The 57,073-nt window shown below is 65.9% G+C and carries 48 protein-coding genes; 16 read left to right on the plus strand and 32 right to left on the minus strand.

All coding sequences use genetic code 11. The annotated features are described in order from the left end of the window. Positions 1–38 precede the first annotated feature (38 nt). Positions 39–932, plus strand: a complete 894-nt coding sequence (locus NY78_RS06605) for a hypothetical protein (protein ID WP_043633521.1) — start codon at positions 39–41, stop codon at positions 930–932. Beyond that, a complete protein-coding gene (locus tag NY78_RS06610) occupies positions 929–1,951 on the plus strand; it encodes a DUF362 domain-containing protein (protein ID WP_043633335.1) in 1,023 nt (340 codons plus the stop codon). The genes NY78_RS06605 and NY78_RS06610 overlap by 4 nt, the downstream gene beginning before the upstream one ends. A gap of 102 nt (positions 1,952–2,053) precedes the next feature. Here the strand turns inward: NY78_RS06610 and NY78_RS06615 are convergent, their stop codons facing one another. From NY78_RS06615 to NY78_RS06625, 3 genes are all read right to left on the minus strand, one after another. Next, positions 2,054–2,302, minus strand: coding sequence for a putative hemolysin (locus NY78_RS06615; RefSeq protein ID WP_047960062.1), 249 nt, complete (start codon positions 2,300–2,302; stop codon positions 2,054–2,056). A gap of 38 nt (positions 2,303–2,340) precedes the next feature. Further along, positions 2,341–3,324, minus strand: a complete 984-nt coding sequence (locus NY78_RS06620) for a formyltransferase family protein (protein ID WP_043633340.1) — start codon at positions 3,322–3,324, stop codon at positions 2,341–2,343. 107 nt (positions 3,325–3,431) lie between these two features. Continuing rightward, positions 3,432–4,433: a LysM peptidoglycan-binding domain-containing protein gene (locus NY78_RS06625; RefSeq protein WP_043633341.1), complete on the minus strand. Its 1,002-nt coding sequence runs from the start codon at positions 4,431–4,433 to the stop codon at positions 3,432–3,434. A gap of 431 nt (positions 4,434–4,864) precedes the next feature. Here NY78_RS06625 and NY78_RS06630 point away from each other — a divergent pair, with 431 nt between their 5' ends. Next, complete coding sequence (locus NY78_RS06630; RefSeq protein ID WP_043633344.1) at positions 4,865–5,638, plus strand: hypothetical protein; 774 nt, start codon at positions 4,865–4,867, stop codon at positions 5,636–5,638. Then, positions 5,635–6,135, plus strand: coding sequence for a hypothetical protein (locus NY78_RS06635; protein WP_043633346.1), 501 nt, complete (start codon positions 5,635–5,637; stop codon positions 6,133–6,135). The genes NY78_RS06630 and NY78_RS06635 overlap by 4 nt, the downstream gene beginning before the upstream one ends. Positions 6,136–6,385: 250 nt before the next feature. Here the strand turns inward: NY78_RS06635 and NY78_RS06640 are convergent, their stop codons facing one another. Next, complete coding sequence (locus tag NY78_RS06640; RefSeq protein ID WP_231583803.1) at positions 6,386–7,615, minus strand: HDOD domain-containing protein; 1,230 nt, start codon at positions 7,613–7,615, stop codon at positions 6,386–6,388. 209 nt (positions 7,616–7,824) lie between these two features. Between NY78_RS06640 and NY78_RS06645 the strand changes: the two genes are divergently transcribed. Continuing rightward, the gene (locus NY78_RS06645; RefSeq protein WP_043633349.1) at positions 7,825–10,092 is read left to right on the plus strand and encodes a Rossmann fold nucleotide-binding protein; all 2,268 of its coding nucleotides are present in this window, start codon (positions 7,825–7,827) and stop codon (positions 10,090–10,092) included. Between the two features lie 255 nt (positions 10,093–10,347). On the opposite strand, the gene NY78_RS06650 is transcribed toward NY78_RS06645, so the two are convergent. The 18 genes from NY78_RS06650 to NY78_RS06730 form a co-directional block, all read right to left on the minus strand. Continuing rightward, on the minus strand, positions 10,348–11,736 hold the full coding sequence (locus NY78_RS06650; protein ID WP_043633351.1) for an NADH-quinone oxidoreductase subunit N: 1,389 nt from the start codon (positions 11,734–11,736) through the stop codon (positions 10,348–10,350). 13 nt (positions 11,737–11,749) lie between these two features. Further along, positions 11,750–13,243 (minus strand): complex I subunit 4 family protein, encoded by a 1,494-nt coding sequence (locus tag NY78_RS06655; RefSeq protein WP_043633354.1) that lies wholly within the window; start codon positions 13,241–13,243, stop codon positions 11,750–11,752. A gap of 15 nt (positions 13,244–13,258) precedes the next feature. After that, positions 13,259–15,124 (minus strand): NADH-quinone oxidoreductase subunit 5 family protein, encoded by a 1,866-nt coding sequence (locus NY78_RS06660; protein ID WP_043633357.1) that lies wholly within the window; start codon positions 15,122–15,124, stop codon positions 13,259–13,261. Beyond that, positions 15,121–15,432 carry an NADH-quinone oxidoreductase subunit NuoK gene (nuoK, locus tag NY78_RS06665; protein WP_043633358.1) on the minus strand — a complete coding sequence of 104 codons (312 nt, stop codon included), beginning with the start codon at positions 15,430–15,432 and terminating at the stop codon, positions 15,121–15,123. Before nuoK ends, NY78_RS06660 begins: the two co-directional genes overlap by 4 nt. Next, entirely contained in the window at positions 15,429–15,956 is a 528-nt protein-coding gene (locus NY78_RS06670) for an NADH-quinone oxidoreductase subunit J family protein (RefSeq protein ID WP_043633361.1), read from the minus strand. Before NY78_RS06670 ends, nuoK begins: the two co-directional genes overlap by 4 nt. Positions 15,957–15,965: 9 nt before the next feature. Then, the gene (gene nuoI / locus NY78_RS06675) at positions 15,966–16,523 is read right to left on the minus strand and encodes an NADH-quinone oxidoreductase subunit NuoI (RefSeq protein ID WP_043633364.1); all 558 of its coding nucleotides are present in this window, start codon (positions 16,521–16,523) and stop codon (positions 15,966–15,968) included. A 10-nt stretch (positions 16,524–16,533) separates the two neighbouring features. Then, entirely contained in the window at positions 16,534–17,523 is a 990-nt protein-coding gene (gene nuoH / locus NY78_RS06680; RefSeq protein WP_043633366.1) for an NADH-quinone oxidoreductase subunit NuoH, read from the minus strand. Positions 17,524–17,526: 3 nt separating this feature from the next. Beyond that, positions 17,527–19,908 carry a 2Fe-2S iron-sulfur cluster-binding protein gene (locus tag NY78_RS06685; RefSeq protein ID WP_043633369.1) on the minus strand — a complete coding sequence of 794 codons (2,382 nt, stop codon included), beginning with the start codon at positions 19,906–19,908 and terminating at the stop codon, positions 17,527–17,529. Beyond that, positions 19,896–21,260: a complex I 51 kDa subunit family protein gene (locus NY78_RS06690; RefSeq protein ID WP_043633373.1), complete on the minus strand. Its 1,365-nt coding sequence runs from the start codon at positions 21,258–21,260 to the stop codon at positions 19,896–19,898. Before NY78_RS06690 ends, NY78_RS06685 begins: the two co-directional genes overlap by 13 nt. Next, entirely contained in the window at positions 21,251–21,745 is a 495-nt protein-coding gene (gene nuoE / locus NY78_RS06695; protein WP_043633376.1) for an NADH-quinone oxidoreductase subunit NuoE, read from the minus strand. The genes NY78_RS06690 and nuoE overlap by 10 nt, the downstream gene beginning before the upstream one ends. A 36-nt stretch (positions 21,746–21,781) precedes the next feature. Then, a complete protein-coding gene (locus NY78_RS24555; protein WP_156180878.1) occupies positions 21,782–22,243 on the minus strand; it encodes a hypothetical protein in 462 nt (153 codons plus the stop codon). 29 nt (positions 22,244–22,272) lie between these two features. After that, on the minus strand, positions 22,273–24,654 hold the full coding sequence (locus NY78_RS06700) for an NADH-quinone oxidoreductase subunit B/C/D (protein ID WP_043633379.1): 2,382 nt from the start codon (positions 24,652–24,654) through the stop codon (positions 22,273–22,275). Next, positions 24,651–25,070 carry an NADH-quinone oxidoreductase subunit A gene (locus NY78_RS06705; RefSeq protein WP_043633382.1) on the minus strand — a complete coding sequence of 140 codons (420 nt, stop codon included), beginning with the start codon at positions 25,068–25,070 and terminating at the stop codon, positions 24,651–24,653. Before NY78_RS06705 ends, NY78_RS06700 begins: the two co-directional genes overlap by 4 nt. Positions 25,071–25,217: 147 nt before the next feature. After that, a complete protein-coding gene (locus NY78_RS06710) occupies positions 25,218–27,164 on the minus strand; it encodes a glycosyltransferase (protein WP_043633386.1) in 1,947 nt (648 codons plus the stop codon). Beyond that, positions 27,157–28,188 carry a hypothetical protein gene (locus tag NY78_RS06715; protein WP_082139903.1) on the minus strand — a complete coding sequence of 344 codons (1,032 nt, stop codon included), beginning with the start codon at positions 28,186–28,188 and terminating at the stop codon, positions 27,157–27,159. The genes NY78_RS06710 and NY78_RS06715 overlap by 8 nt, the downstream gene beginning before the upstream one ends. After that, the gene (locus tag NY78_RS06720) at positions 28,175–29,428 is read right to left on the minus strand and encodes a glycosyltransferase (protein ID WP_082139904.1); all 1,254 of its coding nucleotides are present in this window, start codon (positions 29,426–29,428) and stop codon (positions 28,175–28,177) included. Before NY78_RS06720 ends, NY78_RS06715 begins: the two co-directional genes overlap by 14 nt. Before the next feature lie 114 nt (positions 29,429–29,542). Next, the gene (locus NY78_RS24560; RefSeq protein WP_043633389.1) at positions 29,543–30,715 is read right to left on the minus strand and encodes a hypothetical protein; all 1,173 of its coding nucleotides are present in this window, start codon (positions 30,713–30,715) and stop codon (positions 29,543–29,545) included. A gap of 26 nt (positions 30,716–30,741) precedes the next feature. Continuing rightward, entirely contained in the window at positions 30,742–32,097 is a 1,356-nt protein-coding gene (locus tag NY78_RS06730) for an HlyD family type I secretion periplasmic adaptor subunit (protein WP_043633392.1), read from the minus strand. A 452-nt stretch (positions 32,098–32,549) separates the two neighbouring features. On the opposite strand from NY78_RS06730, the gene NY78_RS06735 reads away from it, so the two are divergent. After that, positions 32,550–34,916, plus strand: a complete 2,367-nt coding sequence (locus NY78_RS06735) for a bifunctional diguanylate cyclase/phosphodiesterase (RefSeq protein WP_047960063.1) — start codon at positions 32,550–32,552, stop codon at positions 34,914–34,916. 217 nt (positions 34,917–35,133) lie between these two features. Here NY78_RS06735 and NY78_RS23000 read toward each other — a convergent pair whose 3' ends face one another. From NY78_RS23000 to NY78_RS06750, 3 genes are read right to left on the minus strand one after another with little or no spacing between them, the layout of a single operon-like run. Further along, on the minus strand, positions 35,134–36,381 hold the full coding sequence (locus tag NY78_RS23000; protein ID WP_053062145.1) for a hypothetical protein: 1,248 nt from the start codon (positions 36,379–36,381) through the stop codon (positions 35,134–35,136). Beyond that, positions 36,378–37,256, minus strand: coding sequence for a glycosyltransferase (locus NY78_RS06745; protein ID WP_231583805.1), 879 nt, complete (start codon positions 37,254–37,256; stop codon positions 36,378–36,380). The genes NY78_RS23000 and NY78_RS06745 overlap by 4 nt, the downstream gene beginning before the upstream one ends. Then, positions 37,195–38,316, minus strand: coding sequence for an N-acetylneuraminate synthase family protein (locus NY78_RS06750; protein ID WP_043633393.1), 1,122 nt, complete (start codon positions 38,314–38,316; stop codon positions 37,195–37,197). The genes NY78_RS06745 and NY78_RS06750 overlap by 62 nt, the downstream gene beginning before the upstream one ends. Positions 38,317–38,525: 209 nt before the next feature. Between NY78_RS06750 and NY78_RS06755 the strand changes: the two genes are divergently transcribed. From NY78_RS06755 to NY78_RS06770, 4 genes are all read left to right on the plus strand, one after another. Beyond that, complete coding sequence (locus tag NY78_RS06755) at positions 38,526–39,299, plus strand: ABC transporter ATP-binding protein (protein WP_043633396.1); 774 nt, start codon at positions 38,526–38,528, stop codon at positions 39,297–39,299. Between the two features lie 124 nt (positions 39,300–39,423). Further along, a complete protein-coding gene (locus NY78_RS06760; protein ID WP_043633399.1) occupies positions 39,424–40,182 on the plus strand; it encodes an acetolactate decarboxylase in 759 nt (252 codons plus the stop codon). Positions 40,183–40,186: 4 nt separating this feature from the next. Further along, the gene (locus NY78_RS06765; protein WP_043633404.1) at positions 40,187–41,119 is read left to right on the plus strand and encodes a hypothetical protein; all 933 of its coding nucleotides are present in this window, start codon (positions 40,187–40,189) and stop codon (positions 41,117–41,119) included. A gap of 8 nt (positions 41,120–41,127) precedes the next feature. Then, the gene (locus NY78_RS06770) at positions 41,128–43,170 is read left to right on the plus strand and encodes an O-antigen ligase family protein (protein ID WP_082139907.1); all 2,043 of its coding nucleotides are present in this window, start codon (positions 41,128–41,130) and stop codon (positions 43,168–43,170) included. Between the two features lie 47 nt (positions 43,171–43,217). Here the strand turns inward: NY78_RS06770 and NY78_RS06775 are convergent, their stop codons facing one another. Continuing rightward, positions 43,218–43,673, minus strand: a complete 456-nt coding sequence (locus tag NY78_RS06775) for a hypothetical protein (protein WP_043633407.1) — start codon at positions 43,671–43,673, stop codon at positions 43,218–43,220. 341 nt (positions 43,674–44,014) lie between these two features. Here NY78_RS06775 and NY78_RS06780 point away from each other — a divergent pair, with 341 nt between their 5' ends. The 4 genes from NY78_RS06780 to NY78_RS06795 all read left to right on the plus strand — a co-directional run bounded on the left by NY78_RS06780 (position 44,015) and on the right by NY78_RS06795 (position 49,110). Further along, complete coding sequence (locus tag NY78_RS06780; RefSeq protein WP_043633410.1) at positions 44,015–45,028, plus strand: polysaccharide deacetylase family protein; 1,014 nt, start codon at positions 44,015–44,017, stop codon at positions 45,026–45,028. A 68-nt stretch (positions 45,029–45,096) separates the two neighbouring features. After that, positions 45,097–46,263: a hypothetical protein gene (locus NY78_RS06785; protein WP_043633412.1), complete on the plus strand. Its 1,167-nt coding sequence runs from the start codon at positions 45,097–45,099 to the stop codon at positions 46,261–46,263. Between the two features lie 92 nt (positions 46,264–46,355). Next, the gene (locus NY78_RS06790; protein WP_043633415.1) at positions 46,356–47,873 is read left to right on the plus strand and encodes a sigma-54 dependent transcriptional regulator; all 1,518 of its coding nucleotides are present in this window, start codon (positions 46,356–46,358) and stop codon (positions 47,871–47,873) included. Positions 47,874–47,877: 4 nt separating this feature from the next. Next, positions 47,878–49,110, plus strand: a complete 1,233-nt coding sequence (locus NY78_RS06795) for a glycosyltransferase family protein (RefSeq protein ID WP_043633417.1) — start codon at positions 47,878–47,880, stop codon at positions 49,108–49,110. Here the strand turns inward: NY78_RS06795 and NY78_RS06800 are convergent. Beyond that, positions 49,107–49,727 carry a LysE family translocator gene (locus NY78_RS06800; protein ID WP_043633420.1) on the minus strand — a complete coding sequence of 207 codons (621 nt, stop codon included), beginning with the start codon at positions 49,725–49,727 and terminating at the stop codon, positions 49,107–49,109. The genes NY78_RS06795 and NY78_RS06800 overlap by 4 nt on opposite strands. Before the next feature lie 657 nt (positions 49,728–50,384). On the opposite strand from NY78_RS06800, the gene NY78_RS06805 reads away from it, so the two are divergent. Beyond that, positions 50,385–51,674: an Hsp70 family protein gene (locus NY78_RS06805; RefSeq protein ID WP_043633423.1), complete on the plus strand. Its 1,290-nt coding sequence runs from the start codon at positions 50,385–50,387 to the stop codon at positions 51,672–51,674. 211 nt (positions 51,675–51,885) lie between these two features. Here the strand turns inward: NY78_RS06805 and NY78_RS06810 are convergent, their stop codons facing one another. From NY78_RS06810 to NY78_RS06830, 5 genes are all read right to left on the minus strand, one after another. Beyond that, positions 51,886–52,398 carry a DinB family protein gene (locus NY78_RS06810; protein ID WP_043633425.1) on the minus strand — a complete coding sequence of 171 codons (513 nt, stop codon included), beginning with the start codon at positions 52,396–52,398 and terminating at the stop codon, positions 51,886–51,888. A 182-nt stretch (positions 52,399–52,580) separates the two neighbouring features. Continuing rightward, positions 52,581–53,225, minus strand: coding sequence for a cytochrome b/b6 domain-containing protein (locus NY78_RS06815; RefSeq protein ID WP_043633429.1), 645 nt, complete (start codon positions 53,223–53,225; stop codon positions 52,581–52,583). Further along, entirely contained in the window at positions 53,222–54,892 is a 1,671-nt protein-coding gene (locus tag NY78_RS06820) for a tetrathionate reductase family octaheme c-type cytochrome (RefSeq protein WP_043633432.1), read from the minus strand. Before NY78_RS06820 ends, NY78_RS06815 begins: the two co-directional genes overlap by 4 nt. Before the next feature lie 298 nt (positions 54,893–55,190). Beyond that, positions 55,191–55,427, minus strand: a complete 237-nt coding sequence (locus tag NY78_RS06825) for a glycine zipper domain-containing protein (RefSeq protein WP_043633435.1) — start codon at positions 55,425–55,427, stop codon at positions 55,191–55,193. 15 nt (positions 55,428–55,442) lie between these two features. Continuing rightward, complete coding sequence (locus NY78_RS06830; RefSeq protein WP_043633438.1) at positions 55,443–55,817, minus strand: hypothetical protein; 375 nt, start codon at positions 55,815–55,817, stop codon at positions 55,443–55,445. A 201-nt stretch (positions 55,818–56,018) separates the two neighbouring features. On the opposite strand from NY78_RS06830, the gene bioB reads away from it, so the two are divergent. Continuing rightward, a complete protein-coding gene (bioB, locus tag NY78_RS06835; RefSeq protein ID WP_043633441.1) occupies positions 56,019–57,020 on the plus strand; it encodes a biotin synthase BioB in 1,002 nt (333 codons plus the stop codon). Positions 57,021–57,073 lie beyond the last annotated feature (53 nt).

A 57,073-nucleotide genomic window follows, 5' to 3' on the forward strand; every position in this document is an offset into this window, starting at 1 on the left:
CCCGGATGCCTACTTGATGCAGTGAGAGGTGTATGCCCATGGTGTCGCACGCACTCGCGCCCCATATTGATGCCCTGCTGCGTCGGGCCGGTCCTGACGGGGCCTTTGCCGTGGCCGAGGGTTCGGCCTCGCGCCCCGACGCCACGGCCTGGGCAGCCATGGCCCTTTCCGTTGTGGGAGGGGCCGGTGAACAGGTCGCGGCTGCCCGAAGCGCCCTGGTTGCCGCCCAGTTGCCCGACGGCCGGGTGCCGGTGCTTCCCGGGCGTCCCGAGGCGGCCTGGCCCACCGCCCTGGCCCTTTTGGCCTGGCTGCCGGACCCGGCCTTTGCCGCGCCGGCCGCCCGAGCTGCCGCCTGGCTGACGGGGCATCCCGGCTCACACTGGGCGCGCCGGGAAAGCGAGAGGGCCATTGTCGCCCATGACACCAGCCTGCGGGGCTGGACCTGGATTGAGGGCACCCATTCCTGGGTTGAGCCGACCTCCCTGGCCATGCTGGCCCTGTCGGCCACGGCGGCGCCGCCCCGGGAGGCCCTGGATGAAGCCGTGCGCCTGCTCCTTGACCGCCAGCTCCCGGACGGCGGCTGGAACTACGGCAATACGCGCGTGTTTCGAAACACCCTGCTCCCGGTGCCCGAGTCCACCGGCCACGCCCTGACCGCCCTGGGCGGCCGGGTTGCGCCTGCGGTCGTGGCGGCCAGTCTCGACTATCTGGCTGGGCCGCAGTGTGCCGTGCCGACGCCGCTGGCGGCGACCTGGCGGGCCTTCGGGCTTGGAGCCTATGGCTTGGCCACGTCTGAAATCACGGCAGGCTGCCTCCTGGCCCTGGCCCGACAGGACCGCTACGGTCCCTACGACACCCCGCTGCTGGCCCAGGCCATTGCCGCCGTGGCCACGTCCGGCCGCTTTGCCGCCCTTTTGGGAGAACGCCCATGACCGCCGCCGATTTGGAAACGCCTCGCCGCTTTACCCGTCGCCAAGCAGTCAAGCTGGCTGCCGCGGCCGGTCTTGTGGCTGCCGGCGGATTGGCCATCCCTCCCCTGCTCAAGGAAAAACTCCAGGCCTCGGTCTTCGTGGCCAAGGCGGCGGATTACGGCGTCGATCTGGGGGGGATTGTGCGCCGGGGCATGGCCGAATTGGGCCTTACGTCCCGGGAAATTGCCGGCAAGCGGGTGCTACTGAAGCCCAATCTGGTCGAGCCCCATGCCGGGGCCGGGCATATCAATACCCATCCCCTGGTGGTGCGGGCGGTTGCCGAGGCTTTTTTGGCTCTGGGGGCGGCTTCGGTGGTGGTGGCCGAGGGGGCCGGGCATCGCCGCGACGCCTATCTGGTGCTGGAGGAATCGGGGCTGGCCGACATACTGGCCCGGGAAAAGCTGCCGTTTTTCGACCTCAACAACGGCCCGGTGGCCCCGGTCAACAATCTCGGCGGGTTCAGCAAGCTTGGCGATCTCTGGCTGCCGGAGCTGATCACCCGCACAGACATGGTGGTGTCGGTGGCCAAGATGAAGACCCATCACTGGGCCGGGGTCACCTTGTCCATGAAAAACCTGTTTGGCGTCATGCCGGGCGTGGTCTACGGCTGGCCCAAAAACGTGCTGCATTTTGCCGGCATCGAGCCGTCGATCCTGGACATCAACGCCACGGTGCGGCCGGATTTCGCCATTGTCGACGGCATTGTGGGCATGGACGGCGACGGCCCCATCATGGGGGACCCGGCTGCGGCCGGGGTGCTGGTCATGGGGCGCAGCGCCGTGGCCGTTGACGCCACAAGCTGCCGGATCATGGGCATCGATCCCGGGCGCGTCGGCTATCTGCGCCAGGCCGACGGCCGGCTGGGGACCATCGAGGCCGGACGGATCGAACAGCGCGGCGAATCCCCGGCCGCCGTACGCCGTGATTTCGCCCTGCTTGACTACGTGCCGGCCCAACAGGGCCTGCGGCTTGGCCGCTAGCGCCGGCTCGCGTCGGAAAGCCGGCGCTATGTGCAGGGGAAACGGGCAATTTCGGGGCGTGAAGCCGGGCGTTTTGCCCGCCGGTCCGGCCCGGACGCAGGGCTAAAAGCCCGAGAGCCAGGTCGCGCCGGAAAACAGACGGTAGAGCGACCATTCCTCGATAGCCAGTCCGCCGTCGTAGATACAGACGCCGCTTTGGCCTTGGGCGCTGTCGCTGATGACCAGTTCGCCGCCGGTGGCGACGCACAAGGTCGAAGCCGGATTGGCCATGCCGATCAGTTGGGCCGCAGCCGGGGCGGCGAGGGCGGTGGTCAGGACCACAACCAGGACGGCCAAGTACACAACGCGCATACGCTCTCCTTGGCCCCGGCCGGGGAAATATCGCCGGATCAGGCCGGGGATTGCGGGTTTTCCTGGCGGGGAAACACGGCCAGTCTGGGGCTGCCGGGCACCGGACGCCCCTTGCAGGTGGCCTCGACGCGATGGGGGCGGCCGTCGCGGAATTGGGCCGGCACGTCCCAGACAAAGCCTGAATAGCCGTCGCCAAAGCCTGCCGCCGCCACGTCGGGGCGGAAGTCGTTGGCGGTCAGCAGAAAGTCCTGGCCATCCACGGTCAGTTTGATCTCCTGCCGGACAGAGGGAGCAGTCGAATCGCGGGCCCAGCCGAGCATCCGGTCGGCCTGGGGCGGGTCAAGATGTCCCATGATGCCGCCCGGGGCTTCCATGATAAAACGCCATCCATGCAGGTCCATGGAAAATTCCACCGGTCCCGGAGGGCCAAAGCACATCAGGCGATGTTCGAACTCTTCCTTGGTGATGTCCGGGGTGAGGCGGCACATGCGTTCGAAATCGGCGATGGTGCGTTTGGTCGCGCCCCAGGACTGGGACCGGATCGGAGTGATGGGGGCTTCATTGGTGATCAGGGGAGCGACGCGCAGCATGAGGAGCGACAGGGCTTGCCTGGCCACTTTGGCCAGGCCGGGGCGATCCTTGGCTCCGGTGACAGGGATGATTTCGGCATCGATGATCGTTCCGGCGTCAATGCGTTCGTCCATGACGTGCAGGGTCGCGCCGAAGGTCGCGGCGCGTTCGTAGGCGGCCCAGGCCTCGGGGGCTGTCCCGGGATATTGGGGCGAGGCTGGATGGATATTGTAGGCCCCATGCGAAAAAGCGGACAGACAGTCGGCCGGCACGATGACGTTGGACAGATAGGAGAGCAGGCGGGCTTTGGGACCCAGACGCGTCACCTGGGCGCGAAGACCGGGTAAATCGACAACGTGGCGCAACTCGACGTTTCGGCCGTGGGCGGAAAGCATCTGCAGGAGGGTTGCGGCGTCTTCATTGGCGGAAAGCAGGATAAGCGTCAGGGGCATAGAATTCCTCGAAGTTTCGCCAGGCGTTTCGGTTGGGGACTTATGATAGTGTTGGAGAGATTACCCGCCTGCCGTGGCAGGGTCAAGGCAGTGACAACCGGCTGGTCTCATTTTTTGACCCGGGTGAAGCGAATGTCCTTGGCGGAATTTGTGCTGTAAAGCAGTGAAGCGACCTGCCCGTCGTTGGCGAATTCCAGGCGCAAGCCGTGGACGGTTCCGGTGCTGTCTGAACCGTCGAAGATGCCATAGAGCAGGTGGCGCATGGGGATGGTCTGGTTGTCCCGGGTCATGCTGATGCCTGTGGCGGTTTGGCTGATGCGCAGGGAGCCGAGTACGGGATTGGCGTAGACGCCGACGGCCAGCTTGGCCGGGCTGTCCGGGATTCCCGTCGTTTCCTCCGGTTCTGGGGCTTGGGTTGGCTGCGGCGCAGGCGCTTCGGCTTTGGTCGGCGCGGCCGGTTTGGCGGCCGGAACCGGAGCAGCGGCCGGAGCAGCAGCCGGAGCCGGAGCAGCAGCCGGAGCCGGGGCAGCAGCCGGAGCCGGAGCAGCAGCCGGAGCCGGGGCAGCAGCCGGAGCCGGAGCAGCAGCCGGAGCCGGGGCAGCGGCCGGAGCCGGAGCAGCGGCCAGAGCCGGAGCAGCGGCCGGAGCAGCTGCCCGAGTTGGAGCCGGAGCCGGAGCCGGGGCAGCGGCCGGAGTGACAGTCGGCTTGGAGGTCGGGGCGGATGCCGGGGCAGGAGCAGGGACAGAAGCCTGGCTCAGCGTGGATTGTCGGGCCAAGACCGCAGCGGAGGGTTTGTCCAGGGGCTGGACAGCAGGGGCCTCCTTGGCTGGGGCCGGATGGTTCTCTGGCGGCGTCACGGGCAGACGCAGGACGTTGCCCGCTATAATGTGCTGGGTTTTGTCGATGGTATTGGCCCGGGCCAAGGCCTCGGGCGTCAGGCCGAATTTTCGGGCGATACGGGTGAGGGTGTCGCCGGGCTGAATGGTGTATTGGGCCTCCCCGGCATCGCTCCCGAGAGCGGGGGCCGGAGCCGTGGCGGCAGCCAAGAGCAGGCCCGGGATCAGGCAGGCCGGGAGGGCGCAAAACAGAAACAGGCGCGGCAGGTGCATAGGCGTCCTTTGTCTGTGTTTTGCCAGTCGGGCAAAACAGTTCGTCATTTTTCTAGGCGGACGTATAAGAAAAAGCGGCTTGCCTGACAACGTGCAAAACACTGCGGCCAGGGGGCAGGGGATGCGTTCCAAACGGTGTTGGGACTTGCCATCCTGCCTGTTTGGCCTTACCTCATGTCTTGGTCGGGGTGTCGAGAAACGAATGGGAAAAAGCGCCATGCAAAGGCGTCGCAGGACGACGTCGAGGATGACGTCCCGGCTGGCAATGCGCCCCGGGGCGTCCGCTCGTTTTGATCCAGGACGCATCCATCCCGGTATCCCCCGCAACCTCGTCTCCGTTTTCTCCTGCCCAACGCCCGCCATCGGCTTCGGCCCGGCCGGCCGGAAGCGGGAGCGCCGGATTTCGCGACCAAAGGCGGCACAGCTCTTTTATGGATAACCCGCAAGACACCGAGACCACCGACGCCAAACAGGGCGCTTCCGGCTCCCTGGGCAGTCTGGGCCTGTCGCTGACGGACAGGGAAAAAAAGAACCTCATGACGTTTCTTTCCATCGGGATCATCCTGGTGGAATTTGCCGTCACCATCGCCGCCGTGTGCTATGGGATCATCAAGTCCCAGAAACTGCCGGACGGCACCATCGAGTTCCAGTTCCCCTGGATTCCTTACGCCGTGGCCCTGATCCTGGCCCCGGTGGCCATCATGCTGGTGGTCAACATCATCGGCATGGGCTTTACCCGCATCTTCAAGGGTGATCCGGCCATGGACGAGGAGCAGATGCGCTTTATGCCCGAGCGGCTGCGCCGGCTCATCGCCCTGTCCCGGGGCCTGCCGTCCATCATTTTGCTTGGCGGCATGGTCCTGGTCGGCGCGGCCCTGTACTACCTCGACGCCGTCATCCAGGCCATTTTGCGCATCGGCGACCATGTGGAGGTCATCGCCCCCTGGGTCATGGCCGGGCTGGTGGCGGCCTGGTGCCTCACCTATCTCGTGCGCATGTGGTTTCTCTACAAGACCCGGCGGATGCACGAGGAATACGCCTTTCGGCGCGAGGTGCTGGAGCGCACCGGCATCGTTATTGTCGACAACCGCAAGCACATTGCCGCCGATGGCCGCACCATCGGCGAACACGGCAACGTCCTGCCCGGGCGCGTCATCGACGTGCTGCCGCCCGGGGAGTCCGACGCCGACAAGGACGCCCCATGACCGAACAGGCTGACCGCCTGGGCCAAAAAGCCCGGGACATCCTGCTGGCCCGCATCGCCCGCACCGGCGACGCCGGCCGGGCCGAGGCCCTTTCCGCCTTTGTCGGCCTGTCCCGGCCCGATCTTGGCCCGGACGCCGCCGGCATTATCGCCGACGTCGCCCCGGTCCTGCCGCTTGCGCTCACTGAAAAATGGGTGGGTATGTTCATTGCGCGCCTGCTTGAGACCGTGCCCCACGTCCAGGTGGCGGAGTTGTGCGACGGCAGCGCCGAAAATGAGGCCGCCCTGGCGCTGGCCTACGTCATGTTTCTGGAATCCGAGCGCATGGAAAAGCAGATGGCCGAGGATCTGGCCGCCTGCAACCTGACGGCCGGCCAGGACGGGGCCGACGTCGCCGCCGAGACCTGCCGCCGGCTGGCCGAGGCCGAGGAGCGTCGCCGGCAGGCGAGCCTGGAGAAGGCCGCCGCCTATCGCCGGGACCACCACCGGGACAATTGACGAAGGCCCTGCCTGAAGGCAGGGCTGCGCAGGGCTCTTCCCCTCTTTTCTTGCCCTGCTTTCGAGAGCGACGTGCCTCGTCCACGGCCCGTTGGAGCCACGCTGGTCTGTGTCAACCGACCGCATCGTCGCCCACGGCCCAAAACCCCTTTACAAACGTCTTCCTTTGCAGGGGTCCGGGGGGATCATCCCCCCGGCCGCCGGAGCACTCCTCCCTCCTTCTCCCTCTCGCACTTCCCTCACCCGCGATTTAGGCGAACATGGCGCAGATGACTTCGAAGTGGGCTTCGGCCGTTTCCACCAGTTCCGGCAGATCGGCCGGGGTCAGGCCCACGGCCTCCCAGGCGGCGGGGTCGAAGCAGGGCACCAGGCGCTCGCCGCTGCTGCCGGGCAGGACCGCGCCGGCAATCATGTCGGCCACGCAGACAATGGACGGCTCCTGGGGCACCTCTCCGGACACCGGGGCATGATGCCGCCACACGGCCTGCTCCAGGCTCTCGGGAAACCGCCACTTCCGCAATAACATGCCGCCAAGCTCCCCATGGTCGAAGCCAAAGAGTTCCCGCTCGACCGCGACCAGATGGCGTCCCGAAGCCGCTGCTGCGGCCAGGGACGCCCCGGCCGCCGCCGGCACCTGTTTGTACAGCACCAGCCGGCCGATGTCGTGGAGCAGCCCGGCCACGAAAAACCGTTCCGGACTGGGATCGTGCATCCGAACGGCCAGCAGTTTGGCCACCAGCCCCACCCCTATGGAATGCCGCCAGAACTGGCGCATGTCGATGCAGCCGGCCGGGATGTCCTTGAAAAGGGGCATGACGGAAACACCCATGGCCAGCGTCGAGAGCTGGTTCAAGCCGAGCAACATGACCGCCCGGGACAGGGTGTCCACGGGACCTGGGGGCAGGCCGCCGGACACGCGCAGGGTGCGGGCGTAAAAGGCGCTGTTGACGAGCTTTAAGAGCTTGGCCGTCAGGCTTGGGTCTTTGCTGATGACGGCGGCGGCCTCTTCCACGGTGGAGGCCGGGTCGCTTAACACCTCGCGGATGCGCATGAAGACTTCGGGCAGGGAAACGAGGACCGGATCAGCCGCCAGGATGGCTTCCGGGCTGGGCAGACTGGTCAGGCTTTCGCGACCGCAGGCCGGCGGGCGCACCGGACGCACGGTTGCCAGGGCCTCGGCCCGGGCCAGGGCCAGCTCGGTCAAGGCCATGGTCAGCGGCTCGTCGGCCGGCAGCGGGGCAAACCGTCGCCGCACCGCTTCTTCGGGCGTGCCGGCAGGTTCGGCCGGGGCTGCCTGGGAAGGGCCTGTAGCGGAATCCGGGGTGGCCTCGATTTCGCGGATGCGCCAGCCGCGCAACCACTTGAGATGGCTCTCGGCCAGCACCGTGCCGGCGGGCAGCCGGTAGCGGCCGTCAGGGCTTTCGATCTCGGCGGCGAGCACCATGCCGGCCCGGATCTGGGAAAAGGGAATCGTGGGCATTGGCCGTCCCTTTGCCGGCCCTTGGGCCGACGGCGAGAGGTGGGCTCCGGGCCGATCCCGGGAAAGTCAGCTGTTGCCAAGCCTTACCAGTGCCACGCCAACCCGGCAAGAGCCATGGCCCATCCCCCGGATTCCCAGACTCCTGGGCGGGTTTCTCCAGGGGTTCCCCCGGGCAACGCCTTGGCTTATAAGGGCCGTCCGGAGGCATCATGACCGTATCCCCGCTTCTTACCGGCGACGGCCAGCTCGTCGATATCGGCGACATCCGCTACAACGACGATCTGGCCGCGCCCCAGGCCTTTGGCCTCATGCGCTTTTCCCATACCAGCGACGCCCTACGCGGCCTTGTGCGCGATCTGCGCGACCGGGCTGTCCGCGAATCCCGACCGCTGACCGATTTCATGGACATAAGCGGCCGCAGCGGCCATTCGCGCATTGGCCTGGACATCCACCTGACCGGCGAGGCGCCCCAAGTGTCCGACAGCGCCCGCACCGTGGAGCTGCCAGTGGCGGTTACGGCCTTAAACGCCGCCCTGGCCGAGTCCCTGGCCGATCTGCGCGGGCTTTGCTGCGACGGGGGCGTGGATTTCGGGCGGCTTTTCATCCCCCGGGGGCCGGCCGTTGGCCGGGCCGGGATTGCCGAGGCCATGGAGCGGGGCTGGCTCCTGCTTCCCCAGCGCCACAGCGTGGCCGAGGACGGGGTGGTGGAGATCGTACTGGAAGACCTGCGCTATATCCTGTCCGCGCGGTTGCTCGGGGTGGGCCGCAATTTTGCCGAGATGGTGGTCAAGGGCAAGCATGGCCTGGGCATTTTCCAGAGTCTGGCCCCAACCGGCCTGCCGGATGCCCTGGCGGCCAAGGATTTCATGGTCGGGGCCGTGCATATTGCCCTTGGGCCGTTTACCGCTTTTCTGGAGCGCCCCACCAACCGCGACGGCGTCTTCCATCTGGCTTCGCGCCTGCTCGACGGCATCCGCACCACAGGCATCAGCACGCCGCGCCAGGTGGAACTCTACAACAGCGGCGAGGCAGCGGCAGAGACGGACGGCCTGGCCGTGCGCCTGCGGCTCTATCCGCCGGACGTGCGGGTGGCCCGGCTGGCCGAGCGGGTGCTCATTGCCGGCCACAGTCGGGAGGTCCTGGCTGCCGGCGTCGATTTCGCCGACCTGACCGACATCTTCAATCCCGTGGCCAGCCGGGCGCTTTTCGACGAAGTGACCGATGATCCGGCCGACGGCGGCATCTACGGCCGCATCCTCATGCCCGGCAAGATGATCACCATCCCCTGGGAACAGGAGGAGGGCGTGTGGTTGCGGGAATTCCAATGGCGGCTGATTTACGAATACGCCCGGGGCAACGTCCCGGAGGGCGTCCTTGAGGGCGAGGAAATTCCCAAGCGGATGCGCCCGTTTCTGGACGACCTCAAGTACGTTGGCGGCGAACAGAAGCTGTCCAAGGTCTTTGTGGCCGACGCACTGCCGCCGGCCGACACGCTGCGGGTGCTCAAGCGCAACGGCATCGGCGTGGTGGCGGCCCGGGGCATGGGCTGCGCCCCGGGCAAGACCTGCCGGCCGCCCTTTTTCCGCATGGACCAGACGCTTTATGAAGAGCTGGTGCGCCTTGAGGGCGAGGGGATGCGGTTTTACCTGCTGCTCGAATACAACGGCCAGGCCCAGATGCGGGAATTTTTCCGGGGCCTGTGGGTGACCCGGGAAGGGCGGGAACATCTGCCGCGCATCCACACCACCATGGCCATGTTCGGCTCGGCCTGCGACGTGCTCGGACCGGTCCTGGCCGAACCCATCGCCGCCTTTTTGAAAAAGATGCGCGACCATCCGCGCCTGGGCGAGGGCTTTGCCGTGGCCCACGGCTCGGGGCCGGGAGTCATGCGCATTGTCGACGACGCGGCCGCGGCCCTTGGCATCTTCCGCCTCGGCGTTGGCATCGACGCCGAGGAAATCGGCCAGATTCCCAATTTCGAACCCCAGGCCGTGGCCCAGTTCACCAATCTGGCCATGAACACCCGTCAAGACATCCTGGACCGGCGTTCGCTCTTTAAGATCTTTAATCTCGGCGGTTTCGGCACCAGCTACGAAGTGAACATGGCGCTTACCTTCTTAAAGATCGGCCAGTGTCTGCCCGCGCCCTACATCTTCATCGACCCGGTGGGCTTTGGCCCGGGCGGTGAGCCGTTCTGGCGGCAGACCATCCAGCAGTTTCAGACGCTGAGCAGCGATCTGGCCGGCGGCGGCCACACCCTTGGCCCGCTTGGGCCACGCTGGGTGGTCAACTGCTGCCACGAGGTGGGAACCTACGAAGAGGGCTACGCCGTTATGGCCGCCTTTGTGAACGACCCGGCCGCCTATTGGCGGGAACGCGGCATCGCCCAAAGCCGGGTGCGCTTTGCCCGGGACAATCTCAAAAAGGCCGGCGTGGCCATCGCACCTTACATCGAAGAAGCGTTGGAAGGGGAATAGAGAGGCAGAAGAGGGGAAAGGCAGAAGCAGAAGATGCCTCCGGCGGCCGGGGGGATGATCCCCCCGGACCCCTGCAAAGGGAAAAGTTTTTCAAGGGGTTTTGGGAGCGGGTTGCCAGTCCGGGCGGCTGGGGACTGCGACAGCCGAAGGCTGAGCTTGCCCTCCCACCGCCGTAGCGCCGACGTTCCCCCTTTACCTAGTTGGGGGGGGCCGGGGCCTCAGGCCCCGGCCGCCGGAGGCACTCTTCCTCTCTCGCTACACCCCACCGAACAGGCGGGCCAGGGGGCCGAGGAGCGCGCCCGGGAACAGGCCCAGGAGCAGCAGGCCCGCGGCCATGGCCCACAGGGCTGCGCTGCCGGCCGGTCCGGCCAGGGCCGGAATGACCGGATGGGCCGCGACGTCATTTTGCATGTAGAGTGCGGCCACGATGCGCAGCGCGTAGAAGATGCCGATCACCGCCGTTACGATGCCAAAGGCGGCCAGTCCCACGTAGCCGGCCCGAAGGGCCGCGCCAAAGACCAGAAACTTCCCGATGAAACCCGCCGTGGGCGGCAGTCCGGCCAGGGACAAAAGGCTCACGGCCAAGGCTCCGGCCCGCCAGGGATGGACGTAGCCCAGGCCCCGGTAGGCCTCGATGGCGTCGCGGTCGCCGGTTTCTCCGGAAAGCAGTCCCACCGCGCCGAAGGCTCCCAGATCCATCAGGGCAAAGGCGGCCAGATAAAACAGCGCCGCCTCGCCGCCGCCCTCGTCCACGGCCATGGCCGCCATGGCGATGTAGCCCATCTGGGCGATGGAGGAATAGGCCAGGACGCGCTTGATGCTTTTCTGGGTGATGGCCCCGACATTGCCGACGGCCATGGTCAGGGCGGCCACCCCGGCCAGGGCCGGCCAGAGCAGTTCCCGGGCCTCGGGCGAGGCTTCGGCGCAGACATGGAGCAGGGCGGCGGCCGTGGCCGCCTTGGAGCCGGTGGAGAGGAAGGCGGCGATGGGGGCGGGCGCGCCCTGATAGACGTCCGGGGTCCACAGATGGACCGGGGCCAGGGACAGCTTGAACCCGATGCCAACCAGGGCCAGGGCCAGACCGGCCGTCACCAGGGGACCGCCCACGGCCAGGGATTCGGCAATGACGAGGCTGCCGCTGCCGGCAAAGACCAGGGCCGCGCCAAAAACCAAAACAGCCAGGGCCATGGCCCCGGGCAGGAAATATTTGAGCGCCGCCTCGGTGCCCAGCGGGTCGGACAGGCGGGCGGCCACCACGGCGTAGAGGCAAAGCGAGGCCAGTTCCAGCCCGACGATCAGCATGAGCCAGTCGTCGGACTCGGCCAGAAGCAACATGCCCAGGGCCGACCACAGAAGCAGGCCGTAGAGGGCGTCGCCGGCAAAGCCCCGACGGGCGGCATAGCGGGCGGTGAGCCCCACCGTGGCCAGGGTGATGCCCGAGAGGAGGGCGGCGTAAAAGCAGCTGATGCCGCTGGCCCCTTCAGGGCCGGACACGCCCCACCAGCCCGGGAGCAGGGCGGCCAGACCGGCCAGGACCGGGAACAGGGCGGTCGGGGTGCGGCGAAAACAGGCGGCCAGCAGGATGGCCAGCCCCCCAAGGGCCAGGGAGAGGTGCGGGAAATAGGCGGCGACAAAGGCGGTCATGGCAGGTCCTCGCTCACAGGCCCGGGGTTGCGGCCGGCCAGACATGGGCGGCAATGAGATGGAGGGGACCGTCGGCCAGGGCCAGCACTGGTCCGGGGAACAGGCCCAAAAGCAGGATACACAGGGCCAGGGCGCACAAGAGCGTTGTTTCCCGGGCATCCAGGTCGGCAAAGGGCAGGGACGAGCGGGCCGGGCCGAAGAGCACGTCCCGGGCCAGCCGCAGGAGATAGGCCAAGGTCACGGCCATGCCGGCCACAGCCAGCACGCCCACCCAGGCATTGGTTGTAAACAGGCCGAAGACGATCATGGCCTCGCCGACAAACCCGGACAGTCCGGGCAGGGCGGCCGAGGCCAGGATGCAAAAGAGGAAGGCCGCGCCAAACCGGGGGGCCTTGTTCCAAAGCCCGCCCAAAACCTCGAAGCGCCGGCTGCCCAGGCGTTCGCCGATGCCGCCGGCCAGGGCGAACAGGCCGCCCGAGGTCAGGGCGTGACTGACCATGAGCACCACTGCGCCGCCAAGGGCCAGCCGGCTGCCGGACACGATGGCGGCCACGGCCAGTCCCATGTGGCCGATGCTCGAATAGGCGACCAGACGCTTGACGTCCTCCTGGGCCAGGGCCACGGCCGAGGCGTAAAAGAGGCCGATCAGTCCCAGGGTGGTTAAAAGCGGAGCAAAGAAGTGGGCGGCTTCGGGGAAAAGCGGCAGCCCGAAGCGGATGAGGGCATAGCCGCCGGTTTTAAGGAGCAATCCTGCCAGGATGAGGCTGCCGGCGGTCGGGGCCTCGGTGTGGGCGTCGGGGAGCCACATGTGGACCGGCACCAGCGGGATCTTGATGGCAAAGGACAGGACAAAGGCGGCAAAGAGCCAACGGCCGACCGTTACCGGCAAATCGAGATGGACCAGGGTGTCCAGGGCAAAGGTCGGGCCGTCCGGGCCATTGGCCGCCAGGATGCCCAGGGCAACCACGGCCAGGAACATGAGCAGGCCGCCAGTGGCTGAAAACAGGAAAAATTTGAAGGCCACCCGCATCCGGTCGCCGTGGCCGAAAACGCCGATGAGGAAAAAAACCGGGATGAGCTGGGCTTCCCAAAAAAGGGCGAAGAGAAACAGGTCGGAGGCCAGGAAAATGCCCTGGACCGTGGCGAGCGAGGCCAGGATCAGCCCGTAGTACAGGGCCGGGCGTTTGGCGTCGTCGTGGCGGGAGGCCAGCATGCAGCACAGGCCGACAAGCGACGTCAGCACCACGAAAATGAGGCTTAAGCCGTCCATGGACAGGCTGTAGCGGATGCCGAGCGTCGGTATCCAGGCCATGTCCTCGGTCACGGGCAGGTCGGGGTGGGAACCGGCAAACAGGCCGACCATCAGGATCGACAAGGCCAGTTCGCCCAAGGCGGCGAGCAGGGCGAAGCGGCGGCAGGCAGCCGGATTGCCCCGCAAGGCCGGCAGGACAAAGGCCGCCAGCAGGGGCCAGAAGATGAGCAGGGTGAGCCAGGGCAATTGCCGCATGATCGCTCCGGTGCGTTAGGTCAGGCGCAGGGCCAGCCAGGTGAGCAGGGCTGCGACCGCGCCAAGCAGGGTGGTTATGGTGGTGGACGGCCGGGCCGAACCGAAATGGGCGACAAACCGGGACAGGCCGGCGATCCCGGACGCCGCAGCCGCAGCCGCGCCGTCGAGGACATCCTCATCCACGCCGCGCCACAGGTGCGTGGTCAGGCGGCAGTAGGGGACGGCGATCCATTTGCGGTAGAAGGCGTCGAGGCCAAGACCCGCCGTCAGCACGCCGGCCGGGGCCGGGGCCGGACGCACCGCCGGCCGGTAGAGGAGCCAGGCCAGACCGAGCCCGGCCAGGGCGAGGCAGGCATCAAGGAATTCCACGAAAAATTCAGCGTGGGCCACCTCCGGCGGCACGGGCGTTACCGTGCCGGCCAGATAGGCGTCGAGCCAGGGCTTTAGGCCCAGAAATTCGGGCGGATTGACAAAGCCGTAGACCAGGGCCAGGGCGGCCAGGGGCCACAGCGGACGCTCCATGCGGGAAAGTTCCGGCTCGGAAACCAGTTTGGCCGGATCGGCCGGGTCGGCGAAAAAGGCCACGAAGAAGAGCCGAAAGACGTACAGGGCCGTTACAAAGGCGGCCACAATGCCAAGCACAAAGGCCAGCAGATAGGCCGGGCCGGGATGGGCCACGGCGTCGGCCAGGGTGCGGCCTTTGCTGAAATAGCCCGAGGTCAGGGGCAGGGCGGCCAGGGCGGCCGCGCCGCAGGCAAAAAGAATGAACAGTCCGGGCAGAGCCTTACGCAGCCGCGCGCCCATGCGGAAGATGTCGTGTTCCTCATGGAAGGCCTGGATCATGACGCCGGCGACCATGAAGAGCAGGGATTTGAAAAAGGCGTGGGCCTGCAAGTGGAAAAAGGCCCCGGACACGTCGCCGCAGCCGGCGGCCAGGAACATGTAGCCCACCTGACTGATGGTCGAATAGGCCAGGATGCGTTTGACGTCGCGCTGGCCCATGGCGCAGGCCGCGCCGTAAAGTGCCGTGGCCGCGCCGATGACCGCAGCCGTGGCCCCGACGTCCGGGGCAATGGCCAAAAGCGGCTCCAGGCGCATGAGCAGGTAGACGCCGGCGGTGACCATGGTGGCGGCGTGGATGAGGGCCGAGACCGGGGTCGGGCCGGCCATGGCGTCGGGCAGCCAGGAGGACAGCGGCAATTGGGCGGATTTGCCGCAGGCGGCAAAGAGAAAGAGGAAGCCGATCAGTGTGGCCGTGGCCGTTGGCATGGCGTCGATGCCGGCGGTCAGGCCGGACAGCGAAGCGCTGCCCGAGGCGGCAATGAGGATGGCCAGGGCGGCCACGTAGCCGAGATCGCCCACCCGGGTCATGAGAAAGGCCTTTCGCCCGGCGTCCACGTTGGGCAGCTCTTCGTGCCAGAAGCCAATCAGGGCAAAGGAGCAGAACCCGACCCCCTCCCAGCCCATGAAAAGAAAGACCAGATCGTCGGCCAGGGCGATGACCAGCATGAAAAAGACGAACAGGTTCAAGTAGCAGAAATAGCGGGCAAAGGATTTGTCTTCGCGCATGTATACGGCCGAATAGAGGTGGATGAGCAAGGCCACGAAGGTGACCGTCACGGTCATGAGGCCGGCTAGGCGATTGTAGAGGATGGAGAACTGGGCCGAGAAGCCGTCAAAGGCCAGCCACTGGCCAAAGTGCAGCTCATGCGGGGTGACGCCCAGGTTCCAGACGGCGGCCACGGCAGCGGCCAGGGAGCCGGCAATGGCCAGGGCGGCCAGTGCGCCCGAGGCCGGCCGGGACAGGCTGCGGGACAAGGCGGCCTGGAGGATTGCGCCGGCCAGGGGGAAGAGGAGCATCAGGGCGACAAGGGTGGTCATGCGTCGCCTCCCAGCCGGTCATAGCTGTCGGCGTCGACCGTGCCGCCGCCCCGCCGGCCGTGGACCAGAAGGGCCAGCCCCAGGGCGGCCTCGGCCGAGGCCAGACCCATGATGAGGATGACGGCGGCCTGGCCGCTGACGTTGCCCCAGGCCAGGGCTGCGCCGACAAAGGCCAGACTGCCGGCGGCGAGCATGAATTCCACGCCAATGAGGATCATGAGGATGGAGCGCCGGGCTGCGGCCATGGCCCCGCCAATGACGAAGAGCGCTGTGGCCACAGCCAGGACATGGGACAGGGGGATGTTCATGCGCTGCGACCTTCGGTTGCCGGTTGCCGGGCGTCTGACCGGCCGCGTCCCAGGAGCAGGGCGGCGGCCAGGGCGGCAAAGAGCAGGATGGAGACGGCTTCGACCGCCAGCCAGTAGGTGTCAAAGAGGATGGTGCCAACAGCCCCCGGCGAGGCCATGGCGGCCGGCAGCAGACTTTTGGCGGCCGGGTCGGCTCCGATCAGGACAAAAAGGGCTGTGAGCGTGGCCGCCGCCAGGATGCCGGGCACAAGCAGTCGTCTAAGCGGCAACGGCCCGTCGCCGGCCGGCAACCCGAGCAGCATGATGATAAAGAGAAAGAGCACCATGATGGCCCCGGCATAGACCACCACCATGAGCACCCCGGGCAGCGGCGCGCCAAGCACGGCGAAAAGTCCGCCTACGGCCAGAAAGACCACCACGGCGCAGCACACGGCATGGACCGGGTTTCGCCGGGTGGCGGTCAGGACGGCCGCGCCGAGGAGCACGGCGGCCAGCAGGTAAAAAAGAGCGCCAAGTGCGGTCATGGTCGCGTCCTAGGGCAAGATGCTTTTGACGTCCACAGGGTCGTCCTCGCCGATATGGCTGCCCTTGGGGCCGCCGGCGGCCACCCCGGCATGGGCGTAAAAATCATAGTCCGGATGCCGGCCGCCGTGGTCGACCAGGAGTTGTTCCTTTTCGTAGACGAAATCGGCGATGTCGTCCTTGCAAAAGGCGAATTCGGCCGTGAGTTGCAGGGCCAGGGTCGGGCAGGCCTCTTCGCACAGGCCGCAGTAGATGCAGCGGGCGAAGTTGATGCGAAACCAGGCGGCCTGCCGGCGTCCGTCCGGGCCTTCCTCGGACTGCATGGAGATGCAGTTGACCGGGCAGGCCCCGGAGCACAGGTAGCAGGCCACGCAGCGTTCCTTCCCGTCGGGGGAGCGGGTGAGGATGATGCGGCCGCGGGTGCGCTCGGGCATGGGGCGCTTGTATTCCGGGTACTGTTCGGTGACCGGTTTTCGAAAAAGATGGGTCATGGTGGCGGCGTAGGACCCGATGAGGCCGGCTGCGCCGTCCACGATTTCGCCCACAAGACTTGGTTTCTTGTCTGCCATGGCCGTTTCCTTAGGCGTTTAGGACCAGCAGCGCGCCGGTGACGAGAATATTGAGGAGAGCCAGGGGCACGAGCGCCTTCCAGCCAAGGGCCATCAACTGATCGTAGCGCAGGCGCGGCAGCGAGGCCCGGGTCCAGATGAGAAAGACCGGCACGGCCAGCACTTTGACGGCCAGCCAGACAATGGGCGGGAGAAACGGCCCATGCCAGCCGCCCAGGAAGAACACGGCGGTCACCGCCCCTAAAAGAACCATGTTGACGTATTCGCCAACGAAGAACAGCGCAAAGCGCATGCCGGAATATTCGGTGTGAAACCCGGCCTGCAGCTCGTTTTCGGCTTCGGGCAGATCAAAGGGAATGCGCTTGGTCTCGGCCAGGGAGCCGATGATGAAAATGGCGAAGGCCACTGGTTCGCACAGGGCAAAGGGCAGGCCGGACTGGGCGGCTACGATGTCGGCAAGCGACAGCGACCGGGCGTGCATGACCACGGGCACGAGCGACAGGCCAAGGGCGAGTTCGTAGCTGATCATCTGGGCTGCGCCGCGAATGCCGCCAAGGAGGCTGTACTTGTTGTCCGACGTCCAGGCCCCAAGGGCCAGACCGTAGACGGCCAGGGACGACAGGGCCAACACCATGAGCAGGCCCACGTTGGAATCGACAATGACCTGGGGCACGGCGTGGCCAAAAAGGGTCAGGCCGTCGCCAAAGGGCACCACGGCAAAGGCGCAAAGCGCCGTGCCGGCCACCACGGCCGGGGCGACGAGAAAGATGCGCCGGTCCACGCCGTCGGGGATGATGTCTTCCTTTAAAAGCATCTTGAGGCCGTCGGCCAGGGGCTGAAGCAGGCCGAAAAGGCCGACCCGGTTGGGACCGTAGCGGACCTGGAACCGGCCGAGGAGCTTTCGTTCCAAGAGGATCATGTAGGCGGCCAGACCCAGGGCCACGGCCAGGACCACGGCCATTTTGACCAGCATGACAAGAACGCCGAGCACGATGTCCATGGCCTATCTCCGACGCAGGCCCAAGGGGCCAAGGATGGGGGGCAGGCCGGCAAACTCCGGCCGGCGGGGGACGACCAGCACGCCCCGGGCCATGGCCCGCGACAGGCGCAGCGTGGCCGGCGCGGACTGGTCGCCGCAGCCCACGGCAACGGCCATGGCGTCGGCCAGTTCCAGGCTGGCGGCGTCGTCGGCATGGAGCCAGACAACCGGGGTGGTTGGGGCCTGGGCCTTGGCCAGTGGGGCGTAGCGGCCAAGGGCGTCGGTGGCAAAGAGGGCCTCATCATAAACCACGACCAGTCCGGCCTCGCTGGCCTGGGCGGCCAGGTTGGTCGGCGGCGCGGCGGCCGGGCCGGGTCCGGCAAAGGCCGGCCGCAATCCGGCGGCGGGCAGCCGGGCGCAGTCGATGCCGGCCAGGGCCGGGATGGCGGCCATCCTCTCGGCCAGGGGGGCGCGGGGCGCTTCCCGTCCCAGGCCCTGGCTGATCCTGGCCAGCCAAAAGGCGGCCGGGGCCGGGTCAGTGCCGGGCAGCGGACGGTCGTAGGCCCGGGGCGGATGGCTGCCCCGGCCGTCGCGGGCCACCGGCTCGCCCGGCGACTGGACCGGGGAGGCGGCCTGAAGCCGGCCGTCGCTGGCGGCCAGGGTGCCGCCGGATTCAAAGATCGTGGTGGTTGGCAACACCACCTGAGCCGCGGCCACGGTCGGGGTCGGCAGATGATCGAGCACGATCAGGGTGTCGAGCTTGGGAAATACGGCAGCCAGGGCCGGGGCGGCGGTGAAACAGTCGGTTTCGACCACGACGAGCCCTTTCACCCGGCCGGCGGCCACGTCGGCGGCCAGTTCGTCCAGGCCGGGCGCGTCGTTCGGGGCAAGGAGCGCTGCGCCGGCGCTGCCGGCTGCGGGGAGCACCGGGAAGAGGGCCAAGCGGTCGTCGTCGGGCAGGACAGCGGCAAGCCCCGGGGCAAAGACTAGGACCGGACGTTTGGCGGCGGCCAACGCCTTGGCCGCGTCTTCCAGGGCCGGCCAGAGTTCGGGCGAAAGGGGCAGGCGCTGCTGCGCCGCCGTCGGGGCGTCCTCGGGGGCGCCCGTGGCCACGGCCAGGACGTCCGGCAGCTGGCCCGGGGCCACCGGCAGGTGGACAAAGGGCAGGGGCAGGGCCACGGGCCTGGGGTCGGCCAGGATGATTTTGGCCCCGGCCCGGCTGGCCTGGCGCAGGGCCAGGGCCAGCATGGGCGCGTCACAGAGTGGCGAGACGCCAAGGACCAGCACGGCGTCGGCCTGGCCCAGTTCGGCCAGGGAGCGCGCCCGGGCCGGGGTCAGGGCGGCCAGGGCCGCCTTGGTTGCGGCCTGCTCCAGGCGGGAGCCGAAAAAGGCCGGCGCGCGCCAGCCGGCGGCCTTGGCGGCCAGGACCAGGGCGGCTTGGGTCTCCATGGTGGAACGCAGCCCGCCGACAACGGCGATGCTTTCCGGCCCGTGGCGCTGGGCCAGGGCCTTGAGTTGTGCGGTTGCTGCCGCCTCGGCCGTCAGGACCGGGACGGGTTTGCCTTCAATGACGCCCGAGCGCGGCCGATCGGTCCTGGCTTCGTAGCCGGCGGAGAACCGGCCCCGGTCGCAGAGAAACGAGCCGTTGACCGCCTCGTTGTCCCGGGCTTCGATGCGGGCCACCCGCCGATAGCGCGACAGGACCGTGACGTTGCAGCCAAGGGAGCAATGCAGGCACACCGACGGGGCGCGCTCGCAGTCCCAGCGCCGCGACGTGTAGCGGGCCGGCTTGTCGGTCAGCGTGCCGGTGGGGCACAGATCGGCCAGATTGCCGGCAAAGGGGTTTTCCAGGGGACCGTCGGCAAAGCGGCCGAAATAGACCCGATTGGCGTTTTGCATCGGGCCAAAATCGCGGTAGCCGCAGTAGTCCTGGTAGAACCGGGCGCAGCGGTAGCAGTGGATGCAGCGGTTCATCTCGTGCTGGATGAAAGGCCCCAGGTTTTGGTCGAGAAAGGTGCGCTTGCGGCCGGGATAGCGGCGCTGGACGTGGTTGCCGGAGATGGTTTCGTCTTGGAGCAGGCAGTGCCCGCCCTCGTCGCACACCGGACAGTCATGGGGATGGTTGACCATGAGCAGTTCGATGATGCGGCGGCGAAAGGCCACGGCTTCGGGGTGAAACGTCTCCACCACCATGCCGTCGGCCGCCAGGGTCATGCAGCTCATCTCCAGGCCCTTGACCGGGCCGTCCACGAATTTGACCGCGCACATGCGGCAGGCCCCGGCCGCGCCCAGGGCCTTGTGCCAGCAAAAGCGCGGGATCATGATGCCCAGGCGTTCGGCCGCCTCGATGACCATGGTCCCCTTGGGGACGGAAATGGCGCGGCCGTCGATGATCAGATCGGGCATTGGTCCTCCGGACAGGGCGTCGGGCCGAACTGGATGGGCCGCGTGCCGCAGGCCTTGCCGCGAAGACTCGGCGGCGGGTTGCCAAAGGGGCAGCGTTTTTCAGTGATATGGGCGCGCACCTCGTCCATGAAGTGCGTCAAAAGGCCGCGCACCGGCTCGGCTGCGCCCGGGGCAAAGGCGCAGTAGGCAGCGTCGAGCACCGGCAGCATATCCTGGATCATCGCAATATGTTCCTCGGTCCCCTCGCCGCCTTCGAGGCGGCGCAACAGCTCCCGGATGTAGGGAATGCCCTCGCGGCACGGCGTACACCAGCCGCACGATTCCCGGGCGAAAAATTCGATGAGGGACAAGGTGGCCCCGACCAGACAGGTGCCCTGGTCAAAGACCATGAGCGAGGCGGTGCCAAAGCGCTGGCCGGCGGCGCGCATGGGGTCGAAATCCATCTCCAGGTCGAGCAGCGACTCGGGCAGATAGGGCGTGGACGCGCCGCCCGGGATGACGGTCTTGAACGTCTTGCCCGGGGCCATGCCGCCGGCGTGCTCGAAAATGATTTCCCGGATGGTGACGCCGATGGGCAGCTCGTAGCAGCCCGGTTTGGCCACCTGCCCGGAGACGCTGTAGAGCTTGGTGCCCGACCCCGTGGCTGAGCGGGCCAGGGATTTGAACCACTGCGGGCCGTTACGCACGATGCCCGGCAGATTGGCCAGGGTTTCGAGGTTGTTCACAATGGTCGGGCAGTCCCACAAGCCCTTGACCGCCGTGCGCGGACCGCCCTTGCGGGGGTTGGGGCGCTGGCCGGAAATGGCCTTGATCTGGGCCGAGGCCTCGCCGCAAATATAGCGGCCGGCGCTGCGGTGGACGTGGACGTCAAAGGAGAAATCCGTGCCCAGGATGTTTTTGCCCAGATACCCGTTCTCCCGGGCCACCCGGCATTCCTGCTCGATGAGCACGGCGTCGCCCTCGTAGGAGGGGCGGATGAAAAACACGCCCTCGCTGGCCCCGATGGAATAGGCGCAAAGGACGATGCCTTCGATGACCAGATGCGGGTCGGCGTTGACCAGGATGCGGTCCTTGAACGTGCCCGGCTCCATTTCATCGGTATTGATAACCACATAGCGCGGGCCGACATGGTCGACCGGGACGCCCTGCCATTTGCGCCCGGCCGGAAACCCGGCCCCGCCCCGGCCGCGCAGGTCGGCGTCGAGGACCAGTTGCAGGACCTCGGCCGGGGTGCGTTTGCCGATGGTGGCGCGAAGCGCCTCGTAGCCGCCGCCGGCCCGGTATTCGTCGATGGTGGCCGGGCGGCCAAGGTGGCGGTTTTTAAAGAGTACTTGGGGCATGTCTACTTGCATCGCACCGGCTCCTCGATTCCTTGGCGCAGTTCGGCCAACACGGCCTCAATGCGCTCGGGGGTCAGCCTGTCGTAGAAGCGGCCGTTTATGAGCATGGTGGGGGCGTTGTGGCAGTTGCCGATGCAGGCCGCCGGCAGCACGGTGAAAAGGCCGTCCTCGGAGGTGCCGCCGGGCGGGACGCCCAGGGTGCGGCAGAGGTAGTCGAAGATGGAATCCTGGTGAAACATCCAGCACACCACCGAATCACAGACGTGGATGACGTAGCGTCCCACCGGCCGGCGGTAGAGGTAGTCGTAAAAGGTGGCCAGGGATTCAAGTTCGAGCGTGGTCATGCCGAGCACCCGGGCGGCGCAGTGCATGGCCTCGTCGCACAGGTAGCCGTAGTGGCGCTGCAGGACGTACATGACGTCCACGGCCGCCTCGCGGGGGCGGGGCACGGCGGCGACAAGGCGGTGCAGTTCTTTTTCCAAGGCTTCAGGCAGCATGTGTTTCTCAGTGGAGTGTTGTTGCGTTATATGAAATTATTGTAAGATACTTGGTGAATTTATAAATAAGCCTAAGAGTCGCCATTGGCCGGATAATTGGATTAATGTGACTGTTATAGTAGCCTCTCCGTTGTCAAATTTTGCTTGGACTGCGTAGCGGGAAGTTATGACGGAGCCATTTTGGGTTGTGAATGAGGTGTTTGAGTCACCTTTGATATCGCTTATTTTTTGAAATTTTCCAAGGGTTGCAGATTTTGTTAGCAATAAGTCAATATTTGTTTGGTTGTTTTCAATTGTTTCTATTAATTGTGGAGATGCAAGCTTCAGTATAGTATCTTTTGACCATGTTGAGAGGATGGTTGGAATATTCTCCTCAATATAAATTTTGCTGGATGCGTCGAGTTTGCTTCCATTATATGCAGCATATCCAAAAAAAATGGCAGTGATGAGCAGAAGAGCTAAAAATAACCCTCCAACTATTGCAAGAAATTTTTTCATTCGGTGCCTCGCTGGTGATGGCCTGCAATTTATCGGTCGATGTCCGGCAAAATGTAGTCGTAGGAGGCCAGCACGGCCACGGCGTCGGCAATGGACAGGCCTTCGATCAGAAGCGGCAGGGCCTGGACATTGGCGAAGCCCGGGGTGCGAATGCGCATCCGGTAGGCGTGGCAGCCGCCGTCGGAGACGACGCAGTAGCCCTGTTCGCCGCGCGGGGCCTCGGTGGCGGCGTAGGCCATGCCGGATGGCAGGTGCGGACCCCGGGTCACGCCCACGAAATGGTGGATCAGGCTTTCGATGTCGCCAAGCGATTCGGCCTTTTGCGGCAGGCAGTAGCGGCTCTCCGCCGCCAGATAGCGACCGCCCGGCATTCTGGCAGCGGCCTGCTCGATGATGCGAAGACTTTCCCGCATCTCGTCCATGCGCACCAGATAGCGGTCGTAGCAGTCGCCGTTCTCGCGCGTCGGCACGTCAAACTCGAAATCGGCGTAAGCCCCGTAGGGCATGGTCTTGCGCCGGTCCCAGGCCACGCCGGCGGCCCGCAGGTTGGGTCCGGTTATGCCCCAGTCGATGGCCTTGGCCCCGGAAATGCCGCCCACGCCCCGGGTTCTGGCCCGCACAATGGGGTTTTTGGTCACCCCGGCATGGTATTCCTTGAGGCGCTTGGGGAAGATTTTGATAAAGGCCTCGACCTGTTCCTTCCAGCCGTCCGGCAGATCGGCGGCCAGGCCGCCCAGGCGCAGCCAGGAGGGATGGAGCCGCCCCCCGGTTATGGTCTCAATGATGTCGAGGACCATCTCGCGTTCCCGCAGGGCATAAAAAATCGGGCTCATCATGCCCAGATCTTGGAGGAAGGTGCCGAAATACATGAGGTGGTTGGACAGGCGGAACAGTTCCGAGAGCATGACCCGCACGTAGGCCGCCCGGGGCGGGACCGTGATGCCGGCGAGGTTCTCCACGGCCGTCACGTAGGAGAGATTGTTGGCAATGCCGGACAGGTAGTCCACCCGGTCGGTGTAGGGAATAAACTGGTGCCAGGTCTGGCGTTCGCCGATTTTTTCCACGCCCCGGTGGTGGTAGCCGATGTCGATGCCCAGGGCTTTGATGCGTTCGCCGCGAAGGGCCATGACGAAACGGATGATGCCGTGGGTGGCGTAGTGGTGGGGGCCGAAATTGAGCAGGTAATCGCCCTCGGCCGCGCGCGGGCCAAGGATCTCGGCCGCGTCCACCGGCTCAAGCCGGTCGCAGTCGGCCCGGGTGAAGGCCGGCATGTTGGTGGCCCGGCCCTCGTAGTCCTTGCGCAGCGGATGGCCGATCCAGTCGCGGTGGGTGAGAAGCCGTCTCGGGTCGGGATGGCCGTCAAAGCGCAGGCCGAACATCTCGGCCGCCTCGCGCTCATACCAGTTGGCCGAGGGCCACACGCCCGTGACGGTCGGCAGGCCGGCGTCACGGCTGGGGAGCAGGCAGGTCAGGCGCACCATGGTCGCAGCGGATAGCGAGGTCAGGGTGTAGACCGCCGTGGCCTCGTGCCCTGGCGGCGTGCGCCGGGCCGTTTCGTCGATGGCAGTCAGGTCTTCGAGCCGCTCGAAGCGGGTGGGGGCCTGCCCTTTGAGATAGGCCAGCACTTCCGGGATGCGGGTCGGGGCCACGACGTAGGTCGGCATGTCGCCCGGGACCGGGATCGCGTCGGTCAGGCGCACGTCATTGCCGAAGCGGGCGGCCAGATCGGCGGCCAGGGCTTCCTGGGCCGCGGTCAACGTCAGGCCCGGGGCCGGCGGGGTCCACATGACCTCGGCCCGGGAACCCTCAAACCGGGGTTCGGTTGCGGCCGTGCCCCGGATGGGGATGCCGGCGTAGCCGGGACCGCGCGTGTCGCGGCATTTGGTGGCGCCGTCGACCAGGAAATCCTCACGCCCGCCCTGGCTGCCGCCGGGCAGATGGAGCACGGGGCGGGTGGGTTTTTCCCCGGCCGCGATCTTTTTTTGCAGGAGCATAAGCCCCTCGAAGACCGCTTCGGGCCGGGGCGGGCAGCCCGGAATATAGACGTCGACGGGCAGAATCTGGTCCGAGCCCTGGACCACGGAATAGACGTCGTACATGCCCCCGGAATTGCTGCACGACCCCATGGAAATGACCCATTTGGGGTCGCTCATCTGTTCATAGAGGCGCAGAGCCACGGGTGCGATCTTTTTAAACATCGTGCCCGAGACGATAAGCACGTCGGCCTGCCTGGGCGAACCCCGGAAGACCTCCGAGCCGAACCGGGCGATGTCGTAGCGCGGTCCCCAGGCCGTGGCTTCCTCCACAAAGCAACAGGACAGGCCGAAGAAAAAGGGCCACAGGCTGTTTTTGCGCGCCCAGTTGATGACGGCGTCAGTGGGGTTGAAAAGGCGCTCGTCAAAGCCGCTCACAGGCCTTCCTCCTCGTCCCAGTCAAGGCCCCCCTTGCGCCAGGCGTAAGCCAGGCCAAGGCCAAGGACGATGACGAAAACGGCCATGCGCCCATAGCCGGCCGCGCCGAGTTCCGGCCAGGCCACGGCATAGGCAATGATGTAGGCGGCTTCCACGTCAAAGAGCAAAAAAAGGACAGCCATGAGGAAAAAGGGCACGGGATAGCGGAACCTCGCCGAGCCGGTTGGCCGGATGCCGCACTCGTAGGGCTGCTGCTTGACCGGGGTGGCCCGGCGGCGCACCAGAAAGCCGGAGAGAAAGAGGATGACCGCCAGGACCACCAGGACAATGCCGCCAAAGACGACCAGGGGCAGCGCGCCGGGTTCCCAGGGGGAAAACGGGGCCAGAAGGGGGGTGAACTGGGGTGTCGGCGGCATGGAGCCTCGCTGCGTAAGCGGTTTGCTGCGTGACGGACCTGGGAAGGCCCATTGCAGCCGAACATACCCGGAACGGTTCTTTTTGCAACCAGCTGACGCGTCAGGAAAGACGGCGTTTCAATGTCGGCGCGGTCAGGTACGGCCAGCTCAGGACGCAACCGAGCCGGGGGCGGGCGGATGGGCGAAAAGATTGAGCAGCCGGTTGTTGACGGCCCGGCCGTCCAGGGTCAGGGGCAGACGCCAGCCATAGCCGGCGGCGGCAATGCGCTCGCCCACGGCCCCGAGGTCAAAACCCACGGTCCACAGGCCGGCCCGCCAGGCTTCGGTCAGGGTATAGCACCACGTCTCCGGCCACACCGACAGGCAAAGCGCCGCCTGGCAGCCCAGTTCCCGCACCACGCAAACCGCCTCGCCCTCCGCATAGCGTCCGGTGACAAAGACCCGGCCCGTGGCAAACAACGCATAATCGTCCTGGGTGAATCCCGCCACGGCAAAGGACAGCGGCAGTTCCCGCCGGGCCGCGTCCCGGGCCATGGACAGGAGCACGTCATAGCCTTTGTGGCGGCCGATGGCCCCAATGAGGGCCAGACGCAGGGGTGTTGTTCCGTCCCAGGGGAGGAAGGCGGGGACGGGCGGCGGGGCAAAGGCCGGTTCCGGATGGGAGAGGGCGGCGATGGGGGCGTTTGGAAAATGCCGGGCCATGCGGCCGACCGCATCGCCCGAGGGGGCAATGACCCGGCCGGCCGCGTCAAGCAGGCGGGCAGAGCGGGCCAGCAGCTGCGCCACCGGAACATCTGCCGTTTCCAGCGGCTCCCCCACGTCGATGCACCGCTGGCAAGCGGCGGGGTCCGGCTCCGAACAGGGCAGGCCCGTGTCGTCAACGAGCGTGATGCGCGGACAAAACCAGGCGTAGTCATGGATGCGGGCTTCATAGGGCAGGCCCAGGGCGGCCGGCAGATTGAGGATTGCCTCCGGCAGGTCGAGGAAATGGTGGAAAATGCAGCCGGCCGTCCCCAGGGCCTTGAGGTCGGCGACCAGGGCCGGCAGTTCCTCCGGCAGGGCGTAGACGAGATTGGGGGTCCCGGCCGCGCCGTCGAGGGTCAGGCGCACCCGGTTGTCCGGCTCGTCGGGAGCGGCCGGGGCAAGGAGAGCCGTGGCATAGCCGGCGGCGGCCAACTCGGCGGCCTCGTCAGAAAGCCGCCGGGCCGTGCCGCCGTCCTTGCCGTGGCAAAGGCGCACGAGCAGCGGTCCCCGGGCTTGCCCGGCCAGCCGGGCCATGTCCACGGCCCGGCGAAGCGGCAGGACGGGGTCGCGGCGGAGAAAGTCGCGCACCAGCGGCAGATAGCCGGGATGGCGCTTGGCCAGCACGGCCAGATTGCAGGCCAGGGCCGCGTCCTTGGTCGCCCCGAAGGACACGCCGCCGGCGTGGACCACAAAGACGTCGGCGGCAAGCACATGCCGCCAGCCCAGGTAGGCCGACCGGCGGCAGAAATCGTTTTCCTCGCCATACCCCCGGCCGAAGGCGGCCACGTCGAAATCTCCGGCGTCATCCAGGCAGTCGCGGCGGATGTACATGCAAAATCCGACGGCGGTGGGCAGGTCGATGCGTTTGCCGGCATTGACTGCGGCAAAAAGTCGGTCGAGGGCTGCCGGGGCAAGGTCTCCGGGCAGAGGATTGTCAATGTTAAAGGCAGGATAGGAACTGATGGTGGCGTTGTTGGAAAAAGGGGTGGCCGTGCCGATGTCCGGGGAAGCGTTGGCGGCGGCGGCCAGCCGGTCGAGCCAGCCGTCAAAGACCAGGGCGTCGCTGTTGAGCAGCACCACGTCGCGGTCCGGTCCCTGGGCCATCCCCCGGTTGGCTGTGGCCGGGAACCCGAGGTTGGTCTCGTTTTCCAGGAGCGTGATCTGCCCGGCGGCCGCCATGGCGTGCATCAGGGCCGTCAGGGCTTCGTCCGGGCAGTGGTCGGAGACGACGACAAGATGCGGCCGCACGGTCCCGGCGGCCGCCAGGACCGCCTGCAGGCAGGCGCGGGTCTCAGCCAGTCCCCTGTAGACCGGGACCACGACATCGACGATTTCGGGCAGGTTAGGCATGGTCGTCGTCCTCTTCGTCCTTCCCGGCAGCGGTTTGGTCGGCCTCCAGGGCGGCGGCCCGGGCGGCCAGGAGGCTGCGGGCCTCGGCCATGGCCGCCCCCAGGCAGTCGTCGGGGAGCGGCGGCGGGGACTGTGGCGAACAGGCGGCCTGACGCAGCCAGCCGCCGAGATGGGCCAGGGCCTGGGGCGAGACCCTTGGCGCAGCCACGGCCGTATCCGGCCCTGGGGGCACGGGAGCGGCAAGTGGCGGCGCTGTCCGGGCCTGGGGCAGGGGGGCCGGGGAACCGAAAAGCGGCGTATTGCTCTTGGCCAGGACCACGTCAACAAGGGTCCCGTCCAGCCAGCCGGCCGGCGGAGTCAGCGAGAAGCCGCCAAGAGGCGCAAGGCCGGGCAGGGCTGTGTCGGCCAGGGTGCGCCCAATGACCGCGCCGTCGGCCAGGAGCACGACTTCGGCCGGTTCGGGTCCGGCATGGCGCACGCAGCCGGCCAGGGTCGTCTCGGTGGTCCAGACCACGCCCCAGGGAGCCCCGCCGGTCACGGCGTCAAGAAGGCCCACAGCCAACCGGAGTCCCTCGGGCTGGGACGGAGGGCGGCACAGGGCCACGGCGGCATCCAGCCCGGCCAGGGGCCGACCGGCGGCCAGGGCGGCCGTGACCACGGCGACCATGGCCGCCAGATCGTCCGGGGTCAGGGCCAGGGCGGCCAGGGCATGCCCCAGGGCCGCCTCGGGCCGGCCGGCTTCGCGCAGGGCCATGGCGGCCAGGGTGCGGGCCCGGCCGCTTTTGGGGGCCAGCCTGGCCGCCCGATCGGCCAGGACGGCAGCGGTCCGGGGGTCGCCGTGGCGGCGGCAGAGGTCGATTAACAGAACAAGGCTTTGCGCGTGCAGCCCTGGTTGGCCAAGCAGCGGCCAGAGCAGGGCTGCGGCCGCCGCCGGATCCGTGGCGGCCAGGGCCGCAGCCGCGTCCATGGCCTGGCGGGCGGCGGCCGGGACCTCGGGGAACGGAGTGGCGTCAGATCGGGACATCAAAATCTCCGTTGAGCACCTGCTCGGCCAACTGCAGGTGGGCCGGCAGACAGATTCGGTTGCGGTCGTAGCGGGTGAGCACCGTTTCCCGGGCCAGGGCGCGCATGGAGGCCAGCCCGTGCCGGTTGGCCAGCGCTTCGGCCACCTGGGCGGCCAGGGCCTCGTGATCGAAAAAGTCCGTCAGAAAGCCGTTGATGCCATGGGCCACGACCTCGCGCACCGGTTCGGTATCCGAACCGACGAGCAGACAGCCGGCGGCCATGGCCTCCAGGGCCGACCAGGACAGCACGAAGGGATAGGTCAGATAGACATGGCAGGCCGAGACGGCCAGGGCGGCCAGATAGTCGGGATAGGGGAGCGGCCCCAGGAAGTGGACCCGGCCAGGGTCCACGGGAGGGCTGGTTTCGTATCGTTCCCGGTAGGTCTGTCCACCGGGCAGGCGAAGGCCGTAACTGACGTCGTCGCGGCCGATGATGAGCACCCGGCAGTTGGGCCGTTGGCGCAGCAGTTCCGGCAGGGCGCGCAGAAAAATGTGGAAGCCTCGGTACGGTTCCAGATCCCGGGCCACATAGGTGACCACCTCATCGCCCGGGGCAAGGGTCAGGCCGGTTCCGGGCAGGCGCAGTCGGGCGGCCGGGTCCGGGCGCACGGCGTCTGTGTCCACCCCTTCATGGATGACCTTGATTTTGCCTTGCCACTCCGCAGGATAGCCCTGGCGTTGCCAGGCTGTCGGGGACACCCCCCGGGAGCAGGCGGCAAGCGCCAGCAAACCGGCGGTATTTTGCAGGCGCACCAGGGGCCATTGGTATTGGGGAACGGGAAATTCCGGATCAAAGACGGCATCGGCCCGGCGGGGATCGTAGTAGTGCTCACAGTAACTGATGAGTCGGGCATCGGGAAAGACGTCCAGGAGGAACAGGGCCTCGCCCCAGCCGGGATGGGCGTAGATGAGGTCCGGGACCACGCCGCTTTGGCGCAGCTTTTTGGCGCATTCCATGACGGCGGCCCCGCGTCGGATCTGCCCTTCGACGTGTCTGGCCAGGGGGTTGAGGTCGGCCGGGGCCTGACCAAAGCCGTGGTAGGGCGCGTCAATGACGCCGGGGATGGGATTGGCCCGGGCGGCGTCGCGGATGGCGCAGACCGCAACGCGCGGCTGGCGCAGATAGTGGCCAAGCAGACCCCGATACTGGGCCGGGAAGTCGTGGTGGACAAAAAGGACGGTCAGATCCGTCTGGGCCATGGCGGACCTTCAACCCGGTCGGGCTTGGCCGGGGGCAGCCAGAAAAACCGGCCGGCTGGGCTGCGGGATCGGCAGGCGATCCCGCAGCGTTGGCGCACACTACTTGGTGGCGGACTAGGCTTTGGGTTCGAGAATGACGCCCAGGGCCTCCAGGGGAGCGCCGCCCGTGGGCGAGCGCAGGAATTCGCCGTTTCGTACCGGGGCCGCCTGCCCTTCGCCGACGAAACTGCCGGCGTAGGCGATGGAAAAGCGTTTGGCCGCCTCGCCGGAAAGGCGCGCGGCAAAGCCCAGCATGGGCACGTTGGCGGCGCGGGCGCCGGTGAACTGGGGCGGACTGACCCAGGGCATGGGCTGGCCGTCAGCTCCCAGGGCTGCATATTCGATGTCCTGCAAAGACACGCCTTCGGCGTACAGGGCCACGGCCTCCAAACGGCGACCGGAACCAGGACGCCCAGCGCCCTGGCCGGGATCGAAGGCCACATCGCCTTCGCCCTCAATATGGCCGGCCATGCGGATGGTCGGGGTAGGACCGGCCGGCTGGCTGGGCGGGCTAAAGGGCCTGGGCGCCTGGGGTGCGGCAAATCCCGGGGTCTGGCCAAATCCCGGAGCCTGACCGAAACCCGGAGCCTGACCGAAACCCGGAGCCTGGCCGAAGCCGGGGGCCTGGCCGAAGCCGGGGGCCTGGCCGAAGCCTGGAGCCTGGCCAAAGCCGGGGGCCGGCTGGGCAAACTGGGGTTGGCCGGCCCCGGCCGCTCCGGGGTAACCGCCCATCGGCGCAGCGCCGCCATGGGACGAGTAGGCCAGCCCGCCGCCGCCGAAAGCCGGAGCAGCCGGCTGGGGCTGGCCCAGGCCGGGAGCGCCGAACTGGCCGGCGGGAGGGGCGAAATGCATGCCGGGAGCGGCTGGCTGGGGCGCAGCCGGTTGCGCCTGGGCAGCGGTTGTGCGTTGAATGTCCATGCGGATGCCGGTCGTGGCGTAGTCGCTTGGTCGGTAGGTGGTGAAAAGGACCAGGGCTCCAGGGGCGGCCACGGCCAGTGCGACCTTTTCGCCAGTCTGCCCCAGCCAGGCGGTCTGCCCGTCGGAGGCGGCCAGCCGGGCTATTTCACGGCTTCCGGGCAGCACGGCGACCAAGATGCAGGGGAACGGGGTATTGGCCAAGACCTTGGGAGGATGCTCCATGCCGCCGACAGTGATCGTATATTCCCCGGGAGGAAACGGCACGAGAGTCGCTTCGCTGACGAGCATCGTTTCCAGGCGGTTCCCCTGCGGGGGCTGCTGCTGGTTCATGGAAGGCTCCTTTCTCTTTGTGTGGCTTAAGGTTCCCGGATTGACTCGCCGAACACGCGGATAAGCGGCCAAGTGACATAGGTGATGACCGTGCGCGTGCCGACCTTGATGTCGGCAGCCAGGGTCATGCCTGGGACGAGCCGGAAATCCTGGGGCAGTCCGTTCATGTGCTCCATGCCGGTGATGCTGATGCGCGCTTCGTAGACGAGACGGCGGCCGGAGGTGGTGTCGATGTATTGGGCGTCTTCGGCGATGGTGCGCAACTTCCCGTCGAGATACCCGAATTTTTGGTACGGGTAGGTGTCAAGCTTGACGATGGCCGTGTCGTTTTGGCGGATGTAGCCGATGTCTGCGGTTTCAATATAGACAGCGGCTTCCAGGGGAGAATCCAGGGGGACAAGGGTCATCATGGACTCGCCGCTTTTGATGACCGTGCCGGGATTGAAGTTGGCAATATCCAGGACCACGGCATCGCTTGGGGCGGTGAGTACCGAAAGTTCGCGCAGGAGCGTGGCCTTGGAAGAATCCTCAGTGATATTTTGCAGATCCTTGCGGGCACTGGTGAGCTGGTTCACGAGCGTATTGCGCCAATTCTCGATGAACCCTTCTTTTTCGGCCACGGCCTGGGCCAGATTGTGGCGCATGGATTCCAGCGATCCTTTGAGCTGTTCCATGGAGACGTTGGTCTGGGCCAGATGGTTTTCGGCTTCGAGCATGGACAGGCGGGAATCAGAACCCTGCTCGTAGACCTTCTGGCGCATCCCGACCAGTTCCTTGGCCACCTGCACCTGCTTGTCCATCTGGGTATACTGGCGTTGCCCGGCAATGAGACTTTGCTGTAATTCTGATATTTTTGTATTGATACTACGCAGCTTGGCGGTAAATTCATCCAAACGACCGGCCAGCAGTTTGCGCTGCGTCTCTATCTCCTCTGCCGAGGCCTCGATGGGCGGGGCAAGAGCCGTGCCGGTGAGTTCGCTTTGCAGTCTGGCGATGAGCAGCTTCTGATAGGTCGCGTTTATTTGCAGACGCGAAGCGTCGGCTGTCGCAAAGGTCGGGTCCAGGCGCACCAGGACGTCCCCTTTTTTGACCACGGCGCCGAGGCGCACGTCAATGGAACGGATAATCGCGTCGTTTAATGGGGAAATAATGATATTTTTCCCGGACGAAACAATTTTCCCCAGGGAGGGAATGATCTTATCCGTCTGGGCAAAGCAGGCCAGGATGACCAGAAAAACCAGCAGGCCGAGGATGGAATGCAGCACCAGACGGGTCATCCGGGGCAGGGGCGTCAGTTCCAGTTCTTCGGCATCAGGATGGAATTCGAGGGCTTCCTTGGGAATAGCAGGTTTGTCTTTTTTGGGGGTAATTTTTTGCAACATAGGTCTTATAAAGTCGACGCCGCCGGGCACGTCCTTTCTTCGCGCGGGTTATGCGGGTGCGATGCCGGGGCGTCCCAGGCAAGGCACAACTTTTTGGCCAAAAGGAAGAGGGGTTGTCAATCCGGTCTGGCGTTGCCTGCAGTACCGGAGTGATCAACTGAAGGCAACCGCTCTGTCCCTGCAACTGGCTGCGCCGGAGAGTACCCCCAGCAACAGCCTGGTCCGTATCCTGTGGCGTCGCACAGCGGCAAAGCCAGAGGCCGGGCGACATCTGCGGCGGTACTCTAGGCTAGGGGAAGCATCGTGGCAAGGGCGTTCGAGCGGCCGCCGGGTGCGGGCGGCGTCGCGCAATCGTCACAAAAACGTCTGGCAGGCGCGGCCATGGCCTGCGGACCGGAGGTATAAACCAGCTCGGTTCGGCGTTAGGGCCGGATTAAACATTGAGGCAAGACATGCTTAGGACGTTTATGCAGTTTTCGCCGAGATTTGAACAGCGTTATATCCCCGATGGGGTGGGTGCCGTCCCTTCCCAGGTCCCGGAATTGCTGCGTGGCCAGAACCGGTCTCTGGTGGCCGGACACGTTGGCCTTGGCGGCGTTTTGGGCATGGTGCTCCTGGAAATTCATGACTTCTACCTGCTGCGCCGGTTGTTTCGACCGGAGGTCGCCGCAGCGGTGGGAGAGATTTTGGAGAACGAGGCGCGGGCGGTGGCCAAGACCCGGCTCCCGGGGGTGCCGGTGTGCCTGGTCGAGCGCCTGGATACCGGACGAGTCCTGATCGTTCTGGGCGGCAACGCAGCGGCTCTGGATACGCTTGAGCGCACGGCGGCGGCGTTTCGCCTGGAGGTGCGGGGACGGGTTCGACCTGAGGCCGTGCGCCTGACCGGCCAGGAACTGGAAATCCGCTGTGGCGCGGCCCTGGTGCTGAGCCGTGGCCTGGACGGCCTGGACATGGCCCTGGCCTCGGCTTTGGCTGAAGCCTCGCGTCTGGCCCGGGGCGAAGCCGGCAAGGGAGCGTCCCCCATGCAGCGGGAGTTCCGGGAAATCCTCGAACTCGGTCGGGTGCGGGCGGTCTATCAGCCCATCGTCAACCTGCGAAGCGGCTCGGTGTTTGCCTGGGAGGCTCTGGCCCGGGGTCCAAACGAGAGCGTTTTTGCCTCGCCGTCCATGCTGTTTGATTTCGCCGAGGAGACCGAAGCCGTTTTCGTTCTGGAGAAGGCCTGCCGGGAAGCAGCCATTCGCGGGTTCTCGCCGGGGCACGACGGGGCCAAGCTCTTTTGCAACATCCATCCCCGCACCATGCTCGATCCGGCCTTCACCCCCGGGGAAACGCGCAAGCTGCTCGACAAGTACGGCATAGAACCCCGGGACGTGGTGCTGGAGATCACCGAGCGCCATAATGTCCAGGATTTCAAGCTGTTCCATCGCACCCTCGCCCATTACCGCGACGCCGGCTACGGCGTGGCCGTGGACGACGTGGGCACCGGCTATTCCGGACTGGCCTCCATTGCCGAAATCAAACCCGATTTCATGAAGATCGACATGTCGCTGGTGCGCGGCATCGACGCCAACCCGGTCAAGCGGGCGCTTTTGGAAACGCTCCTCACCTTTGCCGAGAAAATCGGCTGCCGCATCGTGGCCGAGGGGATCGAGACCGAATCCGAGCTGATCTGCCTCATCCGTCTGGGCGTGCATTTCGGCCAGGGATTCTATCTCGGCCGGCCGGCCCTGCCGCCGGCCCTGCCGCGCGAGGACATCCGGCTGGCCATCGTCGCCGGCTCCAGCCAGGCGGTGGACGGCCTCAAGTGCGCCTCCCCGATAAGCGATCTGGCGGAACGGCCAAATCAGATCCTGCACAATGCCCAGGTGGGCGAGGTCAAACAGTTTTTTGACGCCGAGGAAGCGGCCCACGCCGTGGTGGTGGTGCGCGACGGCCGGCCCGAAGGCCTGATCATGAGCCACCATCTCGACCGGCTGCTCAGCTCCCAGTATGGTCTGGCCCTGTTTCTGCGCCGCGAGGTCACCCGCATCATGGACCCCCAGCCCCTGGCCGTGGAGTGGGACACGCCCGTGGAAGTGGCGGCCCAGGCCGCCATGGCCCGGGACCGCGACAAGCTCTACGACCCCATCCTGGTCACCTGCCGGGGCAAGCTGTCGGGAATCGTGTCGGTGCAAAAAATCCTCGACGCCCTGGCCTGCGTCCAGGTGGAAATGGCCAAGGGAGCCAACCCGCTGACCGGCCTGCCCGGCAACGTGGCCATCGAACGCGAGATCGCCCGGCGTGCGGCGGCCCAGAACGCCACCTGTCTGGTCTATGTCGATCTGGATAATTTCAAGGTCTACAACGACGTCTTCGGGTTCCAAAACGGCGACAAGGCCATCCTCATGACCGCCCGCATCCTGGGCGAGGCCCTGGCTTCCCACGGCGGCGAGGAGGATTTCCTGGGCCACGTAGGCGGCGACGACTTCGTGCTGCTGTGCGGTTGCGACACGGTGGAGCCGGTCTGCCAGGCGGCCATCGAGGCCTTTGCTGCCGCCTCGCCGGCCCTCTACAACCCCGAGGACCGGAAGCGGGGCTTTATTGAAGGCCAAAGCCGCGACGGTCGGGTGGGGCGCTTTGATCTGCTCACCATCTCCATGGGCGTCATCGACTGCGCCTTTGCCGTGCCCGTAACCATGGACGAGCTGGGCCAGCGGGCGGCGGCGGTCAAGAAATTCGCCAAATCCCGCAGCGGCAATTCCCTCGTGCGCGACCGGCGCAGCCCGCTCGGCCTGCCCGGCGAAACGGATGAACGCCGGGAGCCGGCCGAGGGGAAGTGAGAGGGAGGAGAAGAAAAAAAGAGTGCCTCCGGCGGCCGGGGGGATGATCCCCCCGGACCCCTGCAATTGGAGAAGTTTTTTTAAGGGGGCTTGGGACTGACGGGCAAGCAGGTCCCTGTGGCTGTTATCGTCTCGGCGTGCCAGGAAGAGAAAGCGATGGCGGTTGAAGGGAGTGAGACCCTTTGGCCGCCTTTCCTTTTTTGGGAGGGCGGCGGCGCTACCGGTTGGGGACAACCGTGGTCAGCGGCAGGAGGGCGGCGGCGTAGGCCGGGTCGTGGGGGCAAAATCCGGTCGTGTCCCACAGCCCGGCGTCCGGGGCGCGGCGAAGCCTTGCGGCGGTGCGGCCGCCGATGGCGGCAAGCAGGGCCTCGGGGCCGCCGTCGGCCGCCCGGTCGTTGTCGCTAAAAAGCTCCATTCCCGCTTGCGGCCAGAAGCGGTCCACGAACTGCCGTCCCAGCCCCACGAAGATCTGGTGGGACCAGGCCGTGGCGTGGACGGCGTGGCGCAGCACCGGGGCCGGACAGAAACGCAGGATGCCGCCGGCCCGGGCCACGGCCAGGGGCAGAGCATAGTCCCACCAGGGCAGGCCCAGGAAAAAGCCGTCCAGTTCCGGCCGGACGGCGTAGCGGGCATCCACGGCGCACAGATCAAATCCCACATCGTAATAGGTCCCAAACCCGGGTCGTTCCGGGGTGCTGTCCACCCGGCAGGCCATGACCGCGCCGCCGGCGGCGGCGGTCACCAACCGGGCGGCAAAGTCCGGGCGGGCTGTGAGGACGATGTCGGCATTGAGCACGCATAGTGTGGATGCCCCGTTGGCCAGGCCGGCCGCCAGCAGGTGCGGGAGGGCGGCGTAGGGCCGGCCAAAGGCCGCAAGGGCGTCGGATGGGGCCGGCACAAAGGCCGCCTCGGGAAAACGATCGGCCAGGAGGGTGATTTCTTGGGGCGTATTGACGGACAGGATGGTGCGAAAGCCGGCCGCGGCCCAGGAGTGAAGGGCCTGCCGGCAGCCGGCGTCGGCCGTGGGCGGCAGGCTGGTGACGGCCACGGCGGCGTGGTCGGCCGGGGTGACGGGTGGCGGCCGGGAAAAGGCAGCGGCATTGACCCGGGCGGCGATGCGTCCGGGGTCGGCGCTGGCCGCCCGGGCGAAAAAGCCGGCCGCAGCCGGTCGGTCGTCCAGGGCCAGGGCGGCGTGGCCGGCCGTGAGCATGGCCTGTCCGGTGTCGCCGTGTTCGCGGCTGGCGTCCAGGGCCAGGGTCAGGGCGGCATCCGGCCGGCCCAGAGCCAGGAGCAGGTCGGCGCGAAGAAGCTGGGCCAGCGGCGTTGCCCGGCTGGCCGCACCGGCCAGGATGTCCTGGGCCACGGCCAGATCGCCGCAACGCACCAGCTCCCGGGCGGCTTTCAAAGCGGCGTGGGCCGCCGGGGCGTCGGGCAACAGCCCGGCAAAATCGGGAGGCGCGGTCACGGCGCGGCCGTGTCCTTCGAGTCGAGAAATTCCCTGGCCCGGGTGGCCAGACGACAGGATTCGGCCAGCAGGTTGGCGTAGCGGGTCGGCGTATGCTGGCCGGTCGGACGTGCCGGCCCGTGGCGGCGCACGCCGTAAAGCACGCGCGGCACATGGACAAACGTCGCCCCGGCCATGGCGAAACGCAGGTAGTGGTCGTAGTCGTTGGCGCTCGTATAGGCCTCGTCCATAAGCCCGACGGTTTCATGCAGCCGGCGACGATAGAGCCGGCATACGCCCAGATGGTACCATTCGGCCAGACAGGCCTTCATATCGAATTCCGGAAAGGTCATGCGGCGATAGATGCGGCCGTCGTCTTCCAGCACGTCCTGGTCGGCGTAGGCGAAGTCGGCTCCGGAACGCGCCAGGGCTGCGGCCAGTTCCTCGATCATGTGCGGATAGGGCAGGTCGTCGCCGGGAATGAACGTGCAGTACTCGCCGGTTGCCCGGGCCAGACCTTCGTTGTAGGTGCGGGTGGGGCCGATGTCGGTCTCAAAGCGCACGATCGAAAGACGCCTGTTCTGGGGGTAGGTGAGCACCCGTTCGCGAACGACCTGCCCGTCCGCGTCCATGCGGACCACCGGCTCGGCCGCAGCCGTGGCAATGTGTCCGGGCAGGGCGTCGAGATAGGCTTTGGTGGCGTCGGTGGAGCCGCCGTCCACAATAATGATCTCCAGTTCCGGATGGGTCTGGAACAGGCAGCGGTCCACGCAGGCCGGCAGGTAGGCGGCCTGATTGTAGGTGGGGATGACGATGCTGGCCAGGGCCATGGCGTCAAAAACCGGACAGGGCCTTGGCCGGTCGGTCGGCAAGGTCTGCGGCGGCGTCCGGGACATTCGGGGCGGCCAGGATATCGAAGCGCACGGCCTCGTCCTGGCGCACCGTGGCCAGGAGCCGGCTGCCGACGACCGCGTCGCCAAGGGCCGGGGTCAGGCCCGTGCCGGGGCATTTGCAGGCCAGGTCTTCGGGGCCGACCGTGTGTCCGGCCGGCAGGTCGCGGGCGAAGACCAGGGATTTGCGCAGCTTGACCGCAGCTGCGGCCTCGCCCGGGAAAATCTGCTTGCGCCTGACCTGCATGGCCGCCTCGGCTTGGCGCACCATGTCGGCCATGGCGGCAAAGGCCTCGGGGGTGAGCGACACCTGATGGTCGGTGCCGGGCAGGCTGCGGTCCAGGGTGAAATGGCGCTCAATGACGACCGGGGCGAAGGCCACGGCCGCAATGGTCGGCCCCAGGCCGCGCTCGTGGCCGGAATAGCCGACCGGCAACCCGTAGCGGCGGCGCAGGACGTCCATGACCGGCAACCCGACCTGCTCGTCCGGGCAGGGGTAGGAGCTGTTGCAGTGCAGGATCACGATGCGCTCGTGGAAGCGGCGCAGCTCGGCCACGGCCATGTCGAGGTCGGCCAGCCCGCTCATGCCGGTGGAGAGGATGACCGGCAGGCCGGTTTCCCCGGCCAGCCGCAACAGCGGCACCGTGACCAGATCGGCCGAGGGGATTTTGAGGAGTTCGACGCCAAGGGCCGCCAGCAGGCGCAGGCTGGGCGCATCCCAGGCCGAGGCGAAAAAGGTCAGCCCAAGGGATTCGGCCAGGGTTTTGAGTTCGGCCAGGGCCTCGCCGGACAGCTCCAGTGCCGCCCGGTGGCGGCCGTAGGTGTCGCCGAAACTGTTGGCCCCGCCATAGGGGGCGTCCAGGCCGGCCCGGGTGAAAAGCGCACCCAGGTCGCGTTTCTGGAATTTGACGGCATTGGCCCCGCAGGCCGCCGCAGCACGCACCATTTCCCGGGCGGTCTCCAGGCTGCCTTGGTGGTTGTTGCCGATTTCGGCCACCAGGAAGGCCGGGCATCCCGGGCCGACGGCGTGGCCGCTGCGCAGGCGGATGATCGGGGCGATGGGCATGGGGCGATACTCTCCAGGGCGGTGATGCGTCAGGCCGCCAGACTTCTTGTATCCCTGCTGTGGGGCTGGCACAAGCCGGTGGCGGCGGTCGGCGGAAATTGCCGGTTACAGCACACATTGCAAGCCATGTGCCGGCCGGCTGGTTCTTGCCATCAGGGCGGATTGCGGTCAAAGTGGCGCGGTTTGTATTTTCCCCCGGGATAGGTGCCATGAACCAGCCCATGATCGAAATTCACGGCCTGACCAAGGCCTTTCAGGGACAGCCCGTGCTTCGCGGCGTGGATATGATCGTGCCCGAGGGCATGGTCACGGCTGTCATCGGGAAATCCGGCGAGGGCAAAAGCGTCCTTTTAAAGCATATCATCGGCCTGTTGCGCCAGGATGCAGGCGAGATCCTGTTTCATGGCGAGGCGCTTTCGGCCATGTCCCGGGAGGGGCAACGGGCCTTTCGCCGCCGCTGCAGCTACATGTTCCAGAACATGGCCCTGTTTGATTCCATGACCGTGGCCGAGAATATCGCCCTGCCGTTGCGTGAAACAGAGCACTTAAATGAATCCCAGGCCGCCGCCAAGGTCATGGCCATGGCCGAACGGCTGGAACTGGCCGGCATCCTCGGCAAATATCCGTCCCAGATTTCCGGCGGGATGCAGAAACGAGTCGCTCTGGCCCGGGCTTTGGTGACACAGCCCGGACTGGTTTTGTTCGACGAGCCGACCACCGGCCTCGACCCCATCCGCAAGGCCTCGGTGCTGCAACTGATCGACTCCGCCCGGCGACAGTTTGATTTCACGGCCGTGCTCGTCAGCCACGACATCCCGGACGTGTTCGCCGTGGCCGGCCATGTGGCCATGCTCGACGCCGGGCGCATTGTCTGGCAGGGCTCGCCCGAGGCCATCGGCCACAGCCAGGACCCGGTGGTGCAGCGGTTTCTGGCCGGCGAACCCGAGCCTGACGCCGACGACGTCGGGTCTGGCTTTTCCTAACCCCGGGCCATTTCGAGCGGCTGTCCCGCCGGTCGCCGTACGAGGCGGAGCGCTCTCTTTGCCCTGGCCGGGAGAGGTGTTGCCTGTTCGCCGCCAACTGCGATCCCCTCAAGGAGGACCCCCCATGTCACGCCTTGCCCTGCTGCGCGCCGCCGTCCTGGCCGTCTCGCTGTTCGTTGCCGACCCGGGCCGGCTTTGGGCTGCCACCCTGCACCAGACCGGCTCCATCGAGGGCCTGATCGTCGGCGATTATGCCGGCCAGCGGTCCTGTGCCGGGCTTGTGCGCCAGGGCGACTTTGGCCTGGGCACGTTTGCCGATCTCGACGGCGAGATGGTGGTCCTGGACGGGGTCGTCTATCAGGTGACGTCCGACGGCGTGGTCCACCGGGCGCGTCCTGGCCAACTGGCTCCCTTTGCCCAGATCGTGCGCTTTGCCGGGTCCGTCGATCTTGGCCGGGTGGACGGCCTGGACCTGCCCGCCCTGACCGCCGCCCTGACCGACCGGCTGCCGGACCCCTCCAAAATGTGCGCCGTGCGGGTGGACGGCGTTTTCCCGACCCTGACCGTACGCAGCGTGCCGGCCCAAGCCAAGCCCTGGCCGCCCCTGGCCGAGGCAATCAAGCACCAGAGCACCTTTCCCCTGACCGACATTGCCGGGACCCTGGTCGGCATTTATACGCCCCCTGGCCTGCCGTCCCTGTCCCCGGCCGGCTGGCATTTTCATTTTTTAAGCCATGACCGCCGCCACGGCGGCCATGTCCTGGCCCTGACCACCGGCCCGGCCAAGGCCCGGGGCGACGCCGTGACGGTCCTGGACGTCGTCTATCCGCCCGGCGTGCTCCCCCGGGGCAACGTGGCCAAACCTGCGGCCGGAACGGAATAACAACTTGGATTTTTTGTCTTATTTCATGCCCGGCGAGCGTCGTCCGGCCCTGCGTGCGGCCGACGCCGCCACCATTGCCGCCCGGGAAGGCGCGGCCGATCTGCTGGCCCGGGCCAGAACCCGGCTCGACGGACTCTATGCCCTGCTTGGGGCCGACGACTTTCGTGATGCGGCCCTGCTGGCCGGCCTGCTGGCCGAGGACCTGGACGCCTGTGCCGCCGTTTTGGGGCTGGCCGGGGAGCCTTCCGTCCGGGAGGACCGGGCTGGGCTGGGACTGTTCCCGGACGGCGAGGCCTTGTCCGCCTTTGCCCGCCGGGGCGAGGCCCGGCTGGCGCGCCTCACGACGGCCTTTGCCGCCAAAAAAGCCGGTCCCTGGGAGCTTTCGGCCGACCGCTACGAATCCCGGGCCCTTTGGCGGGTCCGCACGGCCCTGGTCTGCTGCGTGGCGCTCCTGGCCGCCTCCCTGCTCCTGGGCGATACCCTGGCCAAGAAGCGCCGGGAATTTGCCGCCATGGTGGCCCTGCTTGGGGAGCGCGCCGAGGCCCAAAAGGAGCTTTCGATTCTGGCGGCCCTGGCCCGCGAGGTCAAAACCGTCGCCGGGAAACCGCTTTTCGAGATTACCGGCGAAAATTGCACCAGCTGCGGCTGCGAAGGGCGGGATCTGCGCACCGTGCCCGAGGGCGACGTGTGCCGGCGCAAATGGGACAGTGCCCGGGAACGGCTGGGCCGGGCCGTCGGGGCCTCGCCCAAGACCCTGGCCCGTCTGGCCCGCGATCCCTGGGGCTCGCCCTATCTGCTCAATGAAAACGAGGCCGAGAGCCCGGATTTCCCCTGCCTGCCCGACGTCGTGCGTTCGGCCGGGCAAAACGGGCTGGCCGGCGACGCCGACGACCTCGTCCTTGACGTGCCAAACGCCTTTTGTCCGGAAAAACGGTAGGCCGGACCATGGGCGCGGCAGCGACGGAGAGCGGCATGGCCGGCGGGGTGATGCGGGCGGGTGGCATTGTGCTCGTGGCCGGGCATCTGTTGCTTTCGGCCATGACCCTGTGGTCCCTGGGCCGTCCGGCCCAGGCCTTTGCCGGCCTGATCCTGGCCGGCAGCGCGGCCATGGCCGTGTCGCGCCGGGGGCTGTCCCTGGGCCTTTTCCTGCTCGGGTTCACGCTTTTTCTCTTCGGCTGGCAGACCTACGTCTACCCGGCCGTGGCCTTTGGACTGGTTCTTGACGCAGCCGCGCTGGCCCTGGTCTGGGGCAATCTCGGCCGTCGGCCGGCCGGCCCGGGACTGACCGGCGCGTTCCTTGGGGCCGTTGTGGTCATGGTTCTGGGCTCCATGTGGCTTCTGCCCTGGGACCGTCTGGCGAGTGCGGCGGCGCTGTTTGGCCCAAGTCGGTTTTTCGCCGCCATGGTCTTTTCCCCGGCCCATGCCCCGGCTTACGGTCTGGCCGCAGCCTTGCGGCTGGCCGTCATGGCCGTCTTTGCCTGGGAACTGGCCGGGAGCCGGCTTGCCGGACGTTTTGAGACCCTGGCGGCCGGCATCGCGGCCGGGCTGGTCACGGCCATTGTCTTTGGCCTGACCGAGCATTTCCGGGGCGACCACTACCTGCTCCATTACCGCTTCACCTCGCTTTTTGCCAATCCGGGCTGGTTTGCCGAATACGCGGCCGTGGCCGCGCCGTTTCTGCTCCTGCCCTTTGCCCGCCGGGGCCTGTGGCGGCGGGGCTACGGCACGGCCTGTCTGGCCCTTTGCGCCGGGGCTCTGGTCCTCACCCTGGCCCGGGCCGGCTGGATCGCCGGCAGCCTGACCTTGGCCTGTGCGGTGCTGCTGTATCTGCGCGACGGTCCCATGGCCCGGTTTCCCCGGCCCTACGGCCATCTGCCCGGGCTGGCCGTGGCCGGCGCACTGGTTGTCGCCCTGGCTTTTTGGGCCTCGGGCCGGGAATTGTCGGCCATAAGCCGGCCGATCAACGCCCTGCTCAAGGAACGAGTCGGCAATTTCACGGATTCGCCCCGACCGGCGCTGTTCCGCTCGGGCCTGCTCATTGCCGCCGAGCGCCCGGTTTTCGGCATGGGCTATGAAAGCTACGCCCGCCACTATCCGGTCCTCCTGGCCACGCCGGCCGCCTGGCTCGGGCGCTACGGCGACCCGTCGGCCGAGGTGTTTGAGACCTCCCACAACATGTATATCCAGCTCCTCTCGGGCCTGGGGATTGCCGGGCTTGGCCTGTGGCTGGCCCTGGTCGGCCGGGCCGGCTGGGTGCTGTGGCGACGGGCCAGGGACACGGCCGGGATGCTCGACGCCGCCTTGCTCCTGTCCCTGGTCGCCTTTCATATTTATGCGTTCTTTCAGGAAATGTTTTACGTGCCCCCGGTCCTCTTCCTGCTCTTCGTGCCTCTTGGCCGGGCCATGGCCCTGGAAGACGGGGGGCGGGGGCGGCGCTGGCCGGCGCATTTGGCCTGGGGCCTGGCCTTGGCCGCGGTCCTTTCCTACGCCGCCGACGCCGGACTTTCTCGCACCGGGGCGCGGTTGTCCCTGCCCCAGTGGCGCTGCGGCCCGGTGGTTTACGAAGGATTCTTCCCGCCCGAGCCCATTGCCGGGCAGACCATGCGCTGGAGCGTGGGAGACGCGGCCGTGCAGGTCGCGCCCGGCGAGGTGTCCCTGACCCTTTTTTCGCCCGTGCCGACCGACGTCGTCCTGGTGTCCGACGCCGGTCTCCTGGACCGGCTGCACCTTGGCGGCGCTCCGACGACCCGGCGCTACCATCTGCCGGACGTAGGCGACGGCCGGGCACAGACCATTTTCATCATGCCCGACAGCGCCTTTGTGCCCATGGCCCAGACCGGCGCCCTCGACCCCAGACGGCTGGGCGTGGCTGTGGGCGTCGCGGTGGAGCCAGGAGAGAGGGTGGGAGAGAAGGTAGGGGAGAAGGCGGGGAGCGCCTCCGGCGGCCGGGGGGATGATCCCCCCGGACCCCTGCCACAGGGCAAGTAAGGGGGGCGTTTCTCTCAGCGATTTTGGCCCGTTGTCGTCTGGCCGGGCTAGAGATTTTCGGTGTTGCGCTCAAAGACCCGCAGTTCGTTTATAACCTGGGTGCCGAGCTGGAACAGGCTCTGATTCTCCTGGCCGTCCACCAGTTCGGTCAGGAGCTTTATGTCCTGGGGCAGGGTGGCCAGGGTGACGTCCTTGAGGTCGCGCAGACTTTTGACCACATAGATCTTGTCGCGTTTGGCCACAATGTGCTCGGCCACATCGGTCATGTGGACCAGCCCCCGGGCCTTTTCGGCATAGATGGCGCAGACGGCGGTCATGTGGGACAGGATGTTTTTCTCGTTGGGAGCCTCGGTCTTGAAGTACAGATCTGCGGCCTTGGCGGCATAATCGTTGAAATGCTCGTACGATATGCGAAAATGCTTGGAAGCGCCCAGAGCCTGGGCGGCAGTGGCCAGGGCGAGCATAAGGCACAACGTACATGAGGCGGTGCGGCGTTTGGACATGGCGTCTCCGTGAGATGGCCGCCGGATAAAACATCTGCCGGCGGCAAGCGCCACATACCACTTTTTGATCGGCCGTCAATGCATCAGGCCGGAGGCCTTGCCGCCGGGCGCGCAGTGCTTATGTGTGGCTGGAAGGCAGCCATAGGCCTAAGCCGTCTGTGACTGCCGGTTACCCCCCTCCTTCTGGTTGTGTTGTTGTCCTGCACCATCCCAAGGGCCGCCCCTCGGCGGCCCTGCTTATTGATCGTTTCCGTCAGAAGCAGACATTGACTTTTGGCACTAATATTGTAGGCTTTTCTGAGCCCCAACCTGAAGCGGCAGTATTGCCCTGCGGACAAGCCATGGAAAAAATTCGTGGATTTCGTGTTCTCTTTCGTGCCCTGGCTCTGACCGCAGCCCTGTTGGCCGCTCCCGCCGCCATGGGGGGGGTGTGTCTGGCCGGCATGGTCAGCCTGGTCTTCGATGACGGGCTTTCCAGCGTTTACGAATATGCCTTTCCGGTGCTCACCCGCTATGGATTGGTGGCCACGACCGGCATCATTGCCGACCGGGTGGATTCCGGCGATCCGGACTTCATGAATGAAAAGCAGTTGCATGAACTGGAGAAGGCCGGCTGGGAAATCGCCTCCCATAGCCTCACCCACAAGCGGCCCATCGACATCCCCAAGTTTGTGGCCGAAGAGAAATGCCTTCTGCTCAAACCCATAGTCGGCCAGCGCCCGCTTTTCGAGGCCAAGTACAAGTACGAAGAGCTGGCCGGATTGATGGAAAACGGCAAACTGCTGCGTGAGCGCTCCAACGGCAAATTGGTGCGCGACGAACCTGGCAGCTATTACTTCGACGAGCTGATCGGCGAGGTCCTGGTCCACCCCTTTGATCCTGCCAGCGCGGAAAAGCAGCAGATCGTGGCCATCTCCTACGAACGCGAGATGCAGGCCTCCAAACAAGAGCTTTCCGACCGCGGCTTTGCCGTCAGCACCTATATCACCCCGCATAACTACTGGACCCCGGAGATGAGCGAACTCTCCAAGCGCTTTTATTCCCAGGTGGCCAACGGCGGCGACACCTTCAATCGCAAGGGCTCCACCGACCGCTATTGGCTCAAGCGGTTTGTAGTCCATACCAACGACACGGCCGAGGCTATTATCGGGCTGGTCAAGGAACACGCCATCCGGGAGAACGGCTGGGTGATCTTTTGTATGCACGGCATTGGTTCCGATCTGGGCTGGGAACCCTGGGATGCCGCAAAGCTCGGGCAACTCGCCGACTTTTTGAAGAAAAAGGCCGTACCCGTCGTCACCATCGACAAGGGCGTCAAACTCTGGGTCGAAGGGAAAGGCAAGCCCGGCGTATAACCGGCCGACTGCGTATTCCGGCCCGTCGGCCGCGGTCGGCGAACGGCGGACAGGCGCTTGAGGGATGAATGAAACGATCGCTTCGGATTATTGTGGCTGGTTTTGCCGTGGGCTTTCCGCTCGGCGGGCAGCTGTGGATGATGCTGCACTTCGCTTCCGGGCTGGCCCGGCTTGGCCACGAGGTCGTTTTTGTGGAAGACACCTCCGACTGGGCCTATCCGTTTGATCCCGTCCTTGGCTATGCCGGCAGCGACTCCAGCCGGGGCCGGGCCATCGTGGACCGGCTCTTTTCCGACCATGGGCTGGCCGGGCGCTGGGCCTACGTCAGCCAGATCGAGAACCGCGTGTACGGCATGGAGCGGGCCAGCCTCGACCGCCATCTGGCCGAGGCTGATTTTTTTCTCAATGTCTCGGGCGTCATTCCTCTGCGTGAGGAATACCTCCAAGCTCCGGTGCGGGCTGTCATCGACACCGACCCGGTCTTCACCCAGGCCAAAGTGGCTGAAAACACCTGGAACCACGACTATTTCGCTGCCCACCAGACCTGCTTCACCTACGGCTGCAATCTGCCGGCCGGCCAGACCGGCGTGCCGCTGTCCGACATCGACTGGAAGCCGCTGTTGCCGCCGGTGGTGCTCGATTTCTGGCCGCGCGGCCAAGGACGCGGCGCGAACTATACCACCATCGGCACCTGGGAAGCCAAGGACCGGGATGTGGAAGTGGCCGGTAAAAAACTGGCCTGGCGCAAAAACGTCAAATACGAAGCCATCCTCGATCTGCCGGGCCGACTGCCCGGGGTGCCGCTTGGCATGGCCATGAGCGGCATGAAGGAAAACGCCGAACGCTACCGGGCCGCCGGCTGGGAGGTGCGCGACGCCTTGGAGATTTCCCGCGATCCTGTGGCTTACCGCGACTATATCCGGAACTCACGGGGCGAGTTCACCATTGCCAAGGACCAGAACGTGATCCTGAAAAGCGGCTGGTTTTCCGACCGTACCGCCACCTTTCTGGCCGCCGGCCGTCCGGCCGTGGTGGAAGACACCGGCTTTGGGGCCTATCTGCCGACCGGGCAGGGGCTTTTTGCCTTCGAGGGGCCAGAGGCCGCCATTGAGGCCCTGCGCCGGGTGGAAGCCGATCCGCAGCGGGCCGGGGACGCGGCCCGGGCCATTGCCGAGGAACACTTCGACAGCGACAAGGTGCTCACCGGGCTTTTGCGCCAGTGCGGCCTGGTCTGATGCCAGCAGTCGGACAGGGAATTTACTGCGATCGGGGAGAATTGACGTCCAACCGGTTGAAACCCGCTGGCCTTCGGGCTAGAACCTCGGCGATGGCGGAAAAGACAATACTTTTTGTCGCCCCAGCCCAGGCGGTGACCCAATTTTTTCCCTTCTTCAAGGAAGCCGGGATAGCCGCCGGTATCGCCGACTCCCTGGCCACAGCCCTGTCCGCCATTCGCAAGTCGCCGCCCTGCATCATTTTTTCCCAGGCCAAAATGGGTGTTTATACCGCTGAACATCTGTTGGCCGAGGCCCAGAATTTCGACCCGTTCCCGCCCGTCATCGTCTTTACCGACCGGGGCACGGCCACCGAGGCCGCCCGCTGTCTGGAACTCGGGGCCAGGGACTACTGGCTCGAACCGCTTACCTGGGACAAAATTCTGGCCATGCTGCCGGACGATGCCCCGGCCAAGGCCGAACCCGTCGTGCCCGTCCCCCGGCACGCCGCCGTGCCGGCCACCTCCGGCAAGGGTTTTGCCGTGGTGGGCGAACATCCGGCCATCCGTCGCGTCCTGGCCCTGGCCCGTCAGGTGGCCAGGTCCAAGGCGACCGTGCTCATTTCCGGCGAGTCCGGCACCGGCAAGGAGATGTTCGCCCGTTATCTCCATGCCTCCTCCGACCGGGCCGACGGCCCCTTTGTGGCCATCAACTGCGCCGCTTTGCCCGAACATCTGCTCGAATCCGAGCTTTTTGGCCACGAAAAAGGGTCGTTCACCGGGGCCATTGCCCGCAAGCTCGGCAAGTTCGAGATGGCCAGCGGCGGCACCATCCTGCTCGACGAAATTTCCGAGATGGACCTGGGCCTGCAGGCCAAGCTCCTGCGCGTGCTCCAGGAGAGCGAGTTCGACCGGGTGGGCGGCACGGATACCGTGCACGTGGACGTGCGCGTCTTGGCCACCACCAACCGGCGCATGGACGAAGCCGTGGCCGAGGGCAAGTTCCGCCAGGACCTGTATTATCGCTTAAACGTCATCCCGCTCAAACTGCCGCCGTTGCGCGACCGCGGGGCGGACATCCCCAGGCTGGCCCAGTTTTTCGTGGAGAAATTCCGCAAGGCCTACGGCCTGCCGCCTCTGGCCTTTTCCGCCGACGCCAAGGATTGGCTCATGGCTTACGACTGGCCCGGCAATGTGCGTGAGCTGCAAAATCTCATGGAGCGCGCCGTGCTCCTGGCCGGAGACGGTCCCATCCGCAAGGCCCATTTCCTGCTCGATCCCGACGTCTGGCCCGGCGAAGGCGGCGACGCGGCCTATGATCCCATGACCGGACCCGGTGAAGGGGATGCCGGCGAGGTCTCCGAGGAGGCCGCTGCCTCCGGCGCGGCTGCTGCTGGCGAGGCCGACGATCCTTTCGACATGGCCGCCGCTGCCCGCAACCTGGGCGAACTGCCCGGCGGCGGGGCCGGCGAGGTGGTGACCCTCGATGTCATGGAACGCCACATGATCATCAAGAGCCTGGACCGCACCGAGGGCAACCGCACCCAGGCCGCCCAGCTTCTGGGGATTTCCGTACGCACGCTGCGCAACAAACTAAACGAGTACCGCAAGCTCGGCATCGACGTCCCCTGATCCCATGGCCGGCCCCACCACATTTAATATCCTGATGTATTCCCACGACACCTATGGTCTGGGACACTTGCGTCGCACCATGGCCATTGCCGAGCATCTGCGCCATAGGGGCGTCAACATCCTGATCCTTACCGGCTCGCCCCTGGCCGGCCGCTACGAGATCCCCGAAGGCATCGACTACGTGCGTATTCCGGGCATGATCAAAAAGACCAATGAGGAATACCTCCCCCTTTCCATCAAGATCAACGCCCGCCACGCCTTGAATATCCGCCGCAACATCATCGTGGCCACGGCCAAGGCCTTCCAGCCCCACCTGTTTATCGTGGACAAAGCGCCCATGGGCCTTCGCCGCGAGGTGATCCCGACGCTCAAATGGCTCAAGCGCCGCCAGCCGCGCACCCGCACCATCCTCGGGCTTCGCGACGTCATGGACGACGCGGCCTCCACCATCCGGGAATGGCGGGAGAAGGGCGTCTACGAGGTCCTCGACCAGTACTATTCCGAGATCTGGGTCTACGGAAACCAGGAACTCTACGACCCGGTGGTCGAATATGAAATTCCGGACAATATCAGCCGCAAAATGGTTTTTACCGGCTACATCCCGCGCCGGGTGCCGGCCCCCCAGGCCATGACGCCCATCCGGCGCGAGGAACGCCTCGGGCTGGCGGAAAAGCTCGTGGTGGTGACAACCGGCGGCGGCGGCGACGGCTATCCGCTCATGGACGCCTATCTGCGCATGTTGGAGGAGGGGGGCGGCCCGGAACACCGGGTCATCTTCGTCACCGGCCCGTTCATGCCCCGGCCCGAGCGCGAACTGGTGGCCAAGCGCGCCGCCAAGGTCAAGGCCCGGTTCTACCATTTCTACCGGCGCATGGAGACGCTCATGGGGCTGGCCGACGCCATCGTGACCATGGGCGGCTACAACACCACCTGCGAAATCCTCTCCCAAGGCAAACCGTCCCTGGTGGTGCCCCGGGAGGTCCCCCGCCTGGAACAGCGCATCCGGGCCGAGGTCTTAAGCCGCCAGGGCCTGATCGAGTTTCTGCCCTGGGACGAACTCTGCGCCGACGGCATCCGTGAAAAACTCACCCGCCTCCTGGCCGATCCGCAGCCCTACAAAGACGCCATGACCCGGTTTCCGTTCACCGGCCTGAAAATCATCTCCGAGCGGTTAAGCGTCTTTCGCCAGGAAGCCTGCCGTCCTGATGGCGGTATCGACAGCCCCTCCAGTCGCTAGGCCATTCCCATTCCGGCATTCCACAACGCCCACAGCCCGAAGGCCATAAGCAGCGCTCCAAACACCCGGCGCAGGGTGCGTATGTGCGCCAGCAGCCTGTTGCGCAGCATCTTGCCGCCAAGGGCAATGGCCGCCCACCAGACCATGGCCCCGCCAAAAATCCCGGCCACCACCGCCGCCGCCTCGCCGCTTTGGGCCTCGGGCTGACCCAGGCCGAAGCCGGCGAAAATGGCCACAAAGGCCACGACGGTCATGGGATTGGTGAGCGTGAGCACAAACGCCGAGGCAAAGGCCCCGGCATAACTGCCCTTACGGTCCGCCCGTGCCAGATCGGGCGGTTTGGTCAGCAGCAGACGCAGCCCCATGGCCACCAGGAACAGGCCGCCGCCCCCCTGGAGCACGGCGGCGTGGGCAGCCAGAAAATCCGAGACAAACGTCAGCCCGAACGCGGCCACCGCCCCGTAAAACGCATCGGCCGCCGCCGCGCCCATGCCCGACAAGAGGCGCACCCGCAGCCCCCGGGACATGGCCCGGCCCAGACACAGCATCCCCACCGCCCCAAACGGCATGGCAATGACCGCGCCGATGGTCGCACCCTTGAGAAAAAATCCGAGCATGATCGTAGGATAGCGCGCCCGGGCACTTCGGGCGAGGCAGCCCGGCGTCGATTGTGCGTCGATGGAACGACAGCGGGGGAGGGTGGCGAGGCGGAGGAGAGAACGAAGAGAGGAAAAGAGAAGATGCCTCCGGCGGCCAAAGGGGTGACCCCTTTGGAATCCCGCCTGGGGGGGGCGATTTGACTGGGGGCGTTGCTAGGTCGAGGGGCGGAAGTTGCGCAAGAAAAGACGGAAAGAGGCTGTGGCAGTTGGTGGTTGCGTTTGACGGGAGCCACCGTTGCCGTGGCCGGCCAAAGGGAGTGCCAACCCCTTGAAATCCCATCGGGGGCGGGGGGAGGGCGTTGGGAATCCCTTGGAAGCGAGGCAAGACGTGCCCCTGCCTTTGGTCGCCGAAAATTGCCAGGCACCGGAAACGCGCGGTTTGACTTCGGGAAATGTTCAGAATAAATGTCCCTCCCCCATTGGTTCCGAAGGCGCGGGGCTTTGGAAAGGGCATTTGCGCGACGTTCCCCGGCTGTGGATTAACACGCTAAAATAAATCAAGAAATTGTTGCAGAGGAATCTTGTTGGCGAGATGCCGACTGGATCTTCTTCTCTTTGAGCGTGCCATCCTGGACTTTGGGCAGGCAGTTGGCACGACGCGAACACGGAGCACATATGGCGGCGGCTATTGGAATCGATTTTGGCACATCGAATTCTTCTGTTGGGTTGTTGAAAAACGGTCTTCCTTGCCTCGTCGAATTGGAAGACAACAGGCAGACAATTCCAAGCGCCATTTTTTATGACACGGAAGAGAATGCCGTGTTGTTTGGCAATGAGGCGATCGCCTTGTACGTGAGCAGTTGCGAGGGGCGTTTCTTGCGATCGCTCAAGAGTATCCTGGGGAGCTCGCTCATCAATGAGTCGACAGAAGTCGGCTATAAAAATATTTTATTTAAAGATATCATCGTAAGTTTTATAGCACACTTGAAAAAGAGAGCTGAAGCCGCCGCCGGCCAAGCTGTCGAGAGCGTGGTCATGGGGCGGCCCGTTTGGTTCGTGGACGGCGACGAACAGGCCGACGCGCTGGCCCAAGGTCATTTGGAGGAAATTGCCCGGAAAGCCGGGTTTCAACATATCATTTTCCAGTATGAACCAATAGCCGCGGCCCTTGATTATGAACAGTCGGCGGCGCAGGAAGAGCTGGCCCTGATTGTCGATATCGGCGGCGGAACGTCTGATTTCTCGGTCGTCAGGGTGTCGCCGGACAGGCGAGGGCAGCGGGACAGGAAGCAAGACATCCTGGCCAACGCCGGCGTGCATATCGGCGGAACCGATTTGGACGTGAAGCTCAGTCTCGAACAAGTCATGCCGTTATTCGGCTACAGAACGCAGACCAGGAGCCTTTTCCCCGGCGATGCCATATTGGACGTGCCGGCAACCTATTACCGGGAACTGGCGACCTGGCATAAGATAGTGTTTTTATACAACAACAGAGCACTGCAAAGTGTAAAAAACATGCACTATCATGCCGCGCAGCAGGATCTGGTGGAACGGCTGGTCAGGATTATTCAAAAGCAGGACGGGCATCGGTTGGCCAGCGACGTTGAAGCCGCAAAGATGATGCTTTCGGAACAGGATGCCGCGTCGATTGCCTTGAACTACGTGGAGAAGGGCCTTCGCGTCTCGGTTTCACGAAGCAGGTTTGAACGCAGCATTGAAAATGAAAAAGAACGGATTGTTGCGCAAATTCAAGAATGTCTCAAGCAAGCCGGCATTGCTGCTGCAAGTGTCCATACGCTCTTTATGACCGGCGGCTCTACGGCGATTCCGCGCATAGCCCAAGCATGCAGGCAGGCCGTGCCTGCGGCCCGGATCGTTGCCGGCAATCGATTCGGCAGCGTCGGCATGGGGCTGACCATTGATGCGGGAATCAAATTTGGAAAGGGAAACCAGGGGCATTGTTGAGCGCAGCCGGCCCAAGCGTTTCTTTGCCCGCGTTGGCGTAGGCGGGCCGCGGCCGTTCCCGGCTCGTCCGACCAATATGCCCAACCGTGGTTATGGCCAACCCTGCTCACTCACGCCCCGACACTTCTCTTTCCGTCTGGGCCGGAGGCGGCATTTTGGGGGGCCGCTCCGGGCACGGCGGCCGGCCGACCCCGGCCGCGGCCCCGAAGCCTCACAGCAAGGCGGCGTAGGCCCCGGTTTCGCGCTCAAAGCCGAGCAGATCGATGTCCGCCGTCTTGATGCCGCAGGCCCCGAGCAGGCCGTGCATCTGGCCCCGGTGGTGGGTCTGGTGGTTGAAGAAATGGCTGATGCAGACGGCCAGCGGCAGGGCCATGGGCCTGCCGTCGGTGGTGGTGAAGGCCAGGGTGTCGCCAAGGCTGGCCGGGTCAAGGGCGCGGAAAAAGGCGATAGTCCGGTCTTCTTCGACGACGCGGGCGGCGGCCAGTGCGGGCAGGGCGGCATAGGGCACGGCGTCCACGGACGGGACCGGCGCTCCCTGGCCGGTAAACCGGGTGAGCCACAGCCGGTCGGCCAGGACCAGATGGTTGGCAATGGCCAGGATGGACCCGAAATTGACGGCCGAGGTCGCCGTGAGTTGTTCGGGCGAAAGCTTGTTAAGCTCAGCGGCAAGGCGGGCATTGGCCCAGCGGTTGTACAGGGCCTGGGTGAGAAACAGGTTTTTCATGGGTGCAGCTCCTGTGTGCGCCCCTGGCCTCTTGGCCAAGAGGGCAGGCCCATTTAGACCTTGGCCTCGGGCAATGTCCAGATCCGGAGCCGGGGAACGAACGGAAAACGCCGCCCCGGTAACCGTGGTTCCCGGGGCGGCGACAGGTCAATCAGTCAAACCAATCTAGCCAGGCCAAGCGGTCAGGCCGTCCGCTTCTCCCATTCTTCCGGCTTTTCGGCCTGGACGTCTTCCCAACCTGTGCACATGGCCGTGATGTGGGCCAGGGGCGTGTGCCCGGTGGTGGTCATGTAGACGTGGACCACCAGGAAGGCCAGGATGGCAAACGCGCCGATGAGATGGGCCAGGGCCACGCCCGAAAGCCCGAGGCCGCCAAGGCCCAGGGCGGCCCAGTCGTTGTAGAGATAGTAGAGCAGCCCCGTGACCATCATAAACGGCAGCAGCGCGGCAGCCAGCGCCAGATAGGTCAGGCGTTGGAGCGGATTGTGCTTGGCGTCGGGCGTCTTGGGGCAGGGATGGGGCTGGCCGAGGAAGATGCCGTAGCCGTAGTAGCGCACCACGGCGAACATCTTTTTCGTCGTCGGCACGTACTGCTTCCATTCCCCGGTGGTGGCGATCCAGAAGACGAAGAAGGCAAAGGCCACGAGCCAGGTCACGCCCAGGGCCGAGTGGACGGCCACGGCCCGCTTGTAGCCAAGGAGCGAAAACGTGCCGTGGACCTCGAAGCCGGTGGCGGCCAGGGCGAGGATCAACGCCGCCTGCAGCCAGTGCCAGAAACGCTCGTAGCGGGTGTAGAGATAGAACTTGCCGGTGGTGTTGTCGCTCATTGTCCCTTCCTCCTGGCGCTGGAAACCATACGCCCGATGCCGTGGCCGATGACGGCCAGCAGGGCGGCGATGACTGCTCCCCAGCCCACCATGGTCACGCCGGCATGGACGTCGCGGCCCGGGATGTAGACCCCGGGCAGGCCCTTGAGCCGACCCTCGACGCTGTGGCAGGAATCGCAGGCCACGACCTGATCCTTGGGGGCCACCATGTGGGTGATGGGGAAGAAGTATTCCGTCTCGACGAAGCCGACCTCGCCGGAAAAGGGCAGATCGACATAGTGCATGCCCGAAACAATGGCCCGCTTCCAATCGTAGTTGGCCCAGTAGGCTTCCGAGTCCTTGGGACCGAACAGATGCGGGATGACCAGGGTGGCGTTGACCGGATCAAAGGGCTGCTTTCCGGTATGGCGCTTAAAGGGCATGATCCTCGCCTTGGGGTCGTCCGGCGAACCGGCCGGATGGTTGAGGCTGAGCAGCTTTGACGGGTCCACCGTGTCGGTCACGAGCATGTTGCTCATGGCTCCGTTAAACCAGTAATAGACCGGCTCCACGTTCTTTTCCCAGACAAAGTCGCCCTTCTTGGTGTCGTAGACCGGCTTGCCGTAGGGACCCTGCTTCTTAAAGGGCTTGCCCTCGGCGTTCATCTTGCCGGCAGTGGACCAGTCCCAGCTCATCTTGGTGGGCAGCACCCGGGCGAATTCCGGGATATGGCAGGTCTGGCAGGCCACCTTGTCGGTGTGGTCGTTGGCCTTGGCGTTGGTCTTGTGGGGCTTTTGGCCATGGCAGGATTCGCAGGCGATCTTCGAGGCCAGATCGGCTTCGGTCAGGCTGATGCGTTCGGCCGTAGCCGGCGAGGTGTACAGCCGCCCGGCAATCTGGTGGTCCTTGGTGGTGTGGCAGCGCTGGCAGGTGAAGTTGAGCCCCTCGGCGTCCATGTGCACGTCGAGCGACTTTTTGGGCATCCCCATGGAACTGTCCAGGTCGCCGTGCTTCACGCCGTCGCCGCCGCCGCCGTAAAAGTGGCAGGCACCGCAGTTTTGCCGGTCGGGCCGGCCCACCTTGGCCACGATCTTCTTGTAGTCCGGCGGCAGATAGGTCTTGCCGTCTTCCGGGAAGAGCGTCGGTTCGGTCACCGGATAGCCGGCCTTGGTCGGGAACTTCTCGTAGGTGTGGGTGGTGTCGTGGCAGGCCAGGCAGTCGATGCGGTTTTTTGCCGTGAAATCAAAGGTCTTGTCCTTCCAGCCGTAGCCGATGTGGCACGAGGTGCAGCGCGGCTCGTTGGAGGGGACGGCGATGCAGAAGTTGTTGATGGTCTTGCCGTACTTGCCCATGGACTTGCCGTCGCCGCAGTCCGGACAGATCCAGGTCCAGTGGATGGAATGCTGGATCTGGTCCGCCGCCATCTGGTGGCAGGACAGGCAGGCGGCGGTCACCTCTTCGGGCTTGGCGAACTCTTTCTGCAAGGCCTCGAATTTGGAGTGATCCGCCGTGGTCCAGCGTGCGCCCGGAGCCTGGGTGGCGCTCCGGGCCAGCCGGCGTCCCGGGGCCTTGTCGGCCTCGTTCTCGGTTTCGGCCGCTCCAAGCAGCCCGGGCGCGGCCGCAAAAAGGAGCGCGGCCACGATGGCCAGTCCCCCGAAACAATATCCTGGTCGCGTGCACAGTCGCATGTTCCTCCTCCTTCCCGGCCCGGGTGTGACGGACGGGGCGGACGCGCAGCCTGCGAAAGGCCGCGCGTCCTGGTTTCGTGAGGAACAGCAGGGACCGTGCCAGATCGCTCTTTCCGAGTATGCGTTTGTGGCCCTGTAATTATTGGAGATTATGGATGGTGGTAGTGCGAAGACGGGGATGTTGCTCGTCAAGTGCGCAAATATTTGAACAGTTGACTGTGCAATTGGTTAATCGTTGGGCTGCAAAAAGCCGGCGGCCGAAACCGCCGGCTGGCATGGTCTCTGGACGGTCAGGCGGCTAGTAGCCGCGTTTTTCCTGCTGGTTGCCGATCAGGCCGCCGGCGATGCCGCCCAGGGCGCCGCCGATGCCGGCCCCAATGCCGGCGTTGCCGCCGGACAAGGCCCCGATAGCCGCGCCGGCTCCGGCGCCCAGGGCCGCGCCGGACAGCGCGCCCTGCTGGGTCTTGGTCATATTGGTGCAGCCAAGGCTGCCGACAAGGGCCAGCGCTGCGACTGCGATGGACAGGCGTTTCATGATTGCCTCCTTCGGCTAGAGGTTGCCGGCCTTGGGCTTGGCCAATTCATACCACATGACTTCCACCACCGGACGGGCCAGCTTGTCCGGGTTGGCTGCATACCACTTGTCGATGGCCGCGGCCATCTCATCAAAATTATAGGCGCTCAGGCCCTTGCACCAGACCGTGATGGTGGTCTTTGGGGGGGGCGTTTGGCCCTGCACTTCCTGTTCAAGCTCGATAATGGTGGCCGCACCAAGCAGAAACGACTTGCGCTCCTGGGGCGAGGATTTGACCCAATGTTCGCCGGTGACCACCGGGATCTCATAGTCCGTCGCCAAGGCCGGCATCGCCATGAACAAGGCCAGAACCAGCCCGCCAAGGAGAAGCCACAGGGATTTCCGATGCATGAGTGCCTCCTTTTTGCAGTCAGTAGACATTTTCAACTATAAGTCTTCCCGCAACCATGTGCAATATGGTCGGAAGATTCCTTCAAGTTAATGTGGGAAATATGGGAAAATAGCAAGCGCAAGGGCCTGCCCGGAGGCTCCCGGCGAAAGCCCTCTTGCCCAAAATGCGCCTCAGGGCTAAGGCCTTCCCCGAGGACGCCTATGCCGCTTTTTTCTGCCTTTGCCGATGCCATCGTCCGCCCCCTGCTGGCCGGGGGCCTTTTGTCCGACACCGACCGGGACCGGCTGCTGGACGAATTGCCCCGGGCCACCGGGCCGGCTCTCGACGCCCTGGCCCGGGCCGCTGATGCCGTGCGCCGCGTCCGGGTCGGCAACACGGTTTCGCTTTGCGCCATCATCAGCGCCAAATCCGGCCGCTGCGGCGAAGACTGCGCCTTTTGCGCCCAGTCCGGCCATCACCGGACCGCCGCCCCAGAACATGCCTTTCTCGCCCCGCCGGAAATCACCGCCGCCGCCGCCGCCATGCACGCCGCCGGCGTGGCTCGCTTTGGCATCGTGGCCTCGGGCAAGGCCTTGCCGGAAGCCGAACTGGCCCGGGCCGCTGACGTCGTCGCCGCCATCGCCGCCACCGGCATGGCGGCCGACGCCTCCTTCGGCGTCCTGTCCCGCGATGCCCTGGTCCGGCTCAAAGCTGCCGGGCTGGCCGCCTACCACCACAACCTCGAGACCTCCCGGGCCTTTTACCCGCACATCTGCACCACCCGCACCTTTACGGACAATCTCGACGTGCTGCGCACCTGCAAAAGCCTCGGCATCCCGATTTGCTCCGGCGGCCTGTTTGGCCTGGGCGAATCCTGGGCCGACCGGGTCGATCTGGCCCTGACCCTGCTTGAGGCCGAAGCCTTCTCCATCCCCGTCAATTTCCTCTCCCCCATCCCCGGCACCCGGCTGGCCCAGCAACCGGTCCTGTCGCGCGACGAGGCCCGGCGTATCGTCATCCTGCTGCGTCTGCTGCTGCCCGACCGCCAGATCCGCATCTGCGGCGGCCGGCCCACGGTCTTTGGTCCGACAACGGACAATCTGGCCCCCATGGCCGCCGGAGCCGACGGACTGATGGTTGGCGATTACCTGACCACCAACGGGGCCTCCCTGGATGCGGACAAGGCCGGGCTGGAGCAGCTGGGTTTTGTGACGCCGCCGTGAGGGGAGAGTAGGGGGGCCGAACCTCGTCGGGGAAGGCTCCAAAGAAGCCTCCG

The organism is Desulfovibrio sp. TomC, from assembly GCF_000801335.2.
In the GTDB taxonomy this organism is placed as follows: Bacteria; Desulfobacterota; Desulfovibrionia; order Desulfovibrionales; family Desulfovibrionaceae; genus Solidesulfovibrio.

Coding starts and splice junctions, on each gene's coding strand:
- NY78_RS06605 (WP_043633521.1), top strand. CDS start 39: ATGGTGTCGCACGCACTCGCGCCCCATATTGATGCCCTGCTGCGTCGG.
- NY78_RS06610 (WP_043633335.1), top strand. CDS start 929: ATGACCGCCGCCGATTTGGAAACGCCTCGCCGCTTTACCCGTCGCCAA.
- NY78_RS06615 (WP_047960062.1), bottom strand. CDS start 2,302: ATGCGCGTTGTGTACTTGGCCGTCCTGGTTGTGGTCCTGACCACCGCC.
- NY78_RS06620 (WP_043633340.1), bottom strand. CDS start 3,324: ATGCCCCTGACGCTTATCCTGCTTTCCGCCAATGAAGACGCCGCAACC.
- NY78_RS06625 (WP_043633341.1), bottom strand. CDS start 4,433: ATGCACCTGCCGCGCCTGTTTCTGTTTTGCGCCCTCCCGGCCTGCCTG.
- NY78_RS06630 (WP_043633344.1), top strand. CDS start 4,865: ATGGATAACCCGCAAGACACCGAGACCACCGACGCCAAACAGGGCGCT.
- NY78_RS06635 (WP_043633346.1), top strand. CDS start 5,635: ATGACCGAACAGGCTGACCGCCTGGGCCAAAAAGCCCGGGACATCCTG.
- NY78_RS06640 (WP_231583803.1), bottom strand. CDS start 7,615: ATGCCCACGATTCCCTTTTCCCAGATCCGGGCCGGCATGGTGCTCGCC.
- NY78_RS06645 (WP_043633349.1), top strand. CDS start 7,825: ATGACCGTATCCCCGCTTCTTACCGGCGACGGCCAGCTCGTCGATATC.
- NY78_RS06650 (WP_043633351.1), bottom strand. CDS start 11,736: ATGACCGCCTTTGTCGCCGCCTATTTCCCGCACCTCTCCCTGGCCCTT.
- NY78_RS06655 (WP_043633354.1), bottom strand. CDS start 13,243: ATGCGGCAATTGCCCTGGCTCACCCTGCTCATCTTCTGGCCCCTGCTG.
- NY78_RS06660 (WP_043633357.1), bottom strand. CDS start 15,124: ATGACCACCCTTGTCGCCCTGATGCTCCTCTTCCCCCTGGCCGGCGCA.
- nuoK (WP_043633358.1), bottom strand. CDS start 15,432: ATGAACATCCCCCTGTCCCATGTCCTGGCTGTGGCCACAGCGCTCTTC.
- NY78_RS06670 (WP_043633361.1), bottom strand. CDS start 15,956: ATGACCGCACTTGGCGCTCTTTTTTACCTGCTGGCCGCCGTGCTCCTC.
- nuoI (WP_043633364.1), bottom strand. CDS start 16,523: ATGGCAGACAAGAAACCAAGTCTTGTGGGCGAAATCGTGGACGGCGCA.
- nuoH (WP_043633366.1), bottom strand. CDS start 17,523: ATGGACATCGTGCTCGGCGTTCTTGTCATGCTGGTCAAAATGGCCGTG.
- NY78_RS06685 (WP_043633369.1), bottom strand. CDS start 19,908: ATGCCCGATCTGATCATCGACGGCCGCGCCATTTCCGTCCCCAAGGGG.
- NY78_RS06690 (WP_043633373.1), bottom strand. CDS start 21,260: ATGCAAGTAGACATGCCCCAAGTACTCTTTAAAAACCGCCACCTTGGC.
- nuoE (WP_043633376.1), bottom strand. CDS start 21,745: ATGCTGCCTGAAGCCTTGGAAAAAGAACTGCACCGCCTTGTCGCCGCC.
- NY78_RS24555 (WP_156180878.1), bottom strand. CDS start 22,243: ATGAAAAAATTTCTTGCAATAGTTGGAGGGTTATTTTTAGCTCTTCTG.
- NY78_RS06705 (WP_043633382.1), bottom strand. CDS start 25,070: ATGCCGCCGACACCCCAGTTCACCCCCCTTCTGGCCCCGTTTTCCCCC.
- NY78_RS06710 (WP_043633386.1), bottom strand. CDS start 27,164: ATGCCTAACCTGCCCGAAATCGTCGATGTCGTGGTCCCGGTCTACAGG.
- NY78_RS06715 (WP_082139903.1), bottom strand. CDS start 28,188: ATGTCCCGATCTGACGCCACTCCGTTCCCCGAGGTCCCGGCCGCCGCC.
- NY78_RS06720 (WP_082139904.1), bottom strand. CDS start 29,428: ATGGCCCAGACGGATCTGACCGTCCTTTTTGTCCACCACGACTTCCCG.
- NY78_RS24560 (WP_043633389.1), bottom strand. CDS start 30,715: ATGAACCAGCAGCAGCCCCCGCAGGGGAACCGCCTGGAAACGATGCTC.
- NY78_RS06730 (WP_043633392.1), bottom strand. CDS start 32,097: ATGTTGCAAAAAATTACCCCCAAAAAAGACAAACCTGCTATTCCCAAG.
- NY78_RS06735 (WP_047960063.1), top strand. CDS start 32,550: ATGCTTAGGACGTTTATGCAGTTTTCGCCGAGATTTGAACAGCGTTAT.
- NY78_RS06745 (WP_231583805.1), bottom strand. CDS start 37,256: ATGTCCCGGACGCCGCCGCAGACCTTGCCGACCGACCGGCCAAGGCCC.
- NY78_RS06750 (WP_043633393.1), bottom strand. CDS start 38,316: ATGCCCATCGCCCCGATCATCCGCCTGCGCAGCGGCCACGCCGTCGGC.
- NY78_RS06755 (WP_043633396.1), top strand. CDS start 38,526: ATGAACCAGCCCATGATCGAAATTCACGGCCTGACCAAGGCCTTTCAG.
- NY78_RS06760 (WP_043633399.1), top strand. CDS start 39,424: ATGTCACGCCTTGCCCTGCTGCGCGCCGCCGTCCTGGCCGTCTCGCTG.
- NY78_RS06770 (WP_082139907.1), top strand. CDS start 41,128: ATGGGCGCGGCAGCGACGGAGAGCGGCATGGCCGGCGGGGTGATGCGG.
- NY78_RS06775 (WP_043633407.1), bottom strand. CDS start 43,673: ATGTCCAAACGCCGCACCGCCTCATGTACGTTGTGCCTTATGCTCGCC.
- NY78_RS06780 (WP_043633410.1), top strand. CDS start 44,015: ATGGAAAAAATTCGTGGATTTCGTGTTCTCTTTCGTGCCCTGGCTCTG.
- NY78_RS06785 (WP_043633412.1), top strand. CDS start 45,097: ATGAAACGATCGCTTCGGATTATTGTGGCTGGTTTTGCCGTGGGCTTT.
- NY78_RS06790 (WP_043633415.1), top strand. CDS start 46,356: ATGGCGGAAAAGACAATACTTTTTGTCGCCCCAGCCCAGGCGGTGACC.
- NY78_RS06795 (WP_043633417.1), top strand. CDS start 47,878: ATGGCCGGCCCCACCACATTTAATATCCTGATGTATTCCCACGACACC.
- NY78_RS06800 (WP_043633420.1), bottom strand. CDS start 49,727: ATGCTCGGATTTTTTCTCAAGGGTGCGACCATCGGCGCGGTCATTGCC.
- NY78_RS06805 (WP_043633423.1), top strand. CDS start 50,385: ATGGCGGCGGCTATTGGAATCGATTTTGGCACATCGAATTCTTCTGTT.
- NY78_RS06810 (WP_043633425.1), bottom strand. CDS start 52,398: ATGAAAAACCTGTTTCTCACCCAGGCCCTGTACAACCGCTGGGCCAAT.
- NY78_RS06815 (WP_043633429.1), bottom strand. CDS start 53,225: ATGAGCGACAACACCACCGGCAAGTTCTATCTCTACACCCGCTACGAG.
- NY78_RS06820 (WP_043633432.1), bottom strand. CDS start 54,892: ATGCGACTGTGCACGCGACCAGGATATTGTTTCGGGGGACTGGCCATC.
- NY78_RS06825 (WP_043633435.1), bottom strand. CDS start 55,427: ATGAAACGCCTGTCCATCGCAGTCGCAGCGCTGGCCCTTGTCGGCAGC.
- NY78_RS06830 (WP_043633438.1), bottom strand. CDS start 55,817: ATGCATCGGAAATCCCTGTGGCTTCTCCTTGGCGGGCTGGTTCTGGCC.
- bioB (WP_043633441.1), top strand. CDS start 56,019: ATGCCGCTTTTTTCTGCCTTTGCCGATGCCATCGTCCGCCCCCTGCTG.